This is a genomic window from Flavobacteriales bacterium (genome assembly GCA_016704485.1).
Lineage (GTDB): Bacteria > Bacteroidota > Bacteroidia > Flavobacteriales_F > PHOS-HE28 > PHOS-HE28.
Genome location: JADJAA010000001.1, coordinates 229,128 through 286,798, shown reverse-complemented (window position 1 = coordinate 286,798; position 57,671 = coordinate 229,128). Strand labels below are relative to the sequence as shown.

The window sequence follows — 57,671 nt, the reverse complement described above, 5'->3', positions numbered from 1 at the left end:
AGGGGCTGAAGTGTCATCAGTATTCGTCCAATTTGCAGGAATGGAACCGCCTGAGAAATCTTCGGTCCAGAATGGTGTTACACGGTTCTCCCCAGCATTCGGGATCGCCTGTGTGGTGCCATGAGAAGGGACGTAGTCGCCAGCATTGTGTTGCTTGCTGGTATTCAATTGCGTAATCGAATTCTGCGCATATGCACTGCTGCCGATCAACGCAACGGCGAGTGCGGAAATGTAGATCTTTTTCATGTCCTTTTAATGAGGGTACTTTAGAGGGTTGAACCGCAAAGAAACGAAACAGGCCGCTTGGTTCCAAGTAATATTTGCGATCAAAAGAACAGATCTGGCAACCATTCTTGGGAATTCGATCATACTCATGTGTGAGCGTACACCTTGGTCTTTTCCATCGGTACGTCCAAGGATAGCGTCGTTCAATAAGTCTTACAGGTATTCCGGTTCGGTCAAGATGAGTGCAGCTTAAACGTTGAATTCAACGGGAGGATCCGTCCTGGGTGGGATCAGTTGTTGAAATAGGAAGGCCAACGCAACAAGGATAGCCGGAGCGATAAGGTTGTACCATAGGAATCCGATCTCCAAAGGGTCGCTAGTGATCCCATACGTATCCGTTACAGCGAAAAGTTCAAGGGTATCCAATGCGAAATGGATCAATACCAAGGCTTGTGTGATCAAAGCGGCAGCGAATACTGCAGTACCGCCAATGCGCTTTATGAAAAATGCGACCAGGAAGATACCGAGTATTGTTCCGTAGAATAGGGATCCAAGAATGTTAACTGCTTGTATTAGATTCTCGAACAAGTGGAATATGGCAGCGAAAGCCAACGCTAATAAGCCGAATACGATGGTGGCGCGTTTCGTGGCTTTCACTTGTTGGGCATCCGTTCTGTCCCTCTGTACAATATCCACGATGCTGGTAGTGGCAAGTGAGCTAAGCTCTGCACTCGTACTGCTCATGCCCGCACTGAAGATCATGGCCAACAACAAACCAACGATCCCCACGGGCAAAAAATCCATCACGTAACTCACGAAGATGTAATCCTTGTCGTTCGGTTCACGGTCGGGTAATGTTTCTTTTATTTCATCGCGATAGGCACTTCGAAGCTGGCCGTCGTGTGCAAGGTTTTGAGTCAATCGTTCATGTGCGGCATTCTGTGCTTCTGTGTCTTGTTGTCTTCCAGCAGTGATCCATGCGTTCGCGTTCGTTCGGATCGAATCGGTGGTGCTTCTGTGCATGAGTTGCACAGGGTTTAGCGGATAGTCCAGGTATTCTTTTTCACCAACAACCAAAGGTCCGCGCTCTTCATATGCGATGTTGGTCATCGCTTCCACATTGGCAGAGTTCCAGTGGATCGGCGCGGCGTGGAACAGGTAGAAGACATAGACCAACACACCAGTGAGCAGAATAAAGAACTGCATGGGTATCTTCAGGATCGCGTTCATGAACAACCCTTGTCGCGCTTGCTTAATGTCCTTACCACCCAAATACCGTTGCACCTGACTTTGATCCGTGCCGAAGTAAGAGAGTTGCAAAAAGAAACCGCCGATCAGTCCGCTCCACAGGGTGTATTTGGTAGCTGGATCCCAGGACGTGTTCACGATCTCCATTTTTCCCAACGAAGCGGCAAGCGACATGCCTTCAGTGAACGATGCATTGCTGCTGAGATAGTAAATGGTAAAACCGAAAGCCGCGAAAATGCCGAGGAACATCACGGCCATTTGTTGCTTGTGCGTAACTCCTACTGCCTTGGCACCACCGGATGTTGTGTACAGGATCACCAAGCCACCAATGAACACGCATGTCCATGAAAGAGGCCAATGCAGGATCTTACTGAGGATAATGCTTGGTGCATAGATCGTAATTCCGGCAGCCAAACCGCGTTGGAACAAGAACAGACCGGCAGTTAATAATCGAGTGCGATTATCGAATCGCTTGCCAATGAACTCATACGCCGTGTACACGTTCATCTTGTAGTACAGCGGAATGAACACATAGCCGATCACGATCATCGCCAACGGTAACCCGAAATAGAACTGGATGAATCCCATGCCATCCAAGAACCCTTGCCCTGGCGTGCTCAAGAACGTAATTGCCGATGCTTGCGTAGCCATCACGCTAAGGCCAACCGCCCACCAACGGTTATCACTACCACCGCGCAAATAATTTTCGCTTGTGGCATCCTTGCGTGTTTTCCACACACCATAGCCCACGATGAAGCCGAGCGTGCCGAAGAGGATGAGCCAGTCGAGCCAATGCACTGCCTAATGGAATTTAGAATGAAGAATGGAGAATGTAGAATGATCAACTAGGGCCTCGGCTGGTTTTGGGGACCTTAGAGCCGCATTTAGATCTATCGTCTGGAAAAACTGTTTCATTTCATTCGAACAAAGCCAAAGGAATGGAGAATGATCAACGCGCCCTGTCCAAACAGCAGTGTGTCCCAGTGGAGAAGCAGTTCCAAGTTCTTCAATCTAAATTCTACATTCCCAAAGGGCCGGTTCATTTTTTGATCTTGTTTCGTTCTGCGGTCTTTACACTAGCTGCGAAAATGGCGACGAGTTCAACGCATTCATTCAAAAGCGATGCATTTTCTTTCCGGGACCCATCCATCAGCTTTGCCTTGAACTGTACGCGGATATTATTCCGAGATTCTCGTAATTCCTTTAAGGCTATTCGCATTTTGTGAATGAAATCGGCTTGTGATTCGGCGCCTTGAACTTCACCATAGTGCAATGCGGGCGCAGTACCGCTTCTCAAAAGCTGTCGCCCCATATGTCTGCCGGCTTCAGATCTTGGCATTCGGTCAACATAAATAAGGATTGCCGCACTGAAATTCACGCATCGTTCATCCAGATCGTATTTCCGTTCCATAGGGCTCACGTGCTCAAAGTTCCAAGTTCTACATTCTTCATTCTAAATTCTTCATTTTCTTTGAGACCATTCCCAAGTGGTTGACTTGGAACAAGCAGGCGCTTAATTCAAAGTTCTCCATTCTTCATTCTAAATTCTTCATTTTCTTTGAGACCATTCCCAAGTGGTTGACTTGGAACAAGCAGGCGCTACATTCAAAATTCTCCATTCTTCATTCTAAATTCTCCATTTTCTTTGAGACCATTCCCAAGTGGTTGACTTGGAACAAGCAGGCGCTACATTCAAAGTTCTCCATTCTTCATTCTAAATTCTCCATTCCTTATTTCTCTGTCCTACGAGAAATAAGGTTCGCCCAAAGCCGATAAGCGCCCGCAACTCCCGCCGGCAGCTCCCTGAAAAAACTGATCCCCGTATAAACGTATCGTCCTTTACCATAGTCGCAGGTGATCAACGCGCCATCTACCGGATCTTCGCCGGGATCATTCCAGCTGATGAGTGCTGTATATTTCGGATCGCGTTCACCAACAAAATAGAGTCCCCGTTCCTGCACCCAGCCATCGAAGTCGGCAAGTGTGATCTTGTTCGGGGTGTTCAGCAACGGAAGTTTTGGATCCAGGAAAATTGGTGGCGCTTCTTCAACTGTAACCCGGTTGCGCGAAAGCTTGAAAGGATAGGGGCCGATCAGCGAATCCGGCAAGATCATATCGCGGCTCATCGTATTGTACTGGGCCACCACGGTGCCACCATTCTCCACGAACTTCATCAGCGTGGGATTGAATTGCGCCATTGCTTTCTCGGTGTTGTATGCGCGAATGCCGACCACGATCGCGTCATATTTCGAAATGCTCTCCAAGGTGGCGGTTGAAGGATCGATCATATCCACAGTAACACCGAGCCGTTCGATCGCTTGTGGCACATCGTCTCCAGCGCCTTTGATATAGCCCACGCGTTTCGCATTCACCTTCACATCCAGCGGGATCAACTTCACTTCGGCGGGGGTGTAGTACACCTGCGGCATAATGTGCGGGTAGTCGATCTCATGAAGTGTGCGATCCGCCTTACCCTTGGGACCACTGAACTCGAATTGCGCAACGCCTCCTTGCGAAAGCTCGCCAGGCATAAGTTGGAATGTGAATGTTTGCCGTTCGTTACGGTTTGCGATGTTCACACGCTTCAGGTCCTTGGTGGTGCTCCAACCTTCGGGCAGTGTAACGTTGAGTTGGCCGGTGAGGCTATCGGTTAGCGATTTCACTTCCACCTCGATGATCTGTGTGCCGCCTGTTGCAACAAGGATCTCGGTCTTGGGAATGATGGCTGCGACGGGTGTTATGTAGACCGGGCGGATGCGTTCGCCGTCTACGCGGTCGACCCATTTATGGAATGCGGACAACCTAATCCAGCTTCGTGGTTCACTTTCGTCAATAGTGGCCGAGAAGGATGCGTTCAGCGAGGACTCTAGTATTGGTTGAATTCCTTCGGCCGTAGTTGAATATAGAGCGCCCACTTTCGCCTTCGTCAACCAATACGGTTCATCAACCTCTTCAGGACTTGGCGCCTTGAAATTTAGCATAGTTGTCTGGTCTCCAGTTGAGTTCATGATATTCTTCATCCATGGCCAACTAGCTACATTGATTGAATATTTCAGGGAAAGTGAACCGCGCCTAACGACAACGATATCCAATGGGACAGAATCATTCGAGCTGTATGTTGGTTGGTTTGATAGGAATTCGAATGAAACTCCATTGAGGTCCCGTAAAGTATTGAGTGCGAGATTTCTACGAGCATTGAGGATGGACCACATCGCTGAGTGTTTCGTCATGACCATCAGTTCTTGAATGGCACTTTGCGCACCCGAGATATGCTTGCTCACCTTCTCCGGCTTTTCCGGATTGAATTCCATGATTGCGTCGGACAATACCGAGCTAACGTATGCGCCTCCATCAACCCGCCCCCACGTCATATCGATCCCCTCGAAAATATCATCACCCTTCGGCCGGTCGCCTTTTTCGAAATGCAAGTATTCAAGCTGCTCGCCGATCGTTTCAGCGGCACCAAACCCTTGGCTCTTGTGCATGCTTCTGCTGCGCCCGGCGATCTCAGTGTAGCTCAGGCCCAGCAGCGGGTCGTAGCCACCTACATCCACACTGAACCAATCCTTGTCAGTCTTCACGATATCCGCAAGATCCTTCCGCCACCATGTGCTGCCGTTATGGAAGAGGCGGCGCGGCTGCCATACTTCAAGACCTTCCTTCAGTTGTTCAGGAAAAGCCTTCGGGTCACCGGCCAGATCGAACGCCTCGTGCGCGAGGATGGCACTTGCGGTATGGTGCCCATGTGTGCCTCCGGGAATATGCGAAAAACGGGTGATGATAATGTCTGGACGGAACTGTCGTATCACGCGCACCACATCGCTCAGAACTTCCTGCTTACCCCATTTCTCAAAACTTTCATCGGCGCTTTTGCTGTAGCCGAAGTCCACCGCGCGGGTGAAGAACTGTTCGCCGCCATCGATGCGCCGTGCTTCCATCAGCTCTTGCGTGCGAATGATGCCGAGCGCATCACCGAGTTCCGGGCCGATCAGGTTCTGGCCGCCATCACCGCGGGTAAGACTCAGATTGCCAGTGCGCACTTTCTTGCCATTGGCTAACCATGCGATCAGTTTGGTGTTCTCATCATCCGGATGTGCTACGATGTAGAGCACACTGCCAAGCACTTGCAGCTTCTGCATCTTGTGCAGGATCTCGGCAGCGTTGGGTTGTGCGGGCGGGCGTTGAGCGAAAAGTGAAGCTACGAGGATAGTCGCGAATGCGAACGCGCTGCTGCGCGGATAATTGAAGTGCATTCGGCGAAGTTAGGATGTGTAATTCGCTACTGGTCAATTGCTTTTAGCTACAGGCAACTCGGGTTACTCCTAATACGCGACCAAGCCGATGATGCAACATGTTCGATCCCATCGAATATTATGGAAGGAAGTTCGCGTAGGAGCGAAAAAAGGAGAAGTACCGTTACTTCAAATACGCTCAGGGGTCCTGCGTTCGAGTTGCAAACAAGAATGATGATCCTGCAACGCAGAGGCTGGTCCCCGGACTATCGCTTCACGCTCTCCGGGGTGACTGATCTGAAGATTTGTTGATCGCGTGGTTGGAAAAAATCGTTTTGGTCCAAAAGAAGATCGGCTCGTTCATGGGCGTATTGAAAGCATGAACATTCAATACACCCATGAACAATAAATAGCCAGCAGCTAATAGCCAATGGCCAGCAGCCAGCAGCAAATAGCGGGCTATTACCTCAACCGATCGTAACCGTATAGGTCTGCCCGTTGACGGTAACTGTAAACGTTCCGTCACACGTACCACTTCCCCAATCGATACCAACCACGGGTCTTCCCACCGGTGTGACCTGTACAGTGCCTTGTGTGATGTAAGGACAACCCACTTGAACACGCAATGCGTTGGTGATCGCAAGTGAATAGGCAACGCCATTCCGGTTCACACCACTTCCGTTCCCGGTGATCAAATACACATCATCCAGGATCTGTGCTGTGGTAGATCCTTCGATCCAGGTGCGCGTCCGTTGAGCTTGGTGGGTAGAAGTCCAGGATCCATCATCAGCAGTCAGGGTGCCGTTCACTACAACACTGAAAGCAAGATGCCCTGCTGTGTTGGGGCCTAGATTGGTTACGGTTTTGGAACCTTGTACAAAGATGTTATTCACATGGTAATTATCAGGCGTAATGGTGATCACCGTTCCTTGGTCGCGGTAGTGACCGGTATAACTGACCTGGACCCGACCACGGCGCAACCTACCATTTGGGGCTGTGCAATTCACGGAACCAAAATCGAGTGTGATCGTGCGCGGCGTTGAGGTTGTGTCGAACGTAACCGTTGGTGCGCATTCATCACGTAGACCGTTCTCGTCAACGGCATTGTCAACCTGTAAGAGCATATCATTGAAGACATCCTCGGCACGTGAGTTATCACTGGCACTTGTGTAGTCCAAGTCAGGTTCGGGGTCTTTTTCTCTACGGCAAGAGGTGAGCAGTAGGGTGGCGGCTGCCAAGACAGCGATCGAAGTTCGTAGGAGCATTTTGAGGAGGTTTGGTGGGTTTTGACGCACGATCGGTCCAAAAGGTTTAACTGAGCCGCTCCAATACAACGAAACTAAAGCTGATTTCGTGCCTTTCATCGGAAGAATGGAATTCGCGCAGCGTTTCTTTCCAGTTATTTTTATCGATATCCGGAAAGTGGGTATCGCCTTCAACAGTGGCATGAACCTCAGTGATATACAATTTATCGATCAGGACGTTCGTCATGGCCTCAGCATAGATCTGGCCCCCTCCAATTATGAATACCTCGACCTCATCAGCCCTCTTAGCGAGTTCGAGACCTGCTTTGAGTGAATGCACTACAATAGCCCCTTCGGCCGTGTAATTCTTATTGCGTGTAACAACAATGTTCACACGATCCTTCAACGGACGGTATTTCGCAGGAATGGTTTCGTAATTCTTGCGCCCGGTGATGATATGATGCCCGCGCGTTGTCCGCTGGAAGAACTGCATATCATCCGGCAAATGCCACGGCAGATCGCTATCACGCCCGATGATACCGTTATCCGAAACGGCTGCAATTGCTGAGATGATCATGTTTTCGTGTGCGTATTGTCAAAAATGCGGCAGGTGTAATCGTTCACCGTTACCGGGCGAACGATCGTTTTTCGTTACCGGGCGAACGATCGTTCGCCCCTACACGGAAACTGCCGCTTTAATATGCGGATGTGGATCGTAATCGGTCAATGTGAAATGTTCGAATTTGAAATCGAACAGATCGGTAACGCTTGGGTCGATATGCAACGTTGGCAATGGACGAATATCACGCGATAATTGTAATTGCGATTGTTCCATATGATCCGCATACAAATGCACATCACCGAACGTATGGATGAATTCTCCGGGCTTCAGGCCGCACACTTGCGCCATCATTAATGTCAGGAGGGCATAGCTCGCAATGTTGAAGGGCACGCCTAAAAAAGTATCCGCACTGCGTTGATACAATTGGCAACTTAGTTTACCATCGGCCACATAGAATTGGAACAAGCAATGACAGGGTGGGAGTGCCATGCGGTCCACATCAGCGGGGTTCCACGCGGTTATGATCAACCGTCGGCTATCCGGATTCTTTTTGATCATCTCCACCAATATGGTGATCTGATCGATGCTTCCACCATTGGGTGCTGGCCAGTTGCGCCATTGGTAACCATATACCGGACCGAGGTTGCCATCGGCATCCGCCCATTCGTCCCAGATCTTCACACCGTTATCCCGGAGGTACTTGATATTGGTATCACCTTTCAAGAACCAGAGCAGTTCATGGATGATACTTTTGGTATGCAATTTTTTCGTGGTAAGCAGCGGGAAACCATCGGCAAGGTCGAACCGCATCTGGTAGCCGAAACAGCTCACCGTGCCAGTGCCGGTGCGGTCTTCCTTGCGCGTACCATTTTTTAGAATGTGTCGAAGTAGGTCGTGGTATTGCTGCATGGATCAGTGCGGTGAACGTTAATCACTGCAAAATTACCGATAACAAGGCTATGTGTTTTCACAGTTTACGAACAAGCGCTTTCTTCACACTACTGGGGTCGAAAAAATCACGACTTACCTCTGGGTGGCATCAATTTCAGTTGGTCCAACAACCTCGTTTTCAATCTATCATAAACGGATCGGTTATCAACGGCATGCGAAACGATGGATGCGATCATACAGGCGTACATTAATTGGAAGATCACACTATGCCGGTCGGTCATTTCCAATACAAGGATCGCGCTGGTGAACGGCGAGCGCGTAACGGCAGTGAGGAAAGCGCACATTCCACCGAGTATGAGCATGTTCAGTTCACCGCGATCAACACTGAACCATGAGCCGATCAACCCGCCAATAGCGGCACCGGAGCTAAGGGCTGGCGCAAAAATGCCACCTGCGCCGCCAGCGCCCATCGTGAACATATTACCGAACACACGTCCTGCTGCATTCGCGAAAGTGGGGTTGGGATTGTCCTCGAACAAATAGGCGTCCAAGAGATTGCCGCCACTGCCTAAAGAAATGGAACCGAAGGTATAGACCACACCAGCAAAAACGAATGCGCACGCCAGCACGAAGAATAGTTGCGGTGTCCACCCTTTGAAGCTTTGGCGGGCCCTATCAAGCAATAGCATCATCTTACTTGAAATTGCACCGACGAAACCACACACGGCACTTATTGCAAGGAGTTTGTACATGAATGAAATACCGACCGTTGCCACTTTTGGGTAACCATACAACAGGTACGGCCCAAGTAGCCATTGTGCGGTCATCCCACTTAGGATCACTGAGCTCAATACGGCCGTTCTGAATTTGGCGATATGTGTACGCGTTAATTCCTCTATTGCAAATACGATCCCCCCGAGCGGTGTGTTGAACGCCGCGCTCAGTCCCGCAGCACCTCCGGTCACCATCATCACCTTGCGGCTAACCTTTGGCCAGAATGGTGGCAGTAGTTTGTGAACCGTGCGGTAAATGCTACCTGCGATCTGCAACGTAGGACCTTCACGGCCAATTGCGCCACCGCCAAGAACCATGGCGATGCTGGATGCGATCTTTACGATGATGATCCGTAAATTCAGAAAGCGCCAACTTCCATCTTTCTCTTCTTCATCATTCCCGGTCTCTACCGCTGCGATCAATTGCGGAATACCGCTGCCACCTGCCATGGGTGAAAAGAACCTGACCATCCACCAACTGGCAAGGAAAGCGAGCGGTGCGGTGAGGAAGATCAACTGCGGGTTGGAATCGATGAGGCCATGGTTCCAACGAGCCGCCCATTGGAACGCTTTGGTATAGCCCACTGCGACCAAAGCAGTAAGAATGGCACTCACTTGATACGGTAGCGCCAGAAGCACGAAGTTCTTGGCGTTGCTGTTGAGCACCCATTGCCGAAGTCGCTCGAGTTGTGCCCAAGCTACAGCCTGTACTCTGGTAGGGATCCCTTTATGCCACGGTTCCTTCATTGCGAAGCGGGCTAAAAGTAGAAGGCTTCAGTGTATGAACAGCGTTGAACCTGGAAAGTGATCAACAGTGGTCATGGCATACGCAGCCACCCCAGGATCCTTTTGTTCTGGATCTTCCATCGCCCATCAATAAGATCGAGGTCATATTCCACACGTGTACTACCCGTATTCTGTTGGACCAACTCGACCTCCCCATCCTCCACGGCACTGATTATTGCTACATGTCCATAAGGGTTTCCTTTCCATCCGTCAAGGACTACGAGATCCCCGACCTCGGGCACGGTCTTGCTTCCGTTCGTGTACTGCAACAATCCTCTATCCGGATTGATATCACCATCTGCGATCCTTGCTGAAAAGAAGTCCTTCGCATGGCCATAACTATTGGGCATTCGATGGGAATAGTGTTCCAAATAATAGCGTTTCACGAATTCAACACACTGGTATTTCAAGCCAACGTTGTATCCATCAACCACATTTCTTCCGCTCACATTTCCTATGCCCGCATTGTAGAAAACCACAACGCCATTCAAACTATCCAACGGATCACCGGCAGCATGAGGCACAGCATTATTAGAAGGTTCCCACTGTTGCCATACCACAAACGCTGTAGCAAAACAGATCAGCAAACCACCCATTATCAATCGTTTTTTGGCCATGTTCCTTCAACGTAACAGACATGACAACATTGCAATTACAGCAAGATCAGGTCAAGTGAAAAAGAGGGATCAACATCCGCACTGCACAAAGGACCTCACCCCCAACCCCTCTCCCGAGGAGAGGGGAGGAGCGCCTCCAATTATTCCGGAGCTAACTAACTGTTGAAACCCAGAAGACATTACAAAATTCAGTGTTAATCATAATGATCACCGTCCGCTCCTATCTGTGAAGATCATGTCTTTCAGTGGCGTCCCGCAGAAGAAAAATGCGGGAGCGTTCCCTCTTCGACCATCCCCACAAATCAGCAAATCAGCTGATCAACACATCTTCTGATCCCCTCATATCATCATCCCAACGATCGTAGCACTCAGCAACGATGCGAGTGTGCCACCGAGCAACGCCCTGAATCCGAATTCACTCAGCCATTCTCTTTTGGAAGGTGCGAGTGAACCAATGCCGCCGATCTGAATGCCGATACTGGCAAAATTCGCGAAACCGCAAAGCATGTATGTCGCCATAACGATGCTACGCTTGTAGGTGAATGCGTTCGCGGCCTTTAAACCGGCTAAGCTCTCGTAGCCCACGAATTCGCTGGCGATGATCTTTTCACCAACAAGTCTTCCTGTTAGCGTAATGTCCTCACTGGCCACACCGATCAACCACATCAGTGGTGCGAATAGATACCCCAGAATGAACTCCAATGACAATGCTTTGAAGTTGCCACCTGAGACACTCACTACCCATGCGTTCATTCCAGTGACATCACCTAGTTTGAAGAAGGCATAGTTGAACATGGCGATGAATGCGAAGAAGACCAATAGCATGGCACCCACGTTCACCGCGAGTTTCAAGCCTTCGCTGGTTCCATTCGCCATGGCGTCGAGGAAATTGGATCCTACCTTTTCCATGCTCACTTCCATGCGTTCGTTGATCACTTCGGTCTGCGGGAATAATATTTTGGCAACAACAACTGCACCTGGCGCAGCCATTACGCTAGCAGTGAGTAAGTGCTTCGCGAAGAAGAGCTTTTGCACAGGATCGTCGCCACCCAGAAATCCGACGTATGCTGCAAGAACACCACCGGCAACAGTTGCCATACCGGCCACCATGACCAAGAAGATCTCGCTCCGGTTCATCTTGTCAAGGTAGGCTTTGATCATCAGCGGTGCTTCGGTCTGACCAAGGAAGATGTTCCCGGCAGTGCTCAAACTTTCAGCACCGCTCAGCTTCATGGTCTTATTCAACGCCCATGCTAGGGCGTACACTACTTTCTGGATGATGCCGAGGTAGAATAACACACTCGTCAATGCGCTGAAGAAGATGATAGTGGGCAGTATCTGCAATGCGAAAATGAACCCGAAGCTGCTGATATCCATCATATCCCGGAACAGGAATTCACTTCCTATCTTGGTGAAATCGAGGATCTTGACGAATATTTTCCCGACGACCTCGAACACCCATTGCACGGCAGGGACATAAAGCACGCATACTGCTAGGACCAATTGGAAAGCAAGTCCGATACCGACGACTTTCCAATCAACATGTTTTCGTTTTGCGCTGAACACCCACGAGATCGCAACGATGGTGGCCATGCCCAATATCCCTCTAAGTACACCTGAAAGTGAAAGCCCTGTGAGCGGCAATGGGGCAGCTTGAGCGAATGCTGGAAGCGGCAATACGATAAGTAGCAACAATGCAATGCGCACTAGCGTAGAGCGAGATATTGAAAGGTACTTCGATCGGGTTACTTGCATGGTGATGGGTCCAATTGCGGTTGAATTTAAGCGAGATCAGACTGTTACGTTTTTCTTCAAGGGCTTAAGGACCTTATGACGGATCCAACGAGGCAATAATATGACACCAATTACGATGTATGGGTAATAGCTCATCAATCTCCAGAGTAGAGCAAGAGCTGGTGCAAGGCCGGTGGCGATGAACATACCGAGGAAATCGTTGAAGATGAACTCGGCCAATCCGCTTCCTCCGGGTGTAGGACTGAGCAGGACAATGATGCCCATGACCACTTGTTTGCCGTAGATAACGGCATCATTCAACGCGCTATCCGGATGGAATGCATGAAGGATACAATTAACGATGGAAAAACGTGCTGTCCATGAAATGAAAGTGGTTAACAAAGCTGGCCACCAGTAATCCCAGCCTCTTTTTTGCAACCCCCTTGCTGCTATGATCAATTGGTCACCTGTCGTTACCATGTTCCGCCGCCAGCGCCGGAGCAGTGGTGCGGAAAAGATCCCGACCAGAGCGCGTTTTACAAAGATCGGGTTCACGAAGAGTGCATAACCCACAAAGACCTTGTAACCGAGTATGATGAAATAGACCGTCCAGAAGGATGCATAGAAACCTGTTTCCAATGCTGCTGCTGCCGGATCAAGACCACTGAACAAAGCATCGCGCCCAATGGTAAAATAGACCAGTGGAGCCATAACCGCGAGAAAGATCCCATCCAGGAAGGAAGTGAATGTAATGATGGTGATGCTCTTACCTCCGGCGATCCCTTCACGGGTAAGTATCAGAATTGCGAAAAGGAATCCGCCGCCTACCATTCCGGGAGCAAGGGCGGAAGCGAACTCCCAAAGCATGATCACCACGAAGGTCCGATACCAATTCAATTCTTTATCGGCCAGGTGACGTATTCGGATCATATACGCCCAATCGCGCACAACTAGGCTTAGTGAAGCCATGACGATCCAAAAGGTAGTGGACCAGGTCCACTCCACGCGTCGCATGGCCTCCACATCCCAGCTGCGCCAGATCAGTATTGCGGTAATGCTCAAGCCAATGATCACAGGTAACAGCACTTTGCGTGTGCTGAATGCATCCTGGAAGCGTTTGGCCTCGAGATCCACTCCTGTCATTCCGCCGTTTTGGTTACGGTGTTAGTCAGTCTCGTTACACCGGGTCATTGTCCGTGTAACTATCCGGTTCAGGCTTCGGCTTTACCGTAAGCACCTTGTAAAAGAAATACACGGCCATACCTGTGACCAAGAGCTGTATGCTAACCATTAAGGCCATTGCCATCGTATTCATACTGGTCGTTGGTTTTTGAGGCGGCGCACACCGGAAAGGTACACTAATGATGCAAGTCCCAAGAACGCAGTCAAAAGAATTCCGCGCGCCATGTTGGTATAGAACAATCGATCCTTGAGTGCTGCCAATTCGGGTGTTCCTTGTGCTGCCGCGATCTGTTCACGAAGGCCGGTATTTGCTATTTGCCGAATAATGGAACCATTATCCAAGGACCAGCCATCGCCATTGAAAAGTGAACTGAACGCGGCGGTCCATTCATTTCCCACAGGTGTTAAAAGTGCACCCAGAAAAACGGCGATCAGCATCACCGGTGTGATGTATTTGATAATGAAACGATAGATGTGAGGTACGCGGATATCGGCACCTTCATTCAACTCCTTCCACCCTCTGTCCATACCGAAGATCCAGGAGAAAAGGATCACCTCCGCCATGGCGAATACCACCAAGCTCACCGTGCCGGCCCAATAATCATACTCGTCAAAAACCCCGTGTTGGAAGAAGATCACAGTAGGCAAGCCGAGCAATAGAACAATTGCTCCGAAAGACCAAGCACCCTTCATACGTCCCCACCCGAATTCATCGCGCATGAATCCCATCCATGGCGTACCCATGGCCAAGCTACTTGTGATACCCGCGAAGAACAAGAGTCCGAACCACATAACGCCAGCCATTACTCCAAGGATCGGCCCCCATTTATCGAAGAGGAACGGCATGGTTTGGAACGCCATTCCGAAGCCTGCATTTTCCTTTACCCAATCAAGACCGAGGTAACCAGCCGCGATCGGGATCACGATCAAACTACCGAGAACTACCTCGACGAATTCGTTCATGAATCCTGCACTTACCGCGTTCAATGCGATGTCATCCTTACTGCGAACGTATGCGGCATAACAGTGTATGGTGCCCATACCCACGCTTAGTGTGAAGAATATTTGACCCGCAGCAGCAAGCCAAACTTTTGGGTTAGTCAGTGAATCGAATTGTGGTGTCCACAAGAAATTGAGGCCATCCCATGCACTAGCGCCAGGCACCTCCGCACTAGCTCCACTGGTACCCAATGTTAGACCGCGATATGCTAGGAATACGCCGAATCCGATCAATAAAGGCATACCGATCTTGGCAGCTTTCTCAACCCCTTGTAAGCCTCGGGATAGAATGAACGTGTTCAGGACCAAGCAAAGAATATAGAAAACAACAGCCTCGTATGGAATGCCCGTAGTACTCTTTCCGATGTCCACATAACTGGTAAAGAAATCGGCTACACCTGTTTGCGACATTCCTTGGAACGTGCCAATAAGGCTATGGTACACATAGCTCATGGTCCAGCTTTCGATGTAGCAGTAATAGGCTGCTACGCCGATGTTGGTGAAGATTCCGAACACACCGAAGTACTTCCAGAAGTTACTGCGGTGCATGGTATCCAGTATGTATGGCGTGCTATGGTTGCCACTTCGCCCGCCGAACCGGCCCATGGACCATTCGATCCATAAGAGTGGAATGCCCATCAGCAAAAAGCAGACGAGGTAGGGAATGATGAACGCCCCGCCGCCGTTGTTAACAGCTTGCACAGGGAAGCGGAGGAAGTTTCCCAAGCCCACGGCGTTTCCGGCCATAGCGAGGATAAGGCCCACCCGCGAACCCCACGATTCAGATTTCGACATAAGGACTGGTTAGGTCGCTAATGTAGGGTTAGATCGTTTGTAATTGCAGGAAGCCTGTAGTTAGGAGAAAGAAACACGAGACAAAGGATGTGTCGTACTATGAAACAACCAACACCGACGCACTCGGTCCAGATCAATTGGACCCTTCCCGTTTCTTGATCTCGTCGCGGAGTTTGGAAGCACGCTCGTAGTCCTCGTTGTCCAATGCTTCTTCGAGCAGCTCGCGCAATTCTTCGATCGTATCGGTGGCATCTGGTTCTTTACCACCTTTTTCCTTTGCACCTTCCATCATGCTCTCGGAGCTGGCGTTCTCTTCATCATCATCCACCTTCAGGCCAGCGGCACTTAGAATGAATTCAAATGTGGAGATAGGGCAATCGAACCGGAGCGCTAATGCGATCGCATCACTACTGCGTGCATCGATCTCCACCTCGTTCCCGCCTTGATCCAAGATCAGCTTTGCATGAAAGATCCCCTCAACAAGATCGTTGATGATCACTTCTTTCAATGTAATGCCCAGCTTATCGCTCAAGTTCTTGAACAGGTCATGGGTGAGCGGTCTTGCAGGCTTTATGTTTTCTACTTGGATCGCAATGGCCTGAGCCTCCACACCTCCGATGATGATCGGGAGCCTGCGGTCACCATGCGATTCCGATAGAATGAGCGCGTAGGCACCAGCATGTGTATGACTATAGGTGATACGAAGGAAACGCAACTCAACTTTTTCCATACTCTAATACCGGGCCGTGAAGATAGTGGATCAGCCCCGGATGACCGCTTTGTGATCTCCGGGATGATGGATCGAAGAAATGATGCTGTTCATGATCATTAATGGAACCGGTCCACTATTTTTCCGCATTGAATTTCTTGGCGGCCTCGATCAATTGAGGAACCACGGTGAATGCATCTCCCACGATCCCGTAGTCGGCTGCCTTGAAGAAAGGAGCCTCAGGGTCTGAATTTATCACACAAATGACCTTGCTCCCATTTACTCCAGCGAGGTGTTGAATTGCACCACTGATACCAATGGCGATGTAAAGATCTGGACGAATGGCAACACCTGTTTGGCCAACATGTTCATGGTGCGGACGCCAATGCATATCGGCCACTGGACGGCTGCATGCCGTGGTTGCCTTAAGCTCCTTGGCTAGTTCTTCGATCATACCCCAGTTCTCCGGACCTTTCATTCCACGACCGGCACTAACAACGCGTTCTGCTTCAGGAAGCGGCACACCTTCGCCTGCTTTCCGTGTTTCTTTCACGGTGATCTTAGAAGTACCCAGATCCCCTTGGTACTCTTCTACTGTTGCAGTGCCTGTTGAAGTATCCACTGGAATACTATTCGGTAAGTGGTTGATCACCTTGATGGCGCTTTTGATCTCTACCCAAGCCTGCGCTTTTCCACTGAAAACATTGCGCTTCACTTTGAAACCGCCGTCCATTTCAGGAAGTGCGATCACGCCTGCAACATGTCCGGCTTTCAACCGTGCACCAACGCGGGGTGCAACGGCCTTCCCGGTTGCATCATGCGCGAACACGATCACCTGAGCGGTCTCTTTTTGCGCAATATCCGCAACCAATTTGGTCAACTGCTGGCTGTCGGCATCATTAGCGTTGCGGGCTACAATGACCTTTGCAACTGGCAATGTTGCCAATCGATCCGCTGGTGTATTACCAAAAGTGATGGCCGTAACCGAGCCTCCAGACTTCTGTGCCACTTTATTGGCAAATGTCAACGTCTCCAACGCGGTCTTGGAGATCTTTTCTCCACGGGTATCAATGAATGCGATCGTGCTCATGTTCTTTCTTGTTCGGTCGATGTTCTTCGTCCCATGGCTGATCAGATCACCTTGGCTTCGGAATGTAAAAGTTCGATCAATTGCCCGGCATTATCCGCAGGGATCATTTTCACTGCTTGCTTCGGTGGAGGCAGTTCGAACCTAACGGTTGCGGTCAACACATCTATGGAAGCGGCTGGAACAACGGTCAATGGTTTTGTGCGCGCAGCCATGATACCTCGCATATTCGGGATGCGTTGTTCGGCCATTCCCTTCGCGCAGGTAACGACCAAAGGCAATGAAGCTTCCACAACTTCAACGTCGCCCTTCACATCGCGTTCCGCAGTTGCAGTAGTTCCAGCAATGTCCAACTTGCTTGCAAGGGAGATCAGCGAAAGGTCCAAAAGCTCAGCCAACATTGGTCCGACTTGTGATCCATTGTGATCGATCGTCTCCTTACCGGTAAGGATTAGGTCGTAGGCTTTGTCTTTTGCGTAAGCTGCTACCTGCGCGGCAACGGCATAGCTTTCGGTAGGTTGTGCATCAACACGCACAGCATCATCAGCACCAATTGCCAGCGCCTTACGGATCGTGGGGTCGGTTTCCGGACCACCCACCGTAATGGTCGTAAGTGTTCCACCTAACGCCTCTTTAAGCTCAAGACCACGGACCAAGGCATACCATTCATCGTATGGATTAACAATGAACGTAACGCCATTGCTATCATACTGTGTATTGTCATTTGTAAAGCCGATGCGTGCTGTGGTATCTGGCACGTGACTGATAAGGACAAGGATCTTCATGCTTTTTCTGTCGAGATATCCGCAACTTATTGCGGAACGGGCCGCGAAGTTAAGGTCGGGAGATAAGATGCGCTAATAAAAGGTCTGGTTCATGAGGCAGGAAAAGTAGGCAGTTACCTTCCACGGCCGCCATCCTCTGGCCTCAGTAATTTGCTCTCTTGCATTCACTAATGACAACCACTAACTAGCTATACCTTTGCCCTCCATTTGAACCAGAACTTATGCGTACAGTCCAATTCCGTGAAGCTTTGAATGAAGCAATGAGCGAAGAAATGCGTCGCGACCCGAATGTCTTCTTGATGGGAGAAGAGGTTGCTGAGTATGATGGCGCGTATAAAGTGAGCAAGGGTATGTTGGCTGAGTTCGGCGCAAAGCGGGTGATCGACACACCCATTTCTGAACTTGGGTTCACAGCGATAGGAGTTGGTGCTGCTATGAATGGATTGCGCCCCATTGTGGAGTTCATGACATGGAATTTTGCTGTATTGGCAAGCGACCAGATCATTAACCATGCAGCGAAAATGTTGCAAATGAGCGGTGGTCAGTTCAATATTCCCATTGTATTCCGTGGTGGTAATGGCAGTGCGGGCCAATTGGCGGCAACACACAGTCAGAGCTACGAATCGTTCTACTCCAATATCCCTGGTCTGAAGGTGATCACCGTAAGCAACCCCTATGATGCGAAAGGGTTGTTGAAGTCCGCGATCCGCGATAATGACCCGGTGCTCTTCATGGAAAGCGAAAGGATGTATGGCGAGAAAGGGGAGATCCCGGATGGGGAATACTTGTTGCCGATCGGTGTGGCGAACGTGGCAAAAGAAGGTAAGGATGTAACGATCGTAAGTTTCGGCAAGATGATGAAAGTGGCCCTGGGAGCTGCCGAGGAACTTGCGAAAGAAGGAATTGACGCCGAGGTTATCGACCTGCGCACAATACGCCCTTGGGATAAGGCGGCGGTACTGAAAAGCGTGCGCAAGACGAATCGTCTGGTAGTGGTCGATGAGAACTGGCCGTTCGGAAGTGTAGCGAGTGAGATCGCCTACCGAGTACAAAAAGATGCGTTCGATTATTTGGATGCGCCGGTCCTGAGGATCAACCAAGCGGATACACCGTTGCCTTTTACCCCAACGCTGATCGACGCTAGTTTGCCTAGTGTGGAGCGCACCGTGCGTGCGGTAAAGGAGGTCATGTATCTGGTCAAGTAGGCCGAAAATTCGTGGGCTGAATGTTAGGTCGAGCATGCTCGTAGTGAAGACTTCTGTCCTTCGCTGTGGCTGGATCCAACCATTCGTCTATTTTTGCGGCCCCTAATAAACGAGGGCAATGCGTTTTTCAACTGAAGAACAGAACGTTAACGAAAGAACAACACAATAGAAATGGGAAGTGAGATCATGTACTATATCCCTGTAATGGGAGCGATCGGCCTGATTGTAATGATCGCCAAGGCCATTTGGGTGAACAAACAGGATGCAGGTGATGAGAATATGCAGAAGCTTGCGGGCTATATAGCCAGCGGCGCTAGCGCATTCTTGAAGGCCGAGTGGAAGGTATTGGGCATTTTCGCTGCTATTGCTGCTGTTCTATTAGCATGGAGCGGCACCTTGCATGAGAATAGCGATTGGGTTATTGCCATCGCTTTTCTTATCGGTGCATTCTTCAGTGCATTTGCAGGTTGGGTGGGGATGAGCATCGCGACAAAGGCGAACGTTCGTACCACGCAGGCAGCACGTACCAGTTTGAAAAAAGCGTTGCAGGTATCCTTTAACGGTGGTGCCGTTATGGGATTAGGTGTTGCAGGCCTTGCTGTAGTAGGACTAAGTACACTGTTCATCGTTTTCCTTCGCATGTATGTTGGTGAGGCAGGTGCGAACGGTGTTGAAATGATGAAAGCCCTAGAAGTCCTCGCAGGTTTTTCCTTGGGTGCAGAGAGTATTGCACTGTTCGCACGTGTAGGTGGTGGTATCTACACCAAAGCAGCTGACGTTGGTGCGGACCTTGTGGGTAAAGTGGAAGCAGGAATTCCAGAGGATGATGCCCGCAATCCGGCTACCATCGCGGATAACGTAGGAGACAACGTAGGTGATGTGGCCGGTATGGGTGCTGACCTTTTCGGAAGTTACGTGGCCACGATGTTGGCGACAATGGTATTGGGTCGTGAGGTGGTGAGCGCGGATAACTTCGATGGAATGGCGCCTATCCTATTGCCAATGGTCATCGCCGGTCTTGGCGTACTGTTCAGCATTATCGGTACATTCTTCGTTCGCATTAACAAGGATACGGATAGTGTAATGACCGCTTTGAACTTGGGCAATTGGGGTTCCATGATTCTTGTAGCGGTATCAAGCTATCCTTTGGTGAAATGGATGATGCCCGAGACCATGCAATTCGTGCGTAACGGAGTTTCTGTAGAAATCACCAGTACCAACGTTTTCCTAGCGATCATTCTTGGTCTTGTCGTAGGTACTTTGATGAGCATGGTTACTGAATATTACACCAGCATGGGTCGCCGTCCTGTTGATAGCATTGTTCAGAAAAGCGGAACAGGCCACGGGACCAACGTGATCGGTGGTTTGGCAATGGGCATGGAAAGTACCGTGTTGCCGATCTTGATCCTTGCTGCCGGTATCTGGGGTTCATTCGAGCTAGCAGGTATGTACGGCGTAGCAATTGCGGCTGCAGGTATGATGGCGACCACCGCCATGCAGTTGGCCATTGATGCATTCGGACCTATTGCGGACAACGCAGGAGGTATCGCAGAAATGAGCCACTTACCGAAAGAAGTACGTGAGCGCACGGACAACTTGGACGCGGTCGGTAACACTACCGCTGCTACTGGAAAAGGATTCGCAATTGCATCAGCCGCATTGACCGCACTCGCTTTGTTCGCAGCTTATGTGGGCATGTCAGGCATTACGGGCATCGACATTTACAAGGCTAACGTTTTGGCCATGTTGTTCGTCGGTGGTATGATCCCGTTCTTCTTCAGCTCCCTTGCGATCAGCGCTGTTGGTAAAGCCGCCATGGACATGGTGTATGAAGTGCGCCGTCAGTTCCGCGAGATCCCAGGGATCATGGAGGGCACTGCCACGCCGGAGTACGAGAAATGTGTTGCGATCAGCACCAAAGCTTCGATCCGTGAAATGATCGCACCGGGTGCCTTGGCATTGCTTTCACCGCTGGTCGTCGGTTTCTTGGCCGGGCCAGAAGCGTTGGGTGGTCTGCTTGCTGGTATTACCGTTAGCGGTGTTCTTATGGGCATGTTCCAGAACAATGCTGGAGGTGCATGGGATAATGCCAAGAAGAGCTTCGAGAAAGGTGTGATCATCGATGGTAAGACCTTCGAGAAGGGCAGCGAGCCACATAAAGCAGCTGTTACCGGTGACACGGTCGGTGATCCGTTCAAGGACACTTCAGGACCGAGCATGAACATTTTGATCAAATTGACATCGATCGTTGCATTGATCATTGCTCCGCATATCAACGAAAGCAATGTTCGTAGTGCTGCTATTGCACCAACGCCAACAGTCGAAGTGGTAGAAGTGGAAACGGTTAAGCAGAACGTTGTCGAGAACGCTTTTACGGTAACCGAAGCCGAGTACAACTAAGTCCTTCTACGGGATCTTATTAACAGGAAAAAGGGTTGAACGAACAGCAAGTTCGTTCAACCCTTTTTCATTTGTACAGACCAGTTGGTTCAAATTCGACCGACTGAATTACTGGAATGGAAGTGCTGAGTTCGAACTGACTTCTTCCAAGGAGTAGTGTTAAGAACACGTTGAGACCCTCAGCGTGTTATGCAATTTGAAGGCTAAGTATCACTACATCCCGTAGCAAGTAAAAAAAGGAAGAGGTTCATTCTTTAAAAGAAGAAGCCCCACATTCAGCTGTTATGCTGAATGTGGGGCTTCTTGGCTCAAGAAAGCGCAACGATCTCTCAGGCCTTCGCCAATTTCTTTTTTGAAGTCAACGTCGCTTTGGCCTTAGCGGCTGCTTTCGGTTCTGCTTTCGCTGCCTTGAGATGAGTAGGTTCCAACGGGAACAGGCCATGGATCTCCGCATCAATTGAGTTGATGATCTTGCCTAAATGTTCCGGGTTATTGTGGAAACTATTGTCCTCCACATCGATGATCAGCACTTTGCCTTTATCGTATTTCTCGATCCAGCCGTTATAGCGTTCGTTCAAACGTTTCAGGTAATCAATACTGATGCTGTTCTCGTATTCGCGACCACGCTCGCTGATCTGCTTCACCAATTTTTCAACCGGAGCTTGCAAGTAGATCAATAGATCCGGAGGTGTAATGGAGTTGTCCATGTTGCTGAACAACCGGAAGTAGTTCTCGAAATCGCGTGAGGTCATCAACCCCATGGCATGCAAGTTGGGTGCGAAAATGAAGGCGTCCTCGTAGATCGTACGATCTTGGATCACATTGCGTCCACTGCGACGGATCTCCAATAACTGTTCGAAGCGTGAGTTCAGGAAGAAGATCTGGAGATTGAAGCTCCAGCGCTGCATGTCCTTGTAGAAATCGAACAAGTATGGGTTGTTGTCAACAGCCTCTTCCAATTGATCCCACTTGTAATGTTTGGCCAACAGCTTTGTCAAAGTGGTTTTTCCGGAGCCGATATTGCCTGCGATCGCGATATGCATAGTTGTAGTTAGGAGCGCGAAGATACCCGCCACATGGTACGGATGATAATGATGTGGATAAGTCGTTGCGTTCAGATCCACGTCATCACCTGTTGCTAGGGGCATTGCGGAATTTCATGAATTGCACGATCAACGATCCAACGCGGATCGATCGAATGAGCCGAACGTCATGGTCCGCTTAATGGCAGAATGAGGATCTTTTCATCGAGCAGAACGTAGGATCTTCCTAGCTCTACGCGAACATCCCGGATCGTTTCACTTTCAGGAAGCGGGATCTCGATCGGTGTTATCTCGAACGAACGCATGTCATAGCGCTGCAATCCATCCTCTCCATAGAAATAGATCACACCACCGCGAACTTCAAAGCTTTGCATATTCAACAGCGGGATCGTGCGTGCATAGGTTCCGAACAGATCGAACACCAACAATCCATGTTCCTTGTCATGAACATAGAGCCAATTATCATACTCCTGCATGCAGACCGGATGCACAGTGAAGCCGAGCAGTTGATCGATCCTTCCGGTATTCGCAGTACGCCTTAGTTGTGCATCCACGCGAACGAGTCCCATTTCCCGCTCATCATAGAACCAGAAATGATTCTGAACGCTCATACAAGCCAGCACCACTTGTGTGAACCCGCTTCGAGAGAGGTTCATGACACTACCTTGAACACTCAATGTATTGTCAAGAACAACAAGTTGGCCCTGTTCCGGAGCGAACAACATCGGCTTCAAGGAATAGAATGCATCGATATTGCCAATGCGTCCGAATGTCTTCACACTATTGCGTAACCAACTTTTTCCTTCGGTATTGAACAATTCCAGCTCATCACCGTGGAGCGTATAACTATTGCCCAATTCATCCGTCGTGAATTTATCGAAGTGGCCATTGATCACGATGGGCTGATCAACAACTTGTGCGTGCGTGTTCGCGCAGCATACGAACGTGATCAAAAGAAAAAACGCCTTCATGCTAATTCCGATACCAGCAACGCATCAAGGTACGTACGGTCATTACTCAATCGTGGAACTTTGTTCTGTCCGCCCAGTTTGCCGCGTTGTTTCATCCATTCGTAAAAGGTGCCCGGAGCAACTGCGTGCACAATGGGTAGCACAAGCGCCATATCACCTTTGCGTTTCGCATCGTAATCCGAATTCAGTTGGCGCATGGTCATATCCAGAACTTCCACGAATCGGGCCGGATCATGTGGAGCATCCTTGAATTCAATGATCCACTCGTGTCCACCAAGGTGTTCGGTATCCATATATATTGGTCCGGCAGTGTATTCATTCACAACGGCTCCTGTGGCGTCGCAAGCGGCTTGTATCCCCTTATCCGCATTCTCAACGATCAGCTCCTCGCCGAAGGCATTGATGAAGCTCTTTGTGCGACCACTGACCTGCACACGGTGTGGTGCAAGGCTGGTAAAACGAACGGTATCACCTGGCATGTACCGCCACAATCCTGCATTGGTACTGATCACGATCGCATAGTGCGTATCCAGCTCCACCTCATGTAAAAGCAAGGTCCGCGGCTTGGCATTATCCAGTTCGCTCAATGGAATGAACTCATAGAAAATACCGTAATCCAACATCAGCAGCATGTCATCCGCACCGTGGCGGTCCTGTACCGCGAACGACCCTTCGGAAGCATTATAGCTTTCCAGATAGTTCATGGTAGGAGATGGGATCAATGCCTCGAACTGTGTGCGATAAGGTCTGAAGCTCACGCCACCATGCATGAACAATTCCAGATTGGGCCACACTTCAAGAATGTTCTGTTTTCCGGTGAGCTCAAGGATCCGTTTCATCAACACCAATGTCCAAGAGGGTACGCCAGCAATACAGGTCACATCTTCGCGCATGGTCTCGCGCGCCATCTGTTCGATCTTAACTTCCCAATTATCCATCAACGCGGTTTCCATCACGGGTGTTCTTCGGACCTCGACCCATATCGGTAGATTCCGGATAATGATGGCACTCAGATCGCCGGAATAAGCATCTGTCCGGAACTGTTCAATGTTGCTGCTACCACCCACGACCAAACTCTTGCCCTTGTATAAATTGCTTTCTGGGAACTGTTGATAGTGGAACGCGATGAGGTCCTTACCGCCTTTGTAATGGCATTCTTCCAGCGCCTCACGACTCACCGGAATGAATTTGCTACGGTCGTTGGTCGTACCACTGCTTTTAGCAAACCAACGTACATCCGTAGGCCACGTAATATTCTGTTCACCCTTGCGCAATCGCTGTACGACCGGTTTTAGGTCGTTGTAATCCTGCAACGGAACACGACTGCGGAATACATCGGGGTTGGTGATGGACGCAAAGTGATATTTACGACCCCACTCGGTATACTTGGCAGCTTGTATCAGTGCCAAGAAAACCTCCAACTGGGCCATACCTGGATTATCCCGGAACAGTTGGATCTGTTGCAGACGTTTCTTTATCAAAAAAGAGACGAGCGCGTTCAAAGGCATCTGGTTTCTACTAGCGAAGTTCGTCAACTTATTCGATCAAAACACTATCGGATCGACACATGGTTCATAAACGTTGGGTCTTGTTGATAATAAAATGTGTTCCCATCAACGTACCTCAACGAAAAATACGGCTTTTTCATTTGAACGGTATTATTTCCGGTTGAATACCTTCACCGAAAGTTGAAAAAAAAAATACGGATGGTTGACGGTTTCCCGATATCGAAAATGCCAGCGATCATCGATGGCGAAGTGCACTATGCGATCAGGTCGCCGGATGGACTGATCGATCTTTCTCCATACATCGGTAACCATTTCGCAGTGCACGCAACAGGAGCATTGAGTTGTTGTAGCTGCGGGAAACGCGTGAAAAAATTCTACGGGCAAGGCTTCTGCTTCCCGTGTTTGCAGAACGCGCCGGAAGCAGCGGAATGCATTGTACGTCCCGAGTTGTGTAAGGCTCATCTAGGTGAAGGCCGCGACCCGGAATGGGAAAAGGAACATCACTTTACGGAGCATATCGTTTACCTCAGTCGCACTTCTGGGGTCAAGGTGGGCATCACACGAAGCACGCAGGTTCCAACACGTTGGATAGACCAAGGCGCAGTTGCTGCGTTGGCCATAGCACGCGTGCCTTACCGTCAGTTGGCAGGAGAGATCGAAGTGAACTTGAAAGCTGACTTCGCAGACCGCACCAATTGGCGCGCTATGCTTAAAAAAGTGGAACCGGACAGCGAAGGTCTGAAGGACATCCGAGATCAAGGATTTGCATCACTACCAGCGGAACTGCATCAGTATCTATTGCCGCAAGAGCAGCCCTTGATCCTTGAATATCCACTGCTGGCTTATCCCCCGAAAGTTACTAGCGTGCAATTGGCCAGGACACCTGAGGTAAGTGGAAGATTAATGGGAATTAAAGGTCAATATCTGATCTGGGAGGATGGTCGTGTGTTGAACATCCGGAACCACACGGGTTATCATGTGAACATAGGATGAGGTGCTTTTTGATCGTGTTCTTGTTCGCTTGCATCAATATGGTGAATGCCCAGGTGAATTGGTCATGGCAACCCTTAGCGCCCTTACCCATGCCAACGGCGAATAATGCCGTTTGTGCGGCCATGGTGAACGGCGATCACCGCGTGTATTCGTTCGGCGGTATCACAACGGGTCTGGAATTGGAGAATATCCATCGCGAAGCATACATGTATAGCAATGCTTCAGGAAATTGGACAGTTCTGCCACAGATGCCGGATACGTCCGGAAAAATTGCTTCCGCAGCAAGCGTTGTGGATGGAATTGCCTATGTCATCGGAGGGTACCATGTTTTTCCGAATTCACCGTTCGAGCGCAGTTCCGATCGGGTTCATCGGTTGGATCTGAACACGAATTCGTGGTTGACCGATGGCGCTTCAATTCCCATCCCAATTGATGATCATGTCCAGGTTATTTGGAGAGACAGTCTGATCTATGTGGTTACCGGATGGAGCCAGAACACGAATGTGCCGGCCGTACAGATCTATGGTCCTGCGTTGGACCTTTGGTCGGTTGGAACACCTGTGCCGAATAACAATACCTATAAGGCATTCGGAGCGAGTGGCACGATCATCGGCGATACGATCTTTTATTATGGCGGTGCATCATCATCGGGAAGTTTCAGTGCCCAGTATGATCTACGAATTGGGGTCATAGATCCAGCGGACCCTGCTCAAATAACCTGGTTACCGGCTGTAGCTACGCTTAGGAATAGTTACCGGTCCGGTTGCGGAACGTTCAACGGTAGGCCGTTCTGGGTGTGCGGCTCGGCCATCAGCTACAATTATAACGCGGTCGCATACAATGGTAGTGGTATTGTGCCACCGGTGGCTGAATTAGCCGAGTTCAATTCCAGTAATACCCTAATAGCTAGCGAAACTGACCAGGCCATAATGGACATCAGAGGCATTGGGCAAACAGCGAATGGCTCATTTCACGTTTGTGGTGGCATTGGATCAGGAGCCGATGCTCTGGATACGTGTTGAAACTTGTTCAACCCACCGTAGGAGTGAGTGAACAAGTTTCAACACGTATCCAACTATACCCCAATCCATCTACGGGTATTATCCATTTTTCATGGTCTCATACAGAAACGGATGCACTGCTATCAGTCGTTGATGCATTAGGCCATACACTTCGAACAGCCCGTTCTATGGGCGATCCAGGGAATATGGATCTATCAGATCTAGCACCCGGTCTATACATATTGGAACTTTCTACAAGAACCTCCGTAACAAGGGTCAGGTTTTGGTTAGTTAATTGAATGCTAGGGAAAGAAAAGCCCCGTACCGGCAAACGCTGGATACGGGGCTTTTCGAATTCATGCCAGTTGAACTGGCAAACAATTACCTGATATTCAGATCGAATTCCATCCGGGCTTGTATACCCATTTGCTTGCGAACCTCTGATGCACGTTTGAATTGACCCAACAACTCGAGATCCTCACCCATTACTTCACTGGCCACCCAAGCTTTGGTCTGTCCACTGAGGTCTTCCAGTAGTTGTTCAAATAGATCCTTCTGCACAGGCAACTCTACCGTGGAATAGTTCGTGAGTCCTGCAATATCAGCTGCCGCTTTAATGGCATCTTCCAAACCGCCTAGTTCATCCACAAGGCCACGTTCTTTAGCATCAATACCTGTCCAAACTCGCCCTTGGCCGATGCTATCCACTTGATCTACGGTCATTTTCCGACCTTCTGCAACACGCTCTTTGAACGTGGTGTAGAAATCATCCACATATCCCTGAATGATCCCTTTCTCTTCTTCGGTCAATGGGCGGGTAATGGTCATCATATCCGCGAATTTGTGTGTTTTAGTACCATCAAAAGTGATCCCTGTTTTATTGTTGAAGAATCCCTGCATGTTGGGTATTATCCCGAACACACCAATGGAACCGGTGATGGTATTCGGTTCTGCGAAGATCCGCGTTGCAGGAGCGCTGATATAATAACCTCCTGAAGCAGCTACGTCACCCATGCTCACTATAACAGGCTTGACCTTGGTTGCCAGTTCGACCTCACGCCAGATCACATCACTCGCTAGTCCGCTACCACCAGGGCTGTTCACACGGAATACAATGGCTTTAATGGTCGTATCTTCACGTGCTTCGCGAATGGTTTCGGCGAGGGAGGTACTTCCGATGGTTCCCTCAGAACTTTCGCCGGAGGAAATGCCCCCCTCAGCATAGATCACCGCCAACTTACCGTTGCTTGATCCGTCGTTCTTCAAAGAGAATGAAGGCGTGAATGTTTTGGCATATTTCCGCAGTTGCACGAACTCAATCGCTTTTTCTTTGTCCAAGGCCATTTTATCCTTCAGGATATCAAGGACCTCATCGCGGAATTTTATTCCATCGATCATCCCTAGCGCTAAAGCATCGTCTGCGTTACGGACCTCTAAGCTGTCCGCAATGACATTCAGTCTTGCCTTATCCAGTTTCCGGCTATCGCTTATTGCCGTCAGATACTCGTTCCAGATCCCGCTGAGCAATGCGCGGTTCTGCTCTTTGTTGGCTTCGCTCATATGATCCTGGGTATACATTTCCCCGAAGCTTTTGAACTTGTTATTGGTGCCACGGATGAATTGGATATCGATATCCAATTTTTTGAACAGACCATCGAAGAACATGTATTCACTGCGTAGACCCATGAATGCCAGTTCTCCTTTCGGCTGCAAATAGACCGCGTCTGCTGCTGTAGCCAGATAATATGCACCTTGCGAATACATTTCGCTATAAGCGATCACGGGTTTACCGCTAACGGCCTTGAATTCCAGGACCTTTTCACGGATCTCCTTGATCGTGGCGAACCCGGTCTGCAACGAGGTAAGGTCCAAGAAAACACCTTCAATGTGGTCATCGGTCTTTGCGTTCTCCAAGCTATTGAGCAATGTGTTCAGGCCGATCCTTGCTTCTGCTTGAAATGGTCCAAGATCGATCTCGAACGGATCTTTTTCACCGCGATCCACGATCTCCTTGTCCAACATTAAATGCAACACGGTGCCATCCTTGATGTTTGCAGTGTTGCCTGTACTGTTCAGCCCTGAACTAATGGCAGCGGCTACCATACCTATGAAAATGAACACCAATAGCACACCGACCAGAAAAGTTCCGATCATGGAGGCGAACATGAATTTGAAGAATTGTCTCATTAAAAGCGCTGGTTTTGATTCTCGGCACGAAGCTACGGTGGTATTGCGACTGCATATTCGCGCAATACACGAACGGATAGCGCCCGGGATGGAAGGGACGAATGGTCAGTGGATGCAAGAAAGCATGTGAGCGAACAGTGCTTGATCCGAATATTCCAGAACCATTACCGCAGAATGCCCAAGGCATTTCTAGCCTTGATTATCACTTTGCTCAGGTTAGTTTTACGCCCTATGTTGGCCGATGATGAAGTGCTCCTATTACTGGGAGGTAACGTGGGTGAGTCGCACGAATACCTTCGGGAAGCCGAAGAAAAATTGGCGCGAGCTACTGGCTCCGTGATCGCTCGAAGTCGGGACCACTGGACCGAGCCCGTAGGTTTTAAGGATGATCGGCTTTTCTTGAATAGAGCATTGATCTTACGGACGGAGAAGGCCCCGATTGATTTGCTTGAGATCTGTTTGAACATTGAATCAGAGGGTGGTCGTATTCGGACCGGGAGCGGTGAATATGGTTCAAGAACATTGGATATTGATATCCTGTTGTACGGAAATCGGGTTGTGGAAAGTAGTGAACTTCAGATCCCGCACCCGAGATTGCACGAACGCTTATTCGCCTTGTCTCCGGCGGCGGATATTTGTCCGGATGCCCTTCATCCAACGCTTCATTTTACGGTTCTTCAATTGCTAAGCAAGATAAGCCGTTCCTAATGGAGGTGAAACGATCAGCACTTCCGTACACCTACATTGCCGTTGAAGGACTTATCGGTGCTGGTAAGACCACCTTGGCGAAGCGTCTTGCGTTGGAATGGAGTGGCCGTTTGGTATTGGAGGAATTCGATGATAATCCGTTCTTACCCCGATTCTATCAAGAACCGGACCGTTACGCCTTCTCAGTGGAGTTGTCATTCTTGGCCCAACGGTACCACCAACTAAAGCGTATTACCGAACAGGATCTATTCACGGAATGCACGGTAGCGGATTACTCGTTGGGCAAATCCCTCGTATTCGCAAGTGTCACATTACCTACTGATGAGGCCGCATTGTTCAAGGATCTATACAGTATCATGTACAAGGACCTGCCGAAACCAGAGCTTGTGGTCTATTTGCATTTAAGTATGGACCGAGTGCGTGAACGGATCCGTACGAGAGGCAGGAGTTATGAACAACAGATCAGCGTCGATTATTTGGATCGATTGCAAGAACGTTATTTGGATCATTTACAGAAATATTCAGTACAAAGTGCGCTTGTAGTGGACCTTGGAGGTAGTGATCTTCTGAAAGATATCGATGCCTATGAGCGGTTCGTCGAATTGCTTTTAGAGCCGCGTGCAACCGGGTATAGCGTGGTAACACTGTGAATCGAACGTTTGACTGTCAACAACTGTGTAAAATAGGAATACGATGGTAGCCGAATAAGTATTTATACTTGCACTCGAAAACCCGAAAAACGGATCGAATTCATGGAAAAGCGGCACTTAAAGGCCCTGTCAGTCTTGTCTCTCTCTGCACTGATGTTCGCAGGATGCGGTGGCATCAAGAAAATGAACAAGAATGTGGCTACAATTAAATACACGATAAATCCCGATCCATTGATCGTTCAAGGGGATTCTGTTGAGGTGAATATCAATGGAAATTTCCCGCCGAAATATTTCTACAAGAAGGCCTTTGCGGAAGTTACTCCGACATTGACCTATACAGGAGGGGAAACACCTTATAAGACCGTCTTCTTCCAAGGTGAAAAGGCTGTTGGAAACAATACCGTGATACCCTACGAGACGGGAAAGGCTTATACCTATACACACAAAGTGGCTTTCACGCCTAGCATGGCAGAGAGCGAGCTTTATGTGAATATCCTCGGAAAGCAAGGAAAAGAGGGTAAGAAGGAGCTACAATTCGAGAAATTCAAGCTCGCCGATGGTGTTATTACCACGCCTTACTTAATGTTGAATGACGATAAGGTGTTGATCGGTAAGGATGCATTCCAACGGATCACGAGCCATTCACAGGATGCAACTTTGAATTACCTGGTTAATTCAAGTTCAGTTCGGTCAACGGAAATAAAAGATGCGGACATCAAAGCAATGGCTGATTTCATTAAAGGTTTTGCTGCAAAAGGCAATATCCAGGTGAAAGGAATGACCATTGATGCTTGGGCCAGCCCTGAAGGCGAGCTAAGTCTAAATGAGAATTTGGCTGATGACCGTGCAAAAAGCGCAATGAATTGGGCCAAAGGAGATTTCAAACGTGCCAAGGTGGATAGCGCCAAGGTTGATGCGTTCTACACATTGAACGCACGTGGAGAGGACTGGGATGGGTTCAAAAATGCAATGCAGGCAAGTAGCACCGTTCCTGATAAAGAACTGGTCTTGCGCGTGTTGGAGATGTATCCTGATGTTGCTAAGCGTGAGTCAGAGATCAAGAACATGGCTGCTACATATAAGGAGATCGCTGAAGAGATCCTGCCTCAATTGCGCCGCAGTGAAATGAAGTTGAACTTCGACCTGGTTGGTAAAACGGATGAACAGCTTACGGAGATGAGCCGTACACAACCGGATTCATTGAATGTTGAAGAACTTTTGTTTGCAGCAACCTTGACCACTGACCTGAATGAGAAGGCACGTATCTATAAGGAAGCGGAACGAGTTCATCCTACGGATTTCCGTGGTGCAAACAATGTTGGCATGATCTATATGATGCAGAACAAGTTGGCCGAGGCTAAGACTCAGTTCGAAAAAGCGAACGGCATCCAAGACAATCCATTCAGCACAAATAACCTAGGCGTTGTTGCGCGTTTGAACGGTGATCGCAAAGCAGCAAGCGATCTGTTCAAGAAGGCTATGTCGGCGGGTCCTGAGGTTAAGTACAATCAAGGCCTGATCGACATTCAGAACGGAGATTACAGTGCCGCAGTAGGCAACATGGGTGGTGAGAAAACATTCAACTCAGCACTGGCAAAAATGTTGGGCGGAGATGCAGCAGCGGCAGGTACTCTATTGGAAGGTAGCCCGGATAGCGATAGCGCAATGGGCCATTACCTGGCGGCGATCATTGCAGCACGCTCTAATAACGGCGACGGTGTTCGCAACCATATCGGCATGGCGGTGCAGAAAGATGCAAGCTTACGCGACAAGGCAATGAAAGATCTTGAATTCCGCGCATTCAAAGGCCAATTGGGACTTTGATCATTCAGTGAAATTTAGAAGAAGCCCTCGCCGAAAGCGAGGGCTTTTTCAATGAGTATGCCCCGTGGTCGATAATGTCCGACAAAATTGGTTCTGGATAACGAATTCGGTCAGGGCGAATCTGGGATCCATAGGCAATGCTGATCGATCCTTTTGCTTCTTGGTCTACCTTAGAATATGTAGTAGACCTCATTCGCCTAGATCAAGAGAGGACCATGATCCGGCAATTCGCAATGGTAGTTATGACTGAACATACGCTCTTGATCCAGCCGACCATATTCTTGCTGGTCAGAGGTTCTGGTTTCATAGAGGTGTGTCTTTCGTTTCCCCTAGATAGATAATTCGTCAAGAGGAGTTGCCATTTTCACGCGGCATTCCGCATCTAATTCCATTGTGATGATCGCCATTTATTACCAGCCGATCTGTACGTTGGCCCTTTTAGTTCAAAGCGGAATTGTGTCAATGTATTCCAGAAAAATCGATATCAAAAAAAGGCCCCACAGAAGCAGGGCCTTTGAAATTTTAAGAGTACTAGATCAGAATACGATCTTCTGTCTTCGCAGTCGGAACCTGTATTTTTTCGACTTGCTCTTGTATTTGTAGATCTTATAGTGGACCTCCAGTTTAAAGAATAGGAATGCATCCAGATCGTCGGGGTCACCACGCTGCTGACCAGCAAGAGTAGCATATTCCAACCCATCATTGTTTAAGGTCGGATTGGCCAAATAAGCGGCCTCAGGACCATGTGCTGCGGCTAGCGCGTCGCCGTCATAATAGTTCGTACTGACATCATCAATATAGTCGGTAAAGGTCTTGGAATATTGCAATTCCAGACCGTAACTCCATGAACGGCTTAGCGCCTTACGAAGTCCAACACCCATTGGAATGGAGACCGAGAAATTGGAATACGGATCCGCACCACCTGGTAATCCTTGGCCTTCCGTACCTAGCGGGCGAAGTTTTACCCACGCATTATTGAACTGCGCTTTAGGGTCAAAATAGATACCGCCAACACCAACAAAAGCATAAAATCCAACGCGAGAGGATTTAGTGCCTTTCACTCCTCTAAGATCGTAAACATGGCCAAGTTCTTCGCTGAATAGGTGGAATTCAAGAGCAAGGCTCAGCTCGAACAGATCGGTCTTGAAATTCAGATTCCGATTATTACGGAAGAGTTCTGTGGTCAGATTGTCATTCCCGGCCAATATCCCATAACCCAACGTAGTTCGCAATGCCATTTTGCGTGCGAGAAAGTAACGATAGGCAAGGCTGACGGCAGGTCGTGTCTGGCTGAATTCAAGATCCCAAACGAATGGAGATCCTATCTCATTCCTTCCACCCAATTCACCTAAAAAATTGGCAACACCGAAACCGCCGGAGATCTCGTGACGGTGTGATTTCCAATAGCTCGATTGGCGGAAGTACTGTCCGAATACCGGCCCAGTGACAAAGCACCCGACCAGGACTATAAGAAGAGCACTTCGTTTTAACGATCGGTTCATGGTTGCCGGTCCGGACGCAGCCAAATATAGACGGTTTCTGTTAGGCAACAACAACTTCACTTGAAAGAAATCCCAACATCATATCCTGCGAAAATACGAAAGGTTGTTCAAAGGGTTTCAGGAAATTTATGTGAATGCTCTGTGATGCCCGTTAACATTGGTAAAACGAATAAATTGTTGGGGCCTCGTTTTATGATCGACTTTCGTGATTCAATGAAGTGAACTCATCCACCAAAGAACGATCCCTGCACATACGGAGACGTTCAATGAGTGTTTACTGCCGTGTTGAGGGATCACTATGCTGCCATCACACACCTGGATCACTTCATCAGAAACACCGTTCAACTCATTTCCGAATACGACCGCGGTCGGTGTTGTAGCGCTTTTGATCTCGTTCAAGGAGATAGCATTGAGGGTCTGCTCTACGGACCAGACTGTATAGCCTTGGTTCTGAAGGTTTTGAACAGCTGTTCTTGCATTCGGTGCGTGTTCCCAAGGCACGGAGTCGGTTGCCCCAAGCGCGGTTTTCTCGATCTCGCGATGCGGTGGCTTTGGTGTATATCCACAGAGTATCACGCGCTCAGCACCGAATGCATCAGCCGTTCGGAAGATCGAACCAACATTATGCCTGCTGCGTACATCCTCAAGCAATACAATAAGAGGCCGTTTAGGAGCCGCGAAGTTTACTGCTGGAGCTGGTCTATCCAGTTCTTCCATTCTAAGCTTACGATCTCCGGATGGCATAATTTGTTGGGAAAAAGTGAAAAGAAGCAGTTAATGGAACGTAAAAAACGGTAGCAGTGGCAGTACCTTTCCGGCTTACTTCAGACCATTCGGAGAGGCGTCCAATACGGGTGGCGAAAGTAGTTTTTCTACGATGGGAAGGAGTATGAATAATATAACATGGCCAAAGTAAAAAGCTCGGAAACCCCATTGATGACGCAATTCAACGGCATCAAAGAGAAGTATCCGGATGCCATACTGCTCTTCAGGGTCGGCGATTTTTACGAAACGTTCGGGAGCGATGCAGTCATTACAGCCCGTGTGCTCGGGATCACGTTGACGAAGCGGAACAACGGGGGAAATTCAGAAATGGAATTGGCCGGGTTTCCCCACCACAGTTTGGATAATTACTTGCCTAAATTGGTACGTGGCGGATACCGAGTTGCGATCTGTGATCAGTTGGAGGATCCGAAGACAACAAAGACCATCGTAAAACGCGGTGTTACTGAAGTAGTTACACCCGGAGTTTCGTTCAGTGATGACCTGATCGATCAGCGTAGCAACAATTGGCTCGCGTCCGTTTGCGGGAAGGATGGTCGATATGGTATCGCATTCCTGGATGTTACAACGGGCGAGTTCCTTGTGGCTGAAGATGATGCTGAACAAGTGAAGAAATTGCTTGCTGGCCATGCACCAAGTGAGTTGCTTGTTCCCAAAGGTGGAAATGATGCGGTGATCGCGGCATGCATTGCACAGGAAAGGACCTTCCCGCTTGACGATTGGGCGTTTACGGATGATTTCGCGCGGGAGCGATTATTGCGGCAATTCAGTACGTCCAGCTTGAAGGGCTTCGGTATTGAAGAACTGAAATTGGGACAGCGTGCAGCAGGTGCGATACTGCATTATCTGGGTGAAACGCGTCATGAACGAGTGTCCCACATTGATCGGATCTCTTGGATCCGGCCGGAAGCCCATCTTGGGTTGGACCGCTTTACTGTTCGCAATCTGGAACTGATCACACCCGTGAATGAGGGTGCGCGCACCTTGCTCCAAGCAATGGATACGTGTGTTACGCCAATGGGGTCACGTTCGTTGAAACGCTGGATCCTGCTGCCATTGTTGGATCGAACTGAGATTGAACAACGTTTGGATCGCGTTCAGGCGTTTGTCGAGGGTGGAGAATTAAGCGATGAGATCGGTATGGAGCTTGATCGGATCAGTGATCTGGAGCGTCTCGCCGGTAAGGCAGCTGCAGGGCGCATTAATCCGAGGGAAGCGCTACAGATGCACCATGCATTGCAAGCCGCTGAGAAGATCCGACTACGCTTGAGTGATGAGAAGGGTGCTTTGTTGATTGCAGCGAAATCGATCGATCCACCATTGGCAATAGCGGAACGGATCGCAAGCATTATAGAATTATCCACGCCGGTCGCAGTGAATAAAGGCGGGGTAGTGAGGGAGGGTGTAAGTAAGGAATTGGACGAATTGCGCCATACCAGTACACATGCGAAGGAATTATTGTTGGACGTGCAACGACGTGAAAGCGAACGTTCCGGCATCACCTCGCTTAAAGTGGGTTTCAACAACGTGTTCGGTTATTATTTGGAAGTGCGTCATACCCATCGGGATAAGGTGCCACCGGAATGGGTCCGTAAACAAACACTTGTAGGTGCCGAACGCTATATAACCGATGAACTGAAGAGCTTGGAGGAGCGCATTCTAGGAGCGGAGGAGCGCATTTTGGCGTTGGAGGCGGAGATCTACGGTGGGTTGATCGACGAGATCATACAGGTGGTAGGCAAAGTGCGGACCGCCGCAGCTGGCTTGGCATCATTGGATGTGCTACGCGCATTTGCGTTGAATGCTATTGCGTTCCGTTATAACCGACCAGTGTTCAACGATGGCAAGGTCTTGAATATCACCGGCGGAAGACATCCCGTGATCGAACAACAGTTGGCTCCTGGGGTTCCGTATGTTGCGAACAATGTTCTCTTGGATCCGAACGATCAACAAATGGTGGTGATAACCGGTCCTAATATGAGCGGTAAATCGGCCTTGTTGCGGCAAACAGCCTTGACTGTTCTCATGGCACAGGTAGGTAGTTATGTGCCGGCCGAAGCTGCGGAAATGGGCATCATTGATCGTGTCTTTACGCGTGTTGGTGCCAGTGATAATCTTTCCACCGGTGAGAGTACGTTCATGGTGGAAATGAACGAAACGGCCAGTATTCTCAATAACTTGAGCGATCGGTCATTGGTCTTGTTGGATGAGATCGGCCGGGGAACAAGCACCTATGATGGTATCTCCATTGCATGGGCAATTGCCGAGTATTTGCACGAGGAAGTAGGTCGTCCGAAAACGCTTTTTGCGACGCACTATCATGAGTTGAATGAAATGGCCGCAACATTCCCAAGGATCCGCAATGCCAATGTTGCAGTGCGTGAAGTCGATGGAAAAGTGTTGTTCCTCCGAACATTGGAACCGGGAGGTAGCGATAGAAGCTTTGGGATCCATGTTGCCGAGATGGCCGGCATGCCCAAAAGGGTAATTCTCCGTGCTAAGAAAGTATTGTCACATTTGGAGAAAAGCCATGCTGGAAATTTAGGTGGGAATGATGATCGGACCGGTCCACACGTTGTTCCAAAGGACATAGAAGGAATGGGCCGAGAGCTGCAGTTGAGCATTTTCCAGTTGGATGATCCTGCGCTGGAAAGGATCAGGGATGAGATCACGAGCCTTGATATTGACACGCTTACACCGGTAGAGGCGTTACTAAAGTTGAATGAGATCAAGCGATTGGTCCATCCAAAGAAGTCAAAGTTGAGCAAGGTGTGATCGGAAATAAAAAGACATGCTATATTTGCAGCCCAATTCGCGGCGGCAAGTTGCCAAAGTGATCGTATTGCGAGAGTAGCTCAGTTGGTAGAGCACGACCTTGCCAAGGTCGGGGTCGCGGGTCCGAGTCCCGTTTCTCGCTCCAGATGCCTCCCGAAATGGGGGGCATCGTTATTTTTGACCGTTGTTCGTTGGTCTTTCTAGCGAATACCCCTTACCCGGGTGGTGAAATGGTAGACACGAGGGACTTAAAATCCCTTGGTCCGTAAGGGCTGTGCGGGTTCAAGTCCCGCCCCGGGTACATTCTTAGCTGCGATCTGGCTGATTCTCCAGACACGCAAAGGCAAGGGCTTCAGAAGTTTACATCTGAAGAGTTTCAGTGTGGTTCTTTGCTCTACTTGTCCATAGGCACATCACTTTGGCACCCCAGACCACATCTTTTCAATTGGAAGACCATGACCTGCCGCGTGGTGGTCGAACGCGAATAGCACCAACACCAAGTGGTTACTTACATGCTGGGAACGCCATCAATTTCCTGATCACATCGAAACTTGCGCAAGTTCTAGGTAGCAGCATTCACTTACGAATAGATGACCTGGACGCGGAACGCGTGAGAACGGAGTATGTGGAAGATATTTTCCGCTCATTGGATTGGTTAGGGATCGAGTGGCAGAGCGGCCCGACCGGTCCGGATGATCATTTAATGAATTGGTCGCAGCAAATGCGATTGGAACGTTATGGCCTAATGGCGAAAGAATTGCGATCAACGGGCCTTGTCTATGGCTGTACGTGTACGCGGTCGCAACTACAGGAGCATAATGCGGAAGGGAGGTATCCCGGAACGTGTAGATCAGTCGGTCATTCATTGGAAGCACTAGAGAACACCTGGCGCCTTCACGTTATGGATCCAACGATGATCGAGATCAATGGGTTGAACGGAAGAACAGAACTGGTAGATCTGGTATCCGTTATGGGAGACCCCGTGATCCGTCAACGTTCAGTAGGCAACGAGATGCCTCGGGTTGCCTATCAACTGGCCTCGTTGGCCGATGACCTGGACCAAGGGATTACATGGATCGTTCGTGGTAAGGACCTCTTGGCCTCGACTGCCTGCCAGCTTCATATCGCTGATCTATTAGGTCTCGAACAGTTCGAGCAAGTTCGTTTTCTTCATCATCGGTTGGAAATGGACGATGAAGGAAGAAAGCTTTCGAAATCAGATGGCGCGACGTCGCTGAAAGCCATGCGGAAGGCCGGTGTTTCGCCACAAGTCTTTGAACGTAAGGCGGATATGGTCATTAGGGAATTCTTCAGCCCCTGAAACCAAGGACCATTTCGCGTCTCGCCCGGACGCCCTCAGGATCGCGCTGTACCGCTCCAAGATCTTCCAGTGCGTCTATATCGCGTTGTAGCGTCTTTGAGGAAACACCCGCATAAAGCCGAGCTAATTCAGGGTTGAGTAGTGCGATGGTACCGATGGGAACCGGGTCTTTTTCTTCACTTAAACCCAGCAACAACGTACGTTGACGGATGCGCTGCGGTCCTTTGATATCTTCAAAAAGGTCCTCAATATGGGCACGCCATTGTCCGTGGACCTGTGCGTTCCGTATCGCCGATGATAGCTCGCGAAGGCGATCGAGCAATCCTTTGAGGCTGTATGCCAGAAAGGGTATTGGGTCTCCAACTCCTTGCGCTGCATGACTGATCTGACGAAGAAATTCAGGCCTTGTGCGATGGTAGTGAACTGCTGAAAGGGAGGTCCAAGACCCTGACAGACCTCCTGCCGATAAGAGCTGCTGACCAATTAGCCCAGCTAGGCGATAACCTGCAACATTAAAAGGCTGGATCCAAGAGAGATAAAGCTCGGAGATAAGGCTTCGCAAGATCGCGTAATGCGGTGTTTCTTCTGGCGTAGGAGGTTGTAGCTCAGGCCCGTTCAACCAATCGCATAATTCAACCATGAACAATGGTATCATCTCAGAAGGCACCCCGGACAAACCACCGGGAGGCATAGGTCCGTCGCGCCAAACGGATCGCGGTTTCTTGCCTTCAATCTGGGTCAATGCACCGTGCAATTCCAGAATGCGTTCAGGCGAAAGTGTTCCTTGTTCAGAAGACAGTCCGGTTTGCAATCGCTTGCTTGCATGGTATAGGTTATCAAGATCGCCAAGGTCTTGACTCTGCGAAGCGGGCACGCGAAGACGACCTTCCAGATGAAGCAAGACCTGCTCAGCGCGCAACGTACTTCCGTCCAGAACAACGCGAGCTAACAACCCATAGGCAAGCAATTCTTTATCCAGCGACCGGCTTTCAACTGGCGGCAAAGGAGCTCCGCGTATATGGTTGACCATTGCTACGCACTCGCCCAATAGCAACCAAAAAGAAGGCGGTGCTTGCCTTAGATCCGTCTTGAATCGTATCCACGTAATTGTCTCGTCAAATGGCCCCATGAATGTCCAAAGAAATGGCCTAACTGATATATTGTGGACCAATATGTTACAGCAGAAGTGAACATATCCTTGTCTAAATCATTGTCCAGCATCGCGTTTTAGTGGATGTCATCCCTTATGTCCAGTGCAAAGTCCTCATATTTTCCCTTTGCTCCTACGAATTTGCGAGTTAACGAAAAAGGAACGTTCAAGGATCAGATCTTGAACAAGGGTGAGAAACGAGTAAATCTTTTTTCAGAACCGGAATAATGCCAGTATGTCAATAGAAGATCAACGTGCAACGTTGTTGGATTGTAACTATTGGAACAGGGTCGTTCCGAGTCCATCGTAGCGGAATTCACTTTCCTTAAGTCCGCTCAAAAGCCGTACGATGCCACGCTGATCACAGTGACCAACGCAGCCAGAACGCCGATCAATAATGCCGCGATCGCAAATCCCTTACCTGCCAACTCGTGGACCCTACCGCGGCGTAGCGCGATCCCCGCAAAGGTCAAGGTTACTACGATACCAACGATCACCGCGATGAATTCCAGCGTTGTAAAGGCCAAGAACACAGTCGCTAGTGCTGCCAATAATGATGGAATGGCCCAATGGTTCCACTTCTTTTTTGGCATCAGATCCTCTTGCTCGGTGACCTGATCGGTATTGGAATTGGTTGCCCGCCACTCTAGTTGCGGGTCGGTAACGGTTCCGGAACGTAATGAATTGGGATACTCCTCAGCGAGAGGAACTTGGTTTCCAGTGCTGGCCAACATTTCGTCCGAATCACAAGGAGTGCTCCGGTCGTAAGTCCTATTCCATTGGTTCTCAATAACATTAGGTTGTGTTTCTCGGGCAAGGGTCGGAGGGTGCGCCCTATTCTTCCGGATTCCAAGATCCACATGCCACCCTGGGCGCAGCGAACGCTTTACGAATCGTCCATCACCTGCGAATTCTTTGCTGGTGCCGCAGCCGATGATCAACAGCAGGGTGAAAAGCGGCCAGAACTTCGAAAAGAATGCGATCGGTTTGAACATGTATCAATGAGTAGACCCGGTCGATGAATCAAGGAGCAAGGTAGAACAGCCCAGTGGACCAGCTCAAAGTGCTTTCACCAATTGGAATGTATCTCCGTCGAACAAGCCAAGGTCACTCATTTTCAAATGCGGTATCACGAGCAACGCCATGAACGAAAGTGTCATGTAGGGCGAACCCAACGTGCTGCCAAGGTCCTTTGCTTCTCGATCCATGGCAGCGTATGCGTCGGCAACGATATGCGCATCGGCATCCGTCATGATCCCTGCAACTGGTAACGGTAGGATCCGATGTTGGTCTCTATTCGCCAAGCTGATACCGCCACGCTCATGGATCACCAAATTGATAGCGGTGCATAGGTCCTCGTCGTTGGTCCCTACAGCAACGATATTATGGCTGTCATGGGCCACGCTGCCTGCAATAGCGCCTCGTTTAAGCCCAAAATTGGTGATCCAACCTAGTGCAATAGGCTTATTGTCATAGCGATTAACCACGGCGATCTTTAGCAGATCCTTGGTGGGGTCAGCCACGCAAGCTCCTGCGATCACGGTAGGGGCGATGTACTTCTTTCGCGTGATCAGTTGCCCGTCCAATGCCTCGATCACAAGAAGGTCTTTATCTGTTCCCGGGACCTTGAATTCGGATACCTGCTTTGGCGAGCAATTGAAATTGTTCGGACGTTCAGCGGGTACGCTTTTGATCAACGTATTCCCATCTATCGCCACCAACTGGCCTTTGATCCATGTGCGCAGTACGCGGAAATGCATAAGATCCTTCACGAGGATCATATCCGCAGGGTCGCTGACACGCAATTGACCAACCGGGAGCTTATAGTGCTCCACTGGCACGCAACAAGCTGTCCGTAAAACCTTGAACAGATCAACCCCGTGCGCGATCGCGCGTGCGCAAAGCACGTTGATGTGGCCAGTAACCAGACCGTCCGGATGTTTGTCATCGCTACAGAACATCATTTTGCCAGCATGATCATTCAATAAACCGATCAAGGCATCGAAGTTCTTGGCTGCGCTGCCCTCACGGATCTGGATCAACATACCGTACTTCAACTTATCGAGAGCTTCTTCCGCTGTGAAGCATTCGTGATCGGTGCTTATGCCTGCTGCAATATATTTCCGTGCATCCTCGCCGCGCAGACCAGGCGCATGGCCATCTACAGGTTTATCCAAGCGCCTCGCATGGGCGATCTTTTTCATTACCTCAAAAGTGCCGTTCAAAACGCCAGGGAAGTCCATGACCTCGCTGAGATAGACGATCTCTTTTCGCTCCATCAAAGCGCCAACTTGATGGGAATCAACCACGGCTCCAGCGGTCTCGAATTGTGTTGCTGGAACACAACTGGGTGCCCCGAAGAAGAAATGGAAGGGCACCTTTTTGCCGTTCTCGATCATGTATTCCACGCCTTCCACGCCCAGCACATTGGCGATCTCATGTGGATCGCTGATCGTGGCAACCGTGCCGTGAGTTACCGCTAACCGGGCGAATTCACTGGGTACCAACATGCTGCTTTCCACGTGCACATGGGCATCTATGAAGCCTGGTAGAAGATAGCCTTCTACCGGATCGGCCAGTTCCGTAATGCTCTTGATCCGACCATTCGCAATGATCACATCAGCTGGAAAAATGCGTTCGTTCGGAATATCGACATAGTTGCCGGTAATGGTCTGTTCATCCATGTTGTGGTGCGAAGGTCGGAACCGATCTTCATATAGGTTGGCATAGATCGCCTTAGTGAAGGGCATGGAGCTCACCGACGAAGAACCAATTGGAATAATGATCAAAGCATTACAACGCTGAACGGCAGCTGAAATTGGGATGAACGGTGGCATTGATCCACCCACTGCTTTGCGGCAAATGCAAGTTGGTTCATCTTTGTGGCTGATCGAAACAATTATCTGTTCATCATGAAACAGCTGCTCTTCGTTGCCTTATCCCTTATATCGCTTGCTCAGTCCTTTGCACAGTTGAGTGCATCGGCATCACCACTTTGGTTAAGAAGCCCGGCGATCTCACCGGATGGCACTGCGATCGTCTTCACCTATCAAGGGGATCTTTGGCGTGTGCCTGCCATTGGCGGGCGGGCGCTATTGCTCACCACCCATGAAGCCATGGACAGTGATCCGGTCTGGAGCCATGATGGCAAATGGATCGCATTCAGTAGCAATAGATATGGCAACAAAGATGTGTTCATCATGCCCAGTGATGGTGGACTTGCAACAAGGTTGACCTTTCATTCCTCCGATGATACGCCTACTGATCTTACACCGGATGATTCTGGCGTGATCTTTTACAGCAACAGACTGGATGCGGTCAGCAATCAACTTTTCCCGATCGGTGGTATGGGTGAACTGTACTCGGTTCCTGTTTCCGGAGGTCGTGCAACGCAGATCACTACGATGCCTGCGCAACGAGCTAAATACGATCCTTCCGGAACTAAATTGGTGTATCATGATCTGAAAGGATATGAAGATGAAATGCGCAAGCACCACACCTCCTCCGTAACACGCGACATCTGGACTTATGATCTCGCGAACAAGGAGTACACCAAACTGAGCACTTATGAAGGTGAGGACATAGATCCCGTATGGTCGGCAGATGGTTCGAGCATTTTTTATTTAAGCGAAGATCCGCTGGGGCCAGTGGAAAGTCGCACATCGTTCAATGTATACAAGGTTGCGGCAACAGGAGGAACACCGCAGCGGATCAGCAACCTGAAAGACCATCCGGTACGTTCGCTATCCATCAGTAAAGTTGGTATACTTTGTTTCAGTTATGATGGTGAGCTTTACACGTTAAAAGAAGGCGAAAAGCCTGCGAAGATCGATGTGAACGTTGCTACGGATGGGCGCTACAACCCAGCAAGAACGATCACCGTTAATGGCAAGGTTTCGGAATTGGAAGTATCGCCAAGCGGAAAGGAGGTCGTTTACATTTCTCGCGGTGAAGTATTTGTGAGTTCAGTTGCAGAAGGCACCACGCGGCGTATAACGAACACGCCGGAACAAGAGCGATCGGTCAGTTTCAGTCCGGATGGTCGGGGAATACTCTTCGCTTCGGAACGCAACGGATCCTGGGATCTATACACAGTTGCTTTAACTCGGAAAGAAGAGGAGCATTTCTTCAATAGCACCGTGCTGAAAGAAGAGCAATTACTAGCGACACCAGCAGAAGAATTCCAGTCGCGTTGGTCACCGGATGGCAAGGAAGTAGCTTATTTTGAAGAGCGTACTGCTATCAAGGTGTTGAACGTAGCGAGCAAGAAAACGCGTACGGTGGTCCCGGGAGATCAGAACTACAGTTATTCCGATGGCGATCAGTACTTCGAGTGGTCCCCGGATAGCAAGTGGTTACTCGTTCAATTCTTACATCCGGACCAATGGATCACACAATGTGGACTGGTCAGTGCAACTGGAGATAAACCAGTGATCGACATTACGCAAAGCGGTTATGACCACTTTGCACCACAATGGGCCATCGGAGGCAAGGCAATGCTGAGCATCAGCGGAAGGGATGGTATGAAGAACCACGCAAGCTGGGGCGGCCAGGGCGATGTGTATGCAACATTCTTCACCCAAGAGGCCTATGATGATTTCCAAAAGACCAAAGAGGAAGCTGAGTTATTGAAAGAGAAAAAGGATAGGGAGAAGGATGATCCTGAGTCCAAGGAGGACGAAAAGAAGGACAAGAAAGACAAGAAGAAGGAGGAAAAAGAAGAACCCATCAAGCCACTGGTCTTCGAGTTGGACAACATTGAGGACAGGCGTGAACGGCTTACGATACACTCTTCCGATCTAGGTGCCGCGGTGTTGAGCAAAGATGGCGAAACACTATACTATTTGGCCAGTTTCGAGAAGGGTTATGATCTCTGGCAAACCGACCTGCGTACACGTGAGACCAAAACGTTGGCAAAGTTGGGTGCTGATGATATGGGCAGTTTGGTAATGGATAAGGAAGGGGAGAACCTGTACTTCACCAGTGACGGAAACATCAACAAGCTCGATATTGAAAAGGGCGAAGTGAAACCCATCGGCATAAGTGGCGAAATGGTATTGAACGAGGCCGAGGAACGCGCTTATTTGTTTGAGCACGTTTGGCGGCAGGTAGTTAAGAAATTCTATCGTGTTGACCTGCACGGCGTGGATTGGGATTTCTACAAGCAAGCATACGCACGCTTCTTACCACATATCAATAACAATTACGATTTCGCGGAGATGCTCAGCGAAATGCTCGGTGAGTTGAATGCTTCACATACCGGTTCAGGGTTCCGGAGCGGCATGGAGAATGGCGATGCTACAGCTAGCCTCGGTCTATTCTATGTGGACGATACAACACGCACCGGATTGAAGATCGTTGAGGTCATGGAAAAAAGCCCGTGTGCAAAGAATGGGTCGAAGATCAAAAAAGGTGTAGTGATCGAAAAGATCGATGGCTTAGACATTGCAGCAAATGAAGACCCCAGCATACACTTGAACCGGAAAGCGGATAAATACACGTTGCTCTCACTTTATGATCCAGAAACAAAAGCACGTTGGGCGGAGACCGTAAAACCCATCTCACGCGGAGAAGAGCGCGAACTCCTGTATCACCGGTGGGTAAAGCGTTGCGAGCACATCGTGGATAGTGCAAGCAATGGTACCATGGGTTATGTGCATGTGCGCGGTATGGATGATGAAAGTTACCGCACGGTATATGAAGATGCCCTAGGCAAATTCTATAACAAAAAGGCATTGGTGGTAGATACACGCTTCAACGGCGGTGGCTGGCTGCATGATGATCTCGCGACCTTCCTCAGCGGCAAAACGTACATGCGCGAAGAACCACGCGGTCAAAAATTAGGAACCGAGCCGCAGTTCAAATGGCAGCGCCCCAGCGTAGTGGTCATGAGCGAAAGCAACTACAGCGATGCCCACATGTTCCCTGTAACGTATCGTGCATTGGGCGTGGGTAAACTGGTCGGGATGCCAGTACCCGGCACGGGCACCGCAGTGTGGTGGGAATCGCTACAGAACGACATGGTCTTCGGTATACCGCAAGTGGGCATGATCGACAATGCCGGTAATTACCTGGAGAACCAACAATTGGAGCCCGATGTACGCCAACCACTTGATCCGGCCGTTGTTAGCCAAGGCCGAGATCAGCAATTGGAAGCTGCTGTGAAGTTGTTGATGGAGAATTAGCGGCATGTTCAGGTCGATATGATCAGTCCGCAATGTGATCTGCCTACTACCAACAGCGACTTAGTTTGTTCGCACAACCTATGAAGGGCAGCCCCGTGCACCTCAATCAGTGTTCATCAGATCTTTCAGCGTCATTAGCGTTCTAATCGCTCATACGCAATTCACCAAAAACTAATTCCCAAACATCTCCTTCACCCGTTCAAAGAATCCTTTGTCCTTTGATGTGGGTTTAGGCTGAAAGCCGGGGCTGGTGCGCAATTTTTCTAGTGTAGCTTTTTCGTCCTTCGAAAGGTTGGTCGGAGTCCATACGGCAACATGAACAAAGAGGTCGCCTTGTCCATGATGGTTCAGGCTCGGTAAGCCCTTTCCCTTCAAGCGCAACGTGTGGTTGGTCTGTGTGCCGGGTTCTATGGTCACTTTGGCTTTGCCAGTAACAAGTGGCACCTCGATCTTGCTTCCCAATGCGGCATCTGCCATGTTGATGAATACTTCGTGGTGCAAGTTCTGGCCATCACGACGAAGTTCCGGATGCTTTTCTTCTTCGATCACGACCAAAAGGTCGCCCGGAATGCCACCAGCAGGAGCATCGTTGCCCATGCCGCTAACATTCAACTGCATGCCTTCTTCAACTCCGGCGGGCATTTTTATTGGAACTACCACCTCTTCACGCACCAATCCTTGTGCATCACTACCGGGCGCTCGTTTGCTTACCGTTTCACCTGCGCCATGGCATGCCGGACATGTAGCAACGGTTTGCATTTGACCCAGGAACGTGCTTTGGACACGGCGTACTTGGCCACTGCCACCGCAGGTGCTGCACCGTGCATATTCACTACCTTTTCCACGTACGAGCTTGGTTACTTTGATCTTCTTTTCAGCGCCGTTGGCGATCTCCGCCAAGGTCAACTTCAAGCGTACACGAAGGTTGCTTCCTTTCATCGTGCGTCTTCCGCCACCTCCACCTTGGAATCCACCACCGAATCCGCCACCGAAAATATCTCCGAATTGGGAGAAGATATCATCCATATTCATGCCACCGCCACCGAATCCGCCAGCACCCATTCCGGGTCCGGAGTGTCCGAAACGATCAAAGTGTGCCTTCTTTTCCTGATTGCTCAGGATCTCATAGGCGCTGGCTGATTCTTTGAATTTGTTCTCCGCTGCGTCATCACCGGGGTTCTTATCCGGGTGGAATTTTATGGCCTGTTTGCGGTAGGCTTTCTTGATCTCTTCGGCACTGGCATTTCGCCTTACGCCAAGTACCTCGTAAGGGTCTCGTTTGCTCATTTATGAAGTAGTGGTGGGTTCGTTCTTGGTGTGTGTGGGCGATGCTTGCTTCGCTCCTACTCACCAACCACGACTTTAGCGTAGCGTATCACTTTGTCGTTCATCAAATAGCCACTCTCGATCACGTCCAGCACCTTGCCTTTCAGGTTCGCGGTTGGGGCTGGCGCCTTTGTTATTGCTTCATGGAACTCAGGGTCGAAGGGTTCACCTTTTACGTGCATCGCCTTTACACCTTGATCATTCATCAATTTGGAGAATTTCTGATGAATCAATTTCATCCCCTGCTTAATGACCTCAGCATCCTTGATCGTGGCGTTGTTCGTGATCGCTCGCTCCATATCGTCCATAACAGGCAACATGTTCTTCAGCGTATCAACACCCGCCATTTGCAACATCTCCAGCTTTTCTTTCGCTGTGCGCTTCCGGAAATTATCGAACTCCGCGAATAGGCGTAGGTATTTATCATTCAGTGCTGAGATCTCTGATTTCTTTGATTCAAGATCGAGTATCAGCCGCTCTGTCTCGGTCAATTCAGGCACTGCCTCTGTGTCAGTTGTAGTTTCGTTCTGCTCATCCATAGCCGATGTTTCGTTCATGGTTGCGCCTTTATCGTTCTTCAATTCTTCCTGCTCCATAGCTGGCTTTTCCTTATTGGTACTGCTAAATGGGTTCTTGAATGCCATTGGTGTTATTCCGTGGCCGTTGTGCGGCGAAGCCGGTATGGCAAGTAAGGTGCCGATCAAATTATGCCGACAGGATGGCAGTTTACATTGCGGATAGAAGTCAGGAACTTCCAATAAAGGACAGCATGCAAAATGTAGATTGCCCATAGCCCATAATTGCAAAATTTATGAGCGCATATCCCCAGAGGGGCGTAATAACAGAGCGATGGGTCTTGGCCCATCGACTTTGTAACGCGTAGAATTTTGGAGCTCTACAGGCGCGAAATAGCAAATTGAATATTTCTCCTGAACAACGCTAGACTCGAACTATTTCGCCCTTGCAGGGCTTGAACGCCGCAAGACCTATCCTACCGGGGCTGTCTCGAAAGGGATGGCCCCTTCTTGTTTTGATGGGGATTGGATGTGGTGCTGATTCAGAGACCTACCAGATCGGGATTATTTGCGGCCTTGCCCGTGTAAAGGACAGGACCGAACCCAAGGCACTTTTTAGACGTTCCTCAGCCCTTTTTTGAAGGATCCTGACCAACTTCTTCAGGTTGATCGCAGTTGCAAGTAGTCCGGTTTCCAAGGCGACTTTGTCGAGTCCCCTTAGCATGAACCGGGTGAAGCCTTTGTTCTGCTTGAGGTTACCGAAGGCCGATTCCACTTCCACCGGTCTAGCGCTTCGGTGCATTAGACCTTCTTCGCTGGTGAGCTTTTCTCGGGCTTGGGCTTTAAGTTCGTTAAGCCGATGGTTCACTTCGATGATCCGGTTACCCTTGGCCTTGTGGCAAACACCATTCATGGGGCATGTGGCGCAGTTGCTTGCTTGGTAGCGCGATACGGTTTGCACATACCCGGCCTTTGTTGTTGAGCGCTGGTCACCGATATGCCGCATGGGCTGGCCTATGGGGCAGGTATACTCGTTCCTTGCAGCGTTGTAGTGGAGTCTGTTTTGTACAAAGGGGTGTTTTTCCCAGTAGCTCTTTTGTTGTTCACGGTGGAAGTAGTTGTACTTCACAAAAGCCTCCACGCCCTCGCCTTCCAAGTATTCGTAATTCTGCTCCGAGCCATAGCTCCGCCATGCGGCGGACCACAGCCGCTTGGGGCAGTTTGCCCAACTGGGCTTGTAGTTCCTTGTAGTGGGGGATCAGTGTCTTGGTGTCGGTGGTGTCCTGATGTAGGCTGTAGTGTATGATGAACTGGTTCTGGGTGCTCCATTGCACGTTGTAGCCGGCCTTGAGTTGTCCGTTGCCCATGTGGTCGTCCTTCATGCGCATGAAGGTGGCTCCGCGATCGGTCTTCGAGTAGCTACCGCGCTCGCCCAAGATGGACTCTTGCATCTTGTACTTGCGCACGTTGTCCGGCCAGTTCCTCTTGGCGTAAGAGAGCTTTTGCTTGGTCTTCGGATCGATCTTCTTGTCCTTGAGCGCGGCGTTGATCGCATCAATGGTCTGGGCCACTTTCTTCGGGTCGAGTTCTTCCATCTCACCGGGGTCATCGCCCTGTAGTTCTTCAGCGGCTACTCCTTGGGTGTAGTTCCAGAGCTCCTCCAACTGGGCTTTCATTTTCTTCTTGTTGGTGGCAATGCTCTTGGCCCAAACGAAGGTGTACTTATTGGCATTGGCCTCGATCTTGGTGCCATCGGTGTACACTGCTTTGAGATCCACATGACCCGCTTCCATCAACAACAGAACCACTTGGCTGAACACTTCTTTGATGTGGTTCTTGAGCCGCTGGGCACGGAACCGATTGACCGTGTGGTGATCCGGACGCTTCATCCCGGCAAGCCACATGAAATGGATGTTCTCCTGGATCGCTGCCTCGATCTTACGCGAGGAGTAGATGTTGTTCAGGTAAGCATAGACCAATACCTTGAGCAACATACGCGGGTGGTAACTAGAGGTGCCGCCACCCTTGTACGTGTCGGCCAGCGAACCGATGTCGATCTGGTCGATAACCGAACCAACTACACGTACGGCATGTGTCTTTGAGATGAGTTCTTCCAACGATGGTGGCAAGAGCATCGCTTGACTCGGGTCGTAGTCCTTGAACACGACTTTTCTTTGTGAAGCCATGCCCGAAGGTCGATCACCCAAAACGAGTTGTCAAGATCAACTTCCAACGGCTTTTCAACAAAATGAAAAGGGCTGCCTCTTTTGAGACAGCCCCCTTCCATTGGTTCTATACGATATGGATCACTGTTCGACCAGGAATCGCTTTTGGTAGCGCTCTTTGCCATCTATGATCTGGAGCACGTAGATTCCATTGCTCAAGCTCGGCAACGGCAGGCCGAAGGTGGAATTGCCATTGGTAACGCTTTGCTGAGATGCGTGCACTTGTCTGCCGGTTCCATCGAACAAGTAGAGCTGAACGATGCTATTTTCTTTGGCCTCATACTCCAGCATCACCTTATCATTCGCTGGGTTAGGGTAGAGGTTCATCAATCCGGTAACAGGTTCCAACACAATTGGCTCGCTGTCCAACACGCCTTCGCGGAAACTCGTACCGCTGCAATTTGCGCGTAGGGTATAGCATTGGGTAGCACTGTTCGCGCCGTTATAGCCATAGACTTTTACGTAATACGTGGTCACGGTTCCGCCGTTGTATACAATGGTTTCACTGGTGGTGCCACCGTTCTGGCTAATTCCTACTTGAGTGGTTTTACCTTTGTACAGCACTACATCGTAATCACCGGCCAAGTTGGTCAGGTCGATACGAATGTTCTTGAGCGAGCTGGTGTTGGTGAATTTGTACCAGTCGATATCCGTGGTAGTTCCGATCGTGCCGTAGATATCCGTATTTCTGGTGATCGTTTTCGCATTGCTGCTGGTGTTGTTGCTTTCCCATGTATCTGTACAACCCGCGCTGGAAGTAGTGAACGAAACAGTAGATGAGAAGGCCGATGTACCACTGGCACAGACCGTTTGCACTTGCACGTTGTAAACACTTCCGCTTGTAAGGCCGGTCAAAGATGCCGTGGTTCCTGTAACGCTTCCGCTTGTCCAAGTGCTGGCCGAGCTTAGCTTGAATTGAACGGTATAGCTAACCGCTCCGGTTACTGCTCCCCACGAAACTGATGCACTGGATGAGGTGATCGAGGAGGCTGCAAGTCCGGTTGGTGTGTTGCACGGTGCGGCAACCGGTGTGACCGTTGCGCTAAGCGCATAACACTGTGTAGCACTGAATGCACCGCTGTATCCGAACGCATGTACATAGTATGTGCCTGCTGCCGCGTTGGCGTATGAAATGCTTTCGCTTGTTGTTCCACCTGCTTGTGAAATGGCCAATTGTGTGCCTGCGCTATTCAACAAGCGTAGGTCGTAATCAGCCGCAAGGTTGCTCATCGAAAGTGCAATATTGCTTGTACTTGTCAACGTCAAACGGTAATAGTCGGCATCGGTGCTATTCGCGATCAACGCGTTCAAAGAGCCGGCAGAAATGGAAGTTGCCGCAGCGGTCGAATTGTTCGGTTCGCCAAAGTCGCTGCAACCTGTTGTTCCTGTTGTGAAGTTTACGGCACTGGAATATCCACTACTACCCGAACTACAGGTCGCGCTTACTTGAGCATTATAGCTGGTGCCACTGCTTAGTCCGGTTAATGAGTAAGACGTTGAACCGGTACTTACGGTAGTCCATGTACCGGAAGATGCCAGTTTGTATTGTAAGGAATAACTAGTTGCACCGCTCATAGAGCCCCATGAAATTACCGCTGAAGATGTGGTTACACTGCCTGCAGCGAGACCTGAAGGTACAGTACATGTACCACCACTTGGCGGTGTACAGCCCAGCGAACTGACCAGACCAACGCGTGAGCCACCGGTTCCGAACAACGCTTGCATCCGACTTTTCTGACCGAGCGTGAAAATATTCATGCACGCATCGTTCGTGTAGTCCATGTAGTTCATGAACATATCACCATTAGAACCATTGCTACAGGTAACATGTGGGAATGAAGGGCAGCCTCCGTTATCTGTTTGTTGCGTCGGTGTATCGGATACAAGATCAGAACCGCAATTCGCATCTCCCCAGATATGGCGAAGGTTGAGCCAGTGACCTACTTCATGCGTAGCTGTCCTGCCTAGATTGTACGGTGTTGCTGAGCCTGGCGTTGTAATACTGCCAATGGAACTATACAAACAAACTACGCCATCCGTTGCCGACGGACCACCGGGGAATTGGGCATAACCCAAAAGGCTACTGCCAAGGTTACAGCTCCAAAAATTCAAATAGCTGCTACTGGGCCATGCACTACTTCCTCCGTTAGCATTGTACTTCACGTAATCGTTATCAGAAAAACTGCTCACTGTGGTGCTTTTTCGCACGATGCCGGTTGTAGCATTTCCGTTCGGGTCGCGCTGGGCTAGGCAGAATTGGATCTCGGTATTGGCACCCAAAGCAGCAAATGCCGAAGGTGTACTGCCGGCATCGGAGTTCAAACGTGCGTAGTCTGCGTTCAACTGCGCTAGTTGTGCGTAGATCTTTGCATCACTAATGTTCTGTGTGGAATTTGCGTAAACCACATGGAACACAACAGGTATCGTAATAACCGCTCGGTCTTCTTCACTATGGTCATGTATGTACTGGGTCGTGAATGCATCGATCTGCTCTAATCGAGCAGCCCTGTCCGGGTTAGCATCGATCTGTTGTTGCAGATAATCCATACTGCCACAATTGCGTTGTGCAGTCGCTGCAATGGTCATTGAAAAACCCAAGAATAGGGCGTACTGGCGGCCCTTTCCGAAAAAGCGGAATGATCTTGACATAGCGAAAATATTAGGATGAACGATTCCTATTCGACCAGACATGGTCCGTTAGGCATTACGAGATTAGTCGGTTTTCAACTACCCTGCAATATCCCCTTTGTTAATTTCGACAAAGATCTATGAACACCCTGGTAATGGATCCTTAGCACTTTGATCCGGAAGTGGATCCCAAAAGAAAAGGCCCTGACTTTCGCCAAGGCCTTTGTACGTTCAGCTCGGTGACAGTTACAAGCTCTTCACGTGCTTATCTAATTCCTGATGCAATTGCATGCCACGTAGATTCTTAGCGATGATAACACCGTTCGGGTCGATCAGGAAACTCATGGGAATGGAGTTAACACCATACAGCTGTGCTCCTTTTGACTGCCAGAAGCCGAGGTCGCTAACATGCCATTTCCACTTCAGGTTGTCCTGTTCAATGGCCTTTTTCCAAGCATCTCGGCTACGGTCAAGGCTTACGCTATAGATCTCAAAACCTTTGGCATCCTTGAATTTGGCTTTAGTGTATTTATCATAGGCTGCAACTACGTTCGGGTTCTCCTTGCGACAGGGGCCGCACCAGCTGGCCCAGAAATCAATGAGCACATACTTACCATTGAGATCAGAAAGCTTCAATTCCTTCGTGCTATCCGCATTCATGAAGGCTAGTTCGGGAGCTTTATCACCGATGCTGGTGCCAATTTTCTCCTTGCCATCTTCTGGGCGATCGATACGGTTAGCGAATCCATAAATGCCGAGCAGAACAACTGCGGCAATGGTAATAATGCGTGTTTTGGACATGATAGTGCGGAATTCCATGGCGCAAATGTAATTGGTGAGCTTGGTTCAGACCAAAGCGAATAACGTGCCGAGTTGGAACCTTGACCAAGACCCTTCCACTGTTTCTTACGATCTCAAACGCGCTCAATTTGTGCACCAAGCGCTTTAAGTCTAGCCTCGATATTCTGGTAACCGCGATCGATCTGTTCAATATTATCGATGGTACTGGTTCCTTCGGCACTCAGCGCTGCGATCAGTAGCGCAACACCTGCGCGGATATCCGGGCTGGTCATGCGAATGGCTCGCAACGGACTCTGGAAATCATTTCCGATCACCAAAGCGCGGTGTGGGTCGCAGAGTGTGATCTGGGCACCCATCTCGATCAATTTGTCCACGAAGAACAACCGGCTCTCGAACATTTTTTGATGAACGAGAACACTGCCTTTAGCTTGGATGGCCGTAACAAGTACGATACTTAAAAGGTCTGGTGTGAATCCGGGCCAAGGAGCATCACTCACCGTTAGGTTGCTGCCATCAAGGAATTTGGTGATCGTATAATGTTCTTGGGCTGGTACATGGATATCATCACCCTGTTGTACCACTGTAATTCCAAGTCTGCGGAAAATATCAGGTATCACTCCGAGCTTTTCGAATTGCACGTCCTTGATCGTGATCGAACTGCGTGTCATGGCCGCCAATCCGATGAATGATCCGATCTCGATCATATCCGGTAACATGCGATGTTCCGTTCCACCGAGTTCATCAACGCCATCGATATGCAGTAGGTTACTACCGATACCGGAGATCTTGGCACCCATGCGCACCAACATGTCACAAAGCTGTTGCAAGTAGGGTTCACAAGCTGCATTGAAGATCGTCGTTCGCCCTTCAGCAAGTACGGCCGCCATTACAATATTCGCAGTTCCGGTAACGCTGGATTCGTCCAACAACATGTATGTACCCTTCAACCGTTTCGCTTCCGCTTTGAAGAACCCTTCCTTTTTGTCATAGGAAATATCGGCCCCCAGTTTTTCGAATCCGATGAAGTGTGTATCCAATCTGCGGCGACCGATCTTATCACCGCCAGGTGTTGGGATGTATCCTTTACCGAAACGAGCAAGTGTTGGTCCAACGACCATAACACTTCCACGAAGGCCTCCGCCCAAAGTTTTGAACTGCGGTTTCAGGAAGAACTCGACATCCACGTTATCCGCGATGAATTTGTAGCTCCCTTCTCCTAACTTCTCCACTTGCACACCCATGAAGCCAAGCAGGTCGATCAGTTTGTTCACATCAACGATGTCCGGTATGTTGTGTATGGTTACCGGCTCTTTGGTAAGCAGTACAGCGCATAGGATCTGCAATGCTTCGTTCTTCGCTCCTTGCGGAATGACTTCACCTTTCAACCGCTTACCGCCAATGATCTTGAAACTTCCCATGCTGCGAAGCAACTGCGAATGCCGCTACCGAACTTGCTCCGATCGGTCACACTATCAACATAAGGAGGTGAAAGACCTGCCGCTGGAATGACTTGGGATGGATGAAGATCGTGTTACCGTACAATTGTACCGGCCAATGAACAGGAAGTAAATATGCGGGAGATCGCACAGCAGTTGTTAGCTTGGATAGAGCGCAATCAGTTACGAACGGTAGTACTGGTGTGTTTGGCGTGTACCGTAATGCTCCTGTTCCGCAGGACGGATGCATTCTATTTTCCACAATTCTATGCCGAGGATGGTAAGTTGTTCTTTGCCGATGCGTTCAACGAGGGTTGGGCAAGTCTGTTCTACCGAGCGAATGGTTATTTTCATGTGTATCCCAGGCTGCTTGCGTTGCTTGGCTTGAGTGCTGGTATTCCGGTCTTCTGGATGCCGACCCTCTTCGTGATCGGAACCATTGGCGTGTATGTGCTGGTCTGGTTCTACATCTACAAGCGTATGCCGACATCATTCGTACAGCGCTGTTTCGCGATCCTCGCAACCGTGTATTTGCCTGTCGGCCATGAGATCCTTATGAACTTGACCAATGTGCAATGGCTTGCTTCACTGATGATCCCGCTCATCGTTCTTGGTAGGCCTTCTTCGGGCAAATGGAGCACTGCTCTGGATGTGGTCATTCTTTGCTTCATATGCACCACGGGTCCCTTCGCGTTGATCTGGTCTCCTGTGTTGGCCTTATGGTCTTACGCTAAATGGCGGAATGGTATTTTAACGAAGGCGAATGTGATCACGTTGGCAACCGTAGGTCTCTTCGCTTTGATCATAGCGGTTGCATTGGTCGATCACGGTTCAATTGATCGGGATGGATCCAACGCCGGAGGTTCCATGTTCTTCGGTGCCTTGCAAGTATTGTTCTATCAGCTGTTTTATCCGATCATTTGTATTCACGTGGCCTCGGTACCTTTTGTTCTACAGCTCATGCTGAGTGCGATCGCGCTTGTTGGGCTACGCTGGTTGTTCATGCAGCTCCGCAAGAATGAAGACGCCTTCGGACTCATCCTTTTGATCATGTCCGGTGTTTTCTTTGGTATAACGTTGATCAGCTACAGGGATGATCTCTGTTCGCTTTCTCCCATCTATGTGGGGATGCGCAATTTTTATCTTCCAGCGCTATTCGTGGTATGGGCGGCATTGTGCTTACCCATTCAGCATGTTCCGCGAACAGTATTGTTCTGGTGTATAGCGATCGGTTGGATGGGTATACAGACAGGTGCCTTTTTAGGCAGAAAGCAATTCGATGACCTCAATTGGAAGCATGAAGCTGCACAGATAGGAACTGGTTCCGAACGGGTCGTGCCGCTCAATCCTCCAGGCTGGTCGATGCGTTTGAACGCTGACCATGCTTCCGATCTTTGAGTTGTAGCTACTGGATGAAAGTTGAATTCTAATAGCGCTTCTTACGATTACGGTTCCGCTTTTTACCAGCTCCGGAACTATTTCCTTTATTCCTGTTGAATTGCCGCTTGCGCGTGGTCTCCACTTCATTCTTCGGACCATTCTGTTGGCCCCGGATGATATCCGCAGTAGCGGTCAATTGCACGTCCTTCTTCAACTTCAATTTTCCTTTGCTCAACTCGTTCAGGTCCTTCAGAATAACCAGGTCGGGAACCGTATCTCGGTTGTACGTGAGGAATTGCTTCTTCATGTGGTTGGCGATCAGTTCCGTGTACGCTGCGCGCGTTTCACCTTCCTCCATAGCGGCGCATTGTTCGACCATGCGTTCCACCATTTTGCCGTAGTGGCCGAACTGGATCTTGGTCTGGGGATATTCCACACGCTTTGGCTTGCTTTCCAATTCTTCAGCGGTAGGCTTCGGAAAGGGCCCATCCACATCCAGCTTGAACTCGCTCATGACGTAGAGGTGGTCCCATAACGTGCGTTCAAAATTGTCGCTGTTCCGCAATTGTGGATTGAGTCGAGCGATCACTTGAATAATGGACTTGGCGCAGTACGTTCTTTTGTCGCGTTCATCGATCTCCATGCAATGTTCAACCATGCGTTGCACATGGCGGCCATATTCAGGAATGATCAAACGTGCACGTTGCGTGTTGTAATCGAAGGGAGTACTGATCATAATTGGCTGTGCACCTTGGATGGTGCTTAGTGGAACATGGCGTTGCTGAATGTGCAAGGTGTTCCTTGTCGTTGGAAGGTCCAAAGCTAAGAAACTAGTGGATATCGTATAGCTGTATGATCAAAACATGCTTAGCCATGAACACGCTTATCCACCTTCATTGTATGTCCTGACCCAATCGGGATCAAGAATATCGTGGAGCAAAAGAAATGCTTGGGTGCCGAAATACGGTCCATGCCAATGATCATGGTACGGCGATCGATAGGCCTGCAAAATGATCTGCTGTCTCAGTGAGGGTGCGTAAGGTTCTTGTGCCCAGCCGGTTCCAAGGGTCTGATCTGCTGCCGGGCCATAGCGCAAATTTGGCAACAGGTCGAGCGAAGGGCAGAAGAGATCTACATGCGCCTGTCGTTTTCCATCTGGCGTATCGCTCAAGGGTATGCCATGTGTTCCGAAAAGATCTACTTCAGCCGGATTTGCCCGGCTCTGCTGAATTCCACGCGCTTCCACCATGAATGTTTCAAGTGTAACAGGATGGCTATCGATCAC

General features: G+C 49.6%; 45 protein-coding genes, 2 tRNA genes and 1 pseudogene (2 of these 48 cut by a window edge). 15 read left to right on the top strand and 33 right to left on the bottom strand.

Features of this window, described 5'->3' with window-relative positions:
* From IPF95_01265 to IPF95_01250, 4 genes are all read right to left on the bottom strand, one after another.
* Nucleotides 1–246, bottom strand: the beginning of a protein-coding gene (locus IPF95_01265) for a T9SS type A sorting domain-containing protein (GenBank protein MBK6473323.1). 1,653 nt of this gene lie to the left of the window's left edge; 246 of the gene's 1,899 nt are visible here — the first part of the coding sequence; its start codon is at nt 244–246; its stop codon lies off the left edge, out of view.
* Between the two features lie 228 nt (nt 247–474).
* Nucleotides 475–2,271 carry a sodium:solute symporter gene (locus tag IPF95_01260; protein ID MBK6473322.1) on the bottom strand — a complete coding sequence of 599 codons (1,797 nt, stop codon included), beginning with the start codon at nt 2,269–2,271 and terminating at the stop codon, nt 475–477.
* A gap of 241 nt (nt 2,272–2,512) precedes the next feature.
* Nucleotides 2,513–2,884, bottom strand: coding sequence for a four helix bundle protein (locus tag IPF95_01255; protein MBK6473321.1), 372 nt, complete (start codon nt 2,882–2,884; stop codon nt 2,513–2,515).
* A 319-nt stretch (nt 2,885–3,203) separates the two neighbouring features.
* Complete coding sequence (locus IPF95_01250) at nt 3,204–5,726, bottom strand: PIG-L family deacetylase (GenBank protein ID MBK6473320.1); 2,523 nt, start codon at nt 5,724–5,726, stop codon at nt 3,204–3,206.
* On the opposite strand from IPF95_01250, the gene IPF95_01245 reads away from it, so the two are divergent.
* Nucleotides 5,721–6,017 (top strand): four helix bundle protein, encoded by a 297-nt coding sequence (locus IPF95_01245; protein ID MBK6473319.1) that lies wholly within the window; start codon nt 5,721–5,723, stop codon nt 6,015–6,017. The two genes, IPF95_01250 and IPF95_01245, sit on opposite strands and share 6 nt — an antisense overlap.
* A 155-nt stretch (nt 6,018–6,172) precedes the next feature.
* Here the strand turns inward: IPF95_01245 and IPF95_01240 are convergent, their stop codons facing one another.
* The 12 genes from IPF95_01240 to IPF95_01185 form a co-directional block, all read right to left on the bottom strand.
* The gene (locus IPF95_01240) at nt 6,173–6,970 is read right to left on the bottom strand and encodes a hypothetical protein (protein ID MBK6473318.1); all 798 of its coding nucleotides are present in this window, start codon (nt 6,968–6,970) and stop codon (nt 6,173–6,175) included.
* A gap of 46 nt (nt 6,971–7,016) precedes the next feature.
* Entirely contained in the window at nt 7,017–7,526 is a 510-nt protein-coding gene (locus tag IPF95_01235) for a dihydrofolate reductase (protein MBK6473317.1), read from the bottom strand.
* Nucleotides 7,527–7,625: 99 nt separating this feature from the next.
* Nucleotides 7,626–8,420 carry a thymidylate synthase gene (locus IPF95_01230; GenBank protein MBK6473316.1) on the bottom strand — a complete coding sequence of 265 codons (795 nt, stop codon included), beginning with the start codon at nt 8,418–8,420 and terminating at the stop codon, nt 7,626–7,628.
* Nucleotides 8,421–8,527: 107 nt separating this feature from the next.
* A complete protein-coding gene (locus IPF95_01225) occupies nt 8,528–9,922 on the bottom strand; it encodes a chloride channel protein (GenBank protein MBK6473315.1) in 1,395 nt (464 codons plus the stop codon).
* A gap of 71 nt (nt 9,923–9,993) precedes the next feature.
* Complete coding sequence (locus tag IPF95_01220; GenBank protein MBK6473314.1) at nt 9,994–10,578, bottom strand: CHAP domain-containing protein; 585 nt, start codon at nt 10,576–10,578, stop codon at nt 9,994–9,996.
* Between the two features lie 339 nt (nt 10,579–10,917).
* Nucleotides 10,918–12,333, bottom strand: coding sequence for a Na+ dependent nucleoside transporter (locus IPF95_01215; GenBank protein MBK6473313.1), 1,416 nt, complete (start codon nt 12,331–12,333; stop codon nt 10,918–10,920).
* A gap of 36 nt (nt 12,334–12,369) precedes the next feature.
* Nucleotides 12,370–13,455 carry a flippase-like domain-containing protein gene (locus IPF95_01210; protein ID MBK6473312.1) on the bottom strand — a complete coding sequence of 362 codons (1,086 nt, stop codon included), beginning with the start codon at nt 13,453–13,455 and terminating at the stop codon, nt 12,370–12,372.
* Nucleotides 13,456–13,489: 34 nt separating this feature from the next.
* Nucleotides 13,490–13,627 carry a hypothetical protein gene (locus IPF95_01205; protein MBK6473311.1) on the bottom strand — a complete coding sequence of 46 codons (138 nt, stop codon included), beginning with the start codon at nt 13,625–13,627 and terminating at the stop codon, nt 13,490–13,492.
* The gene (locus IPF95_01200; protein MBK6473310.1) at nt 13,624–15,288 is read right to left on the bottom strand and encodes a sodium-dependent transporter; all 1,665 of its coding nucleotides are present in this window, start codon (nt 15,286–15,288) and stop codon (nt 13,624–13,626) included. The genes IPF95_01205 and IPF95_01200 overlap by 4 nt, the downstream gene beginning before the upstream one ends.
* 133 nt (nt 15,289–15,421) lie before the next feature.
* Complete coding sequence (locus IPF95_01195) at nt 15,422–16,018, bottom strand: bifunctional nuclease family protein (protein MBK6473309.1); 597 nt, start codon at nt 16,016–16,018, stop codon at nt 15,422–15,424.
* Between the two features lie 115 nt (nt 16,019–16,133).
* Nucleotides 16,134–17,087, bottom strand: coding sequence for an electron transfer flavoprotein subunit alpha/FixB family protein (locus tag IPF95_01190; GenBank protein MBK6473308.1), 954 nt, complete (start codon nt 17,085–17,087; stop codon nt 16,134–16,136).
* 41 nt (nt 17,088–17,128) lie between these two features.
* Complete coding sequence (locus IPF95_01185; protein MBK6473307.1) at nt 17,129–17,869, bottom strand: electron transfer flavoprotein subunit beta/FixA family protein; 741 nt, start codon at nt 17,867–17,869, stop codon at nt 17,129–17,131.
* Between the two features lie 221 nt (nt 17,870–18,090).
* Between IPF95_01185 and IPF95_01180 the strand changes: the two genes are divergently transcribed.
* Both IPF95_01180 and IPF95_01175 read left to right on the top strand, forming a co-directional pair.
* Nucleotides 18,091–19,074 (top strand): pyruvate dehydrogenase complex E1 component subunit beta, encoded by a 984-nt coding sequence (locus tag IPF95_01180; GenBank protein MBK6473306.1) that lies wholly within the window; start codon nt 18,091–18,093, stop codon nt 19,072–19,074.
* Nucleotides 19,075–19,245: 171 nt separating this feature from the next.
* Entirely contained in the window at nt 19,246–21,474 is a 2,229-nt protein-coding gene (locus IPF95_01175) for a sodium-translocating pyrophosphatase (protein MBK6473305.1), read from the top strand.
* A gap of 329 nt (nt 21,475–21,803) precedes the next feature.
* Here the strand turns inward: IPF95_01175 and IPF95_01170 are convergent, their stop codons facing one another.
* The 3 genes from IPF95_01170 to IPF95_01160 form a co-directional block, all read right to left on the bottom strand.
* The gene (locus tag IPF95_01170; GenBank protein MBK6473304.1) at nt 21,804–22,517 is read right to left on the bottom strand and encodes a deoxynucleoside kinase; all 714 of its coding nucleotides are present in this window, start codon (nt 22,515–22,517) and stop codon (nt 21,804–21,806) included.
* 167 nt (nt 22,518–22,684) lie between these two features.
* A complete protein-coding gene (locus IPF95_01165; protein MBK6473303.1) occupies nt 22,685–23,488 on the bottom strand; it encodes a hypothetical protein in 804 nt (267 codons plus the stop codon).
* The gene (locus IPF95_01160) at nt 23,485–24,996 is read right to left on the bottom strand and encodes a GH3 auxin-responsive promoter family protein (GenBank protein MBK6473302.1); all 1,512 of its coding nucleotides are present in this window, start codon (nt 24,994–24,996) and stop codon (nt 23,485–23,487) included. Before IPF95_01160 ends, IPF95_01165 begins: the two co-directional genes overlap by 4 nt.
* A 198-nt stretch (nt 24,997–25,194) precedes the next feature.
* Here IPF95_01160 and IPF95_01155 point away from each other — a divergent pair, with 198 nt between their 5' ends.
* Genes IPF95_01155 through IPF95_01145 form a run of 3 tightly spaced genes read left to right on the top strand, consistent with a single transcriptional unit; the run spans nt 25,195 to nt 27,289 of the window.
* Entirely contained in the window at nt 25,195–25,989 is a 795-nt protein-coding gene (locus IPF95_01155; GenBank protein MBK6473301.1) for a DUF2797 domain-containing protein, read from the top strand.
* The gene (locus IPF95_01150; protein ID MBK6473300.1) at nt 25,986–27,011 is read left to right on the top strand and encodes a hypothetical protein; all 1,026 of its coding nucleotides are present in this window, start codon (nt 25,986–25,988) and stop codon (nt 27,009–27,011) included. Before IPF95_01155 ends, IPF95_01150 begins: the two co-directional genes overlap by 4 nt.
* 23 nt (nt 27,012–27,034) lie before the next feature.
* Nucleotides 27,035–27,289 carry a T9SS type A sorting domain-containing protein gene (locus IPF95_01145; protein ID MBK6473299.1) on the top strand — a complete coding sequence of 85 codons (255 nt, stop codon included), beginning with the start codon at nt 27,035–27,037 and terminating at the stop codon, nt 27,287–27,289.
* A gap of 82 nt (nt 27,290–27,371) precedes the next feature.
* Here the strand turns inward: IPF95_01145 and sppA are convergent, their stop codons facing one another.
* Nucleotides 27,372–29,177 carry a signal peptide peptidase SppA gene (gene sppA / locus IPF95_01140; GenBank protein MBK6473298.1) on the bottom strand — a complete coding sequence of 602 codons (1,806 nt, stop codon included), beginning with the start codon at nt 29,175–29,177 and terminating at the stop codon, nt 27,372–27,374.
* Nucleotides 29,178–29,384: 207 nt separating this feature from the next.
* Here sppA and folK point away from each other — a divergent pair, with 207 nt between their 5' ends.
* The 3 genes from folK to IPF95_01125 all read left to right on the top strand — a co-directional run bounded on the left by folK (nt 29,385) and on the right by IPF95_01125 (nt 32,359).
* Nucleotides 29,385–29,885, top strand: a complete 501-nt coding sequence (folK, locus tag IPF95_01135; protein MBK6473297.1) for a 2-amino-4-hydroxy-6-hydroxymethyldihydropteridine diphosphokinase — start codon at nt 29,385–29,387, stop codon at nt 29,883–29,885.
* Nucleotides 29,885–30,535, top strand: a complete 651-nt coding sequence (locus tag IPF95_01130) for a deoxynucleoside kinase (protein MBK6473296.1) — start codon at nt 29,885–29,887, stop codon at nt 30,533–30,535. The genes folK and IPF95_01130 overlap by 1 nt, the downstream gene beginning before the upstream one ends.
* A gap of 183 nt (nt 30,536–30,718) precedes the next feature.
* On the top strand, nt 30,719–32,359 hold the full coding sequence (locus IPF95_01125) for a hypothetical protein (GenBank protein ID MBK6473295.1): 1,641 nt from the start codon (nt 30,719–30,721) through the stop codon (nt 32,357–32,359).
* Nucleotides 32,360–32,895: 536 nt separating this feature from the next.
* Here IPF95_01125 and IPF95_01120 read toward each other — a convergent pair.
* Together IPF95_01120 and IPF95_01115 are read right to left on the bottom strand one after the other, a co-directional pair.
* Entirely contained in the window at nt 32,896–33,861 is a 966-nt protein-coding gene (locus tag IPF95_01120) for a hypothetical protein (GenBank protein MBK6473294.1), read from the bottom strand.
* Nucleotides 33,862–34,071: 210 nt separating this feature from the next.
* Complete coding sequence (locus tag IPF95_01115) at nt 34,072–34,578, bottom strand: RNA methyltransferase (GenBank protein MBK6473293.1); 507 nt, start codon at nt 34,576–34,578, stop codon at nt 34,072–34,074.
* 186 nt (nt 34,579–34,764) lie between these two features.
* On the opposite strand from IPF95_01115, the gene mutS reads away from it, so the two are divergent.
* From mutS to IPF95_01095, 4 genes are all read left to right on the top strand, one after another.
* On the top strand, nt 34,765–37,419 hold the full coding sequence (gene mutS / locus IPF95_01110) for a DNA mismatch repair protein MutS (protein ID MBK6473292.1): 2,655 nt from the start codon (nt 34,765–34,767) through the stop codon (nt 37,417–37,419).
* A gap of 69 nt (nt 37,420–37,488) precedes the next feature.
* A tRNA-Gly gene (locus IPF95_01105) sits at nt 37,489–37,564 on the top strand.
* 71 nt (nt 37,565–37,635) lie between these two features.
* Nucleotides 37,636–37,720: transfer RNA gene (locus IPF95_01100), tRNA-Leu, on the top strand.
* Nucleotides 37,721–37,837: 117 nt separating this feature from the next.
* On the top strand, nt 37,838–38,740 hold the full coding sequence (locus IPF95_01095) for a hypothetical protein (GenBank protein MBK6473291.1): 903 nt from the start codon (nt 37,838–37,840) through the stop codon (nt 38,738–38,740).
* Here the strand turns inward: IPF95_01095 and IPF95_01090 are convergent.
* The 3 genes from IPF95_01090 to ade form a co-directional block, all read right to left on the bottom strand.
* A complete protein-coding gene (locus tag IPF95_01090; GenBank protein ID MBK6473290.1) occupies nt 38,730–39,770 on the bottom strand; it encodes a hypothetical protein in 1,041 nt (346 codons plus the stop codon). The two genes, IPF95_01095 and IPF95_01090, sit on opposite strands and share 11 nt — an antisense overlap.
* A 455-nt stretch (nt 39,771–40,225) precedes the next feature.
* Entirely contained in the window at nt 40,226–40,885 is a 660-nt protein-coding gene (locus IPF95_01085) for a DUF4190 domain-containing protein (protein MBK6473289.1), read from the bottom strand.
* Between the two features lie 63 nt (nt 40,886–40,948).
* Nucleotides 40,949–42,574 carry an adenine deaminase gene (gene ade / locus IPF95_01080; protein MBK6473288.1) on the bottom strand — a complete coding sequence of 542 codons (1,626 nt, stop codon included), beginning with the start codon at nt 42,572–42,574 and terminating at the stop codon, nt 40,949–40,951.
* Between the two features lie 228 nt (nt 42,575–42,802).
* Here ade and IPF95_01075 point away from each other — a divergent pair, with 228 nt between their 5' ends.
* Complete coding sequence (locus IPF95_01075; GenBank protein ID MBK6473287.1) at nt 42,803–46,075, top strand: PD40 domain-containing protein; 3,273 nt, start codon at nt 42,803–42,805, stop codon at nt 46,073–46,075.
* A 171-nt stretch (nt 46,076–46,246) separates the two neighbouring features.
* Here IPF95_01075 and dnaJ read toward each other — a convergent pair whose 3' ends face one another.
* The 6 genes and pseudogenes from dnaJ to murA form a co-directional block, all read right to left on the bottom strand.
* Complete coding sequence (gene dnaJ, locus IPF95_01070; protein MBK6473286.1) at nt 46,247–47,362, bottom strand: molecular chaperone DnaJ; 1,116 nt, start codon at nt 47,360–47,362, stop codon at nt 46,247–46,249.
* Nucleotides 47,363–47,418: 56 nt separating this feature from the next.
* A complete protein-coding gene (locus IPF95_01065) occupies nt 47,419–48,045 on the bottom strand; it encodes a nucleotide exchange factor GrpE (GenBank protein ID MBK6473285.1) in 627 nt (208 codons plus the stop codon).
* Nucleotides 48,046–48,571: 526 nt separating this feature from the next.
* Nucleotides 48,572–50,102 (bottom strand): annotated as a pseudogene (locus IPF95_01060) (IS1182 family transposase).
* A gap of 120 nt (nt 50,103–50,222) precedes the next feature.
* Nucleotides 50,223–52,790, bottom strand: a complete 2,568-nt coding sequence (locus IPF95_01055) for a fibronectin type III domain-containing protein (GenBank protein ID MBK6473284.1) — start codon at nt 52,788–52,790, stop codon at nt 50,223–50,225.
* A 225-nt stretch (nt 52,791–53,015) separates the two neighbouring features.
* Nucleotides 53,016–53,588: a redoxin domain-containing protein gene (locus tag IPF95_01050; GenBank protein MBK6473283.1), complete on the bottom strand. Its 573-nt coding sequence runs from the start codon at nt 53,586–53,588 to the stop codon at nt 53,016–53,018.
* A gap of 95 nt (nt 53,589–53,683) precedes the next feature.
* Entirely contained in the window at nt 53,684–54,988 is a 1,305-nt protein-coding gene (gene murA / locus IPF95_01045) for a UDP-N-acetylglucosamine 1-carboxyvinyltransferase (protein ID MBK6473282.1), read from the bottom strand.
* Between the two features lie 153 nt (nt 54,989–55,141).
* On the opposite strand from murA, the gene IPF95_01040 reads away from it, so the two are divergent.
* Complete coding sequence (locus IPF95_01040) at nt 55,142–56,404, top strand: hypothetical protein (GenBank protein ID MBK6473281.1); 1,263 nt, start codon at nt 55,142–55,144, stop codon at nt 56,402–56,404.
* Between the two features lie 28 nt (nt 56,405–56,432).
* On the opposite strand, the gene IPF95_01035 is transcribed toward IPF95_01040, so the two are convergent.
* Both IPF95_01035 and IPF95_01030 read right to left on the bottom strand, forming a co-directional pair.
* Nucleotides 56,433–57,179, bottom strand: coding sequence for a DUF4290 domain-containing protein (locus tag IPF95_01035; GenBank protein ID MBK6473280.1), 747 nt, complete (start codon nt 57,177–57,179; stop codon nt 56,433–56,435).
* A gap of 90 nt (nt 57,180–57,269) precedes the next feature.
* A protein-coding gene (locus IPF95_01030) for a hypothetical protein (protein ID MBK6473279.1) crosses the window boundary here: on the bottom strand, nt 57,270–57,671 show its 3' portion. The gene runs 186 nt beyond the window's last position; 402 of the gene's 588 nt are visible here — the last part of the coding sequence; the start codon falls outside the window, past its right edge; it ends in the stop codon at nt 57,270–57,272.

What these genes read in the sequence shown, in the direction of transcription:
- IPF95_01230 (MBK6473316.1), bottom strand. Translation starts at nt 8,420, where the DNA reads ATGCAGCAATACCACGACCTACTTCGACACATTCTAAAAAATGGTACG.
- IPF95_01250 (MBK6473320.1), bottom strand. Translation starts at nt 5,726, where the DNA reads ATGCACTTCAATTATCCGCGCAGCAGCGCGTTCGCATTCGCGACTATC.
- IPF95_01215 (MBK6473313.1), bottom strand. Translation starts at nt 12,333, where the DNA reads ATGCAAGTAACCCGATCGAAGTACCTTTCAATATCTCGCTCTACGCTA.
- IPF95_01220 (MBK6473314.1), bottom strand. Translation starts at nt 10,578, where the DNA reads ATGGCCAAAAAACGATTGATAATGGGTGGTTTGCTGATCTGTTTTGCT.
- IPF95_01235 (MBK6473317.1), bottom strand. Translation starts at nt 7,526, where the DNA reads ATGATCATCTCAGCAATTGCAGCCGTTTCGGATAACGGTATCATCGGG.
- IPF95_01195 (MBK6473309.1), bottom strand. Translation starts at nt 16,018, where the DNA reads ATGGAAAAAGTTGAGTTGCGTTTCCTTCGTATCACCTATAGTCATACA.
- IPF95_01125 (MBK6473295.1), top strand. Translation starts at nt 30,719, where the DNA reads ATGAACAAGAATGTGGCTACAATTAAATACACGATAAATCCCGATCCA.
- IPF95_01185 (MBK6473307.1), bottom strand. Translation starts at nt 17,869, where the DNA reads ATGAAGATCCTTGTCCTTATCAGTCACGTGCCAGATACCACAGCACGC.
- IPF95_01040 (MBK6473281.1), top strand. Translation starts at nt 55,142, where the DNA reads ATGCGGGAGATCGCACAGCAGTTGTTAGCTTGGATAGAGCGCAATCAG.
- sppA (MBK6473298.1), bottom strand. Translation starts at nt 29,177, where the DNA reads ATGAGACAATTCTTCAAATTCATGTTCGCCTCCATGATCGGAACTTTT.
- mutS (MBK6473292.1), top strand. Translation starts at nt 34,765, where the DNA reads ATGGCCAAAGTAAAAAGCTCGGAAACCCCATTGATGACGCAATTCAAC.
- IPF95_01170 (MBK6473304.1), bottom strand. Translation starts at nt 22,517, where the DNA reads ATGCATATCGCGATCGCAGGCAATATCGGCTCCGGAAAAACCACTTTG.
- IPF95_01160 (MBK6473302.1), bottom strand. Translation starts at nt 24,996, where the DNA reads ATGCCTTTGAACGCGCTCGTCTCTTTTTTGATAAAGAAACGTCTGCAA.
- IPF95_01190 (MBK6473308.1), bottom strand. Translation starts at nt 17,087, where the DNA reads ATGAGCACGATCGCATTCATTGATACCCGTGGAGAAAAGATCTCCAAG.
- IPF95_01055 (MBK6473284.1), bottom strand. Translation starts at nt 52,790, where the DNA reads ATGTCAAGATCATTCCGCTTTTTCGGAAAGGGCCGCCAGTACGCCCTA.
- IPF95_01130 (MBK6473296.1), top strand. Translation starts at nt 29,885, where the DNA reads ATGGAGGTGAAACGATCAGCACTTCCGTACACCTACATTGCCGTTGAA.
- IPF95_01150 (MBK6473300.1), top strand. Translation starts at nt 25,986, where the DNA reads ATGAGGTGCTTTTTGATCGTGTTCTTGTTCGCTTGCATCAATATGGTG.
- IPF95_01200 (MBK6473310.1), bottom strand. Translation starts at nt 15,288, where the DNA reads ATGTCGAAATCTGAATCGTGGGGTTCGCGGGTGGGCCTTATCCTCGCT.
- IPF95_01240 (MBK6473318.1), bottom strand. Translation starts at nt 6,970, where the DNA reads ATGCTCCTACGAACTTCGATCGCTGTCTTGGCAGCCGCCACCCTACTG.
- IPF95_01225 (MBK6473315.1), bottom strand. Translation starts at nt 9,922, where the DNA reads ATGAAGGAACCGTGGCATAAAGGGATCCCTACCAGAGTACAGGCTGTA.
- IPF95_01115 (MBK6473293.1), bottom strand. Translation starts at nt 34,578, where the DNA reads ATGGAAGAACTGGATAGACCAGCTCCAGCAGTAAACTTCGCGGCTCCT.
- IPF95_01050 (MBK6473283.1), bottom strand. Translation starts at nt 53,588, where the DNA reads ATGGAATTCCGCACTATCATGTCCAAAACACGCATTATTACCATTGCC.
- IPF95_01210 (MBK6473312.1), bottom strand. Translation starts at nt 13,455, where the DNA reads ATGACAGGAGTGGATCTCGAGGCCAAACGCTTCCAGGATGCATTCAGC.
- IPF95_01120 (MBK6473294.1), bottom strand. Translation starts at nt 33,861, where the DNA reads ATGAACCGATCGTTAAAACGAAGTGCTCTTCTTATAGTCCTGGTCGGG.
- ade (MBK6473288.1), bottom strand. Translation starts at nt 42,574, where the DNA reads ATGGATGAACAGACCATTACCGGCAACTATGTCGATATTCCGAACGAA.
- dnaJ (MBK6473286.1), bottom strand. Translation starts at nt 47,362, where the DNA reads ATGAGCAAACGAGACCCTTACGAGGTACTTGGCGTAAGGCGAAATGCC.
- IPF95_01205 (MBK6473311.1), bottom strand. Translation starts at nt 13,627, where the DNA reads ATGAATACGATGGCAATGGCCTTAATGGTTAGCATACAGCTCTTGGTC.
- IPF95_01085 (MBK6473289.1), bottom strand. Translation starts at nt 40,885, where the DNA reads ATGTTCAAACCGATCGCATTCTTTTCGAAGTTCTGGCCGCTTTTCACC.
- IPF95_01165 (MBK6473303.1), bottom strand. Translation starts at nt 23,488, where the DNA reads ATGAAGGCGTTTTTTCTTTTGATCACGTTCGTATGCTGCGCGAACACG.
- IPF95_01255 (MBK6473321.1), bottom strand. Translation starts at nt 2,884, where the DNA reads ATGGAACGGAAATACGATCTGGATGAACGATGCGTGAATTTCAGTGCG.
- IPF95_01090 (MBK6473290.1), bottom strand. Translation starts at nt 39,770, where the DNA reads ATGGTCAACCATATACGCGGAGCTCCTTTGCCGCCAGTTGAAAGCCGG.
- murA (MBK6473282.1), bottom strand. Translation starts at nt 54,988, where the DNA reads ATGGGAAGTTTCAAGATCATTGGCGGTAAGCGGTTGAAAGGTGAAGTC.
- IPF95_01065 (MBK6473285.1), bottom strand. Translation starts at nt 48,045, where the DNA reads ATGGCATTCAAGAACCCATTTAGCAGTACCAATAAGGAAAAGCCAGCT.
- IPF95_01075 (MBK6473287.1), top strand. Translation starts at nt 42,803, where the DNA reads ATGAAACAGCTGCTCTTCGTTGCCTTATCCCTTATATCGCTTGCTCAG.
- IPF95_01180 (MBK6473306.1), top strand. Translation starts at nt 18,091, where the DNA reads ATGCGTACAGTCCAATTCCGTGAAGCTTTGAATGAAGCAATGAGCGAA.
- IPF95_01155 (MBK6473301.1), top strand. Translation starts at nt 25,195, where the DNA reads ATGGTTGACGGTTTCCCGATATCGAAAATGCCAGCGATCATCGATGGC.
- IPF95_01175 (MBK6473305.1), top strand. Translation starts at nt 19,246, where the DNA reads ATGGGAAGTGAGATCATGTACTATATCCCTGTAATGGGAGCGATCGGC.